The organism is Kumtagia sp. (assembly GCF_059502445.1).
The window spans coordinates 1-55703 of record NZ_JCACER010000029.1 but is presented as its reverse complement, the minus strand read 5'-3'; the positions used below and the strand labels follow the sequence as shown (position 1 = coordinate 55703).

The following is a 55703-nucleotide window of genomic DNA, read 5'->3' as shown; positions in this document are numbered from 1 at the left end:
CGGCCTTGTCGGCGCTGTCGAGGGTCAGCCCGATGAGCGAGCCGAAGCGCAGCATCTGCGCGGCGGCGAGATTGTGCGAGGGATCGTCGGGCAGGCCGGGATAGCGCACTGCGCGGACCGCCGAATGCGCCTTCAATCGCGGCGCGATGGTCTCCGCCGACCGGCACATACGCTCGAAACGCAATTCCAGCGTCTCCAGGCCACGGTGCAGCAGCCAGGCTTCGAACGGGCCGGGAATGCTGCCGGAGAGTTTTCGCCACTCCCGTATGGACTTGAGGATTTCGGCGTCGCGGCTGGCGACGTGGCCGAACAGCACGTCGGAATGGCCGTTGGGCGCCTTGGTGTCGGCGGCGACCAGGATGTCGACGCCGAGCTCGAGCGGCCGCTGCCCGAACGGCGTCATGGTGGTGTTGTCGGCGACCACCAGGGCTCCGGCTGCATGGGCGGCGGAGGCGACTGCGGCGATGTCGCAGAGATCGAGGCCGGGATTGGACGGCGTCTCGACATAGACCAGCCGGTAGCCGTCGAAGCCGCCGTCGAGGAAGGAGGCGGTCGGGCGCAGGTCGAAGCGGACGCCGAAGCGCGACAGGAAGCGGTCGCCGAGAACCCGCGGCGTGTAATAGCCGTCACTGGGCAGCAGGATGCGGTCGCCGGCCTTCAGCAGGCCGAAGAGGACGGACGAGATCGCCGCCATGCCGGAGGGGAAGGCGACGCAGGGCGCATCCTCCAGATGCGCCAGCATCTCCTCCAGCGCTTCCCATGTCGGGTTCTCGGAACGGCCGTACTGGTGAAAATCGCCGGGCTCGCCGGGCAGGTGGAAGGTCGAGGCGAGGGTGAGGGGCAGTGGGATCGGATCGCCCTTGTTCAGCCCGCGCCTGCGCAGGTGCTGCAGCCCCGCCGCCCGTGCATTCGTCCCGTCGCTCATCTCGTCCACTCCGCTGCGCCGGGTTGCAGTAGCGGGAGGCAGCGGTCGCGGCAAGTCCGGAGGCCCAGGCAAGCTGCCCCGGCGGCACGCGGGCCGCCCCGCCACGCAATAACCCTTCGTTAGGCTTAATGGACGATAAAGGCGCAAGCGCCGGAAATGCCTTCGCTTCGCTGATTCCGGCTCCGGTTTCGAGATTGCTCCCGTTGACGCCCATATTGCCCCATGATATCCCATTTCGATATTCACGAAGTTGCGCGGGGAAGGGTGGCGGCGTCGATGCGTTCGGCGGCCGGCGGTGGGCTTTTGCCGCGTCCGGGCGGCTTTGCGCGCGGGATTCGGGTGCTGAGATGCGGCGGTCCGGTCGGTGGCCGCCAGGAGTGCGAGTGGGGCGCGGCGGACGTTTCGGATGATGGATCGCTTTCTGTCGAACGCCGTGAACAGGATCGATGCGAAGGGGCGCGTCTCCGTGCCGGCGCATTTCCGCGCGGTCGTGCAGAAGCGGGGCTATTGCGATCTCTATGCGCTGCGGGCGCTCGATGCGCCGGCCATGGACGTCGGCGGGCTCGACCTGCTCGACCGCTACGAGCAGCGCATCGCGCAGGAGGACCCCTTCCAGGGCGCTGCCGACGATATGTCCTTCTTCGTCCATGGCGACGGGACGTTTTTGAAGATCGACCAGGACGGCCGCATCACGATGAGCGACTTCATCCGCGCCCATACGGGCATCACGACGGAAGCGGTCTTTGTCGGTCGCGGCGCCTTCTTTCAGATATGGGAGCCGGGCCGCTTCGAGGCGCATGGCAAGGTCGTGCGGGACAGGTTGCTGAGACTCAGGCAAGTTCCGCAATCCGTTGGTGCGGGGGCGCCGGAATGATGGCGGGCCACGGCGAAGGCGACTTCGCGGTTGGCGGACCGGCCCGCCATGTTCCGGTTCTTCTCGCCGAGGTGCTGGAGGCGCTGCAGCCGGCAGCGGGCCAGGTGATCGTCGACGGCACGTTCGGCGCGGGTGGGTATACGAGGGCGATCCTCGATCGCGGCGCATCGGTGGTGGCGATCGACCGCGACCCCGACGCGATCGCCGCGGGCAAGGCGCTGGAGGCGGCGGCCGGCGGCCGGCTGAGGCTGGTCGAGGCGCCGTTCTCGTCCCTGGACGAGCATGCAGAGGCGGTCGACGGCGTCGTGCTCGACATCGGCATCTCCTCCATGCAGGTCGACCAGGCCGGACGCGGTTTCTCCTTCCGTGCCGACGGGCCGCTCGACATGCGCATGGCGCAGGCGGGCCCGTCGGCCGCCGATGTCGTCAACCGTTTCAAGGCCGGCGACCTCACCCGCATCTTCGGCCTGCTCGGCGAGGAGCGGCATGCCGGCCGCATCGCCCGCATGATCGAGCGGCGGCGGGCTGAAAGGCCGTTCCTGCGCACCACGGATCTCGCCCAGTCGATCGCCGATCTCGTCGGCTTCCCGCCGCGTGAAAAGATCCATCCGGCGACCCGCGTCTTCCAGGCGCTGCGCATCTATGTGAACGACGAACTGGGCGAGCTGGCACTGGCGCTCATCGCCGCCGAGCGGGTGCTGAAGCCGGGCGGCCGGCTGGTCGTCGTCACCTTCCATTCGCTGGAGGACCGCATCGTCAAGCGCTTCATCGCCGACCGGTCCTCGGCGCCCGCCGGCTCGCGGCATCTGCCGCAGAAACACGCCGTGGTGGCGACCTTCGACAAGCGCGGCGGCGCGGTGGCGCCCGGCGAAGCCGAAATCGCCGCCAATCCGCGGGCGCGATCGGCGAAGCTGCGGGCGGCGGTCCGCACCACCGCGTCGGCGCGCCCCGCCGATCTCGGCCTGTTCGGCCTGCCGAAGCTCCCAGATCTGCGGCCAGAGAGGTAACGATGTTCCGGACAAGCGACATGGTGCTGATCGCGGTCATGGTTTCGGCCGCCGCCTTCACCTACAAGACCAAGCAGGTCGCCGAGGACCAGCTCACGCTGGTGCGCAAGCTGGAGCAGCAGATCCGCCTGGAAGAGGATTCGATCGTGCTGCTCAAGGCCGACTGGAGCCTGCTCACGCAGCCCTCGCGCCTGCAGAAGCTTACCGAGACCTATGAGGCCGACCTCAAGCTGCAGCCGACCGACGCGCGCCAGTTCGCGCGGGTCGACGAGATTCCGATCCGGCCGCTGGAAATCAGGGACATCATCGGTCAGGCCTTCGACCTGCCCGACGACGGCATGGACGAAACGACGACGGGTGCGGTGCGGTAATGATGAAGTTCTGGCGCAGGAAAGCGGCCGCCGCCGCGAGCTCGACCGCCGCGATCGTCGTCGACGGTGCCCGCATGGCGACCGGCGGGCGGGCGCGGACGCGGGTCATCATGACCATGGCCGTCTTCTTCGGCATCTACGCGGCCATCGCCGGACGGCTGGTCTATTTTGGCCTGATTGAGCCAGACAACGGCTCCGGTCCGGTGGCGCGGGTCACCGCCTCGCGGCCCGACATCGTCGATCGCAACGGCCAGGTGCTGGCGACCGACATCAAGACGGCCTCGCTGTTCGCCGAGCCGCGCCGCATCGTCGACGCGGACGAGGTGATCGAAAAGCTGTCGACCGTGCTGCCCGACCTGCAGGTGGAGCAGACCTACCACAAGCTGAAGAGCGGATCGGGCTTCGTCTGGCTGAAGCGGCAGCTCACGCCGCGCCAGCAGGCCGACATCATGGCGCTCGGCCTGCCCGGCATCGGCTTCCGCACCGAGAAGCGGCGCTTCTATCCCGGCGGCCCGACCGCCTCGCACATCCTCGGCCTCACCAATATCGACAACAAGGGCATCGCCGGCCTGGAGAAGTACATCGACGACCAGGGTTTTGCCGACCTGCAGGCCACCGGTCTCGCCGTGGCCGGGGACCTGCAGCCGGTGCGGCTGTCGATCGACCTGCGTGTGCAGCACATCGTGCGCGACGAGATCGTGCGGGCGATGGAGCGTTACCACGCCATCGCCGCCGGCGCGGTCGTCCTCAACGTCAAGACCGGCGAGGTCCTGGCGATGGCGTCGGTGCCCGATTTCGATCCCAACAACCCCTTCAACGCTCTCGACAAGGACCGCCTGAACCGCATGTCGGCCGGCGTTTACGAGATGGGCTCGACCATCAAGAGCTTCACCACGGCGATGGCGCTGGATTCCGGCAAGGTGACGCTGGAGAGCCGCTTCGACGCCACCCGGCCGATCACCATCGGCCGCCAGACTATCCGCGACTTCCACGGCAAGGGCAGGGTGCTCAGCGTGCCGGAGGTCTTCATCTATTCCTCCAACATCGGCTCGGCGCGCGAGGCGGACGTGGTCGGCATCGAGGGACATCGCGAGTTCCTGCACCGTCTCGGCCTGCTCGACCGCATGCAGACGGAGTTGCCGGAGGTGGCGCGGCCGACCGAGCCGAGGGTATGGAAGAAGGTGCATTCGATCACCGCCGCCTTCGGTCACGGCTTCACGACGACGCCATTGCAGACCGCCGTCGGCGCCGCCGCGCTGATGAGCGGCAAGCTGCTGCCGCCGACCTTCCTGCCGCGTTCCGAAGACGAAGCTGATGCCGTCGGCCAAAAGGTCGTTTCCGACTACACGGTGGAATCGATGCGCTATCTCTACAAGCTGAACGCCACCAAGGGTTCGGGCGGTTCGGGTGCGCGGGCGCAGGTTCCTGGCTATCGCGTCGGCGGCAAGACCGGGACGGCCGAGAAGGTGGTCAACGGGCGTTACGCCAAGAACGTGCGCTTCAACGCCTTCGTGGCGGCGTTTCCAATGGACGACCCGCAATACATCGTACTCTCCGTCGTAGACGAGCCGAAACCAGAAAAGCCGGGCATGGCCGCCACGTCGGGTCTGAACGCCGCGCCGATCGTTGCCAACATCATCCGCCGTTCGGCTTCCCTGCTTGGCGTGAAGCCCGAATTCGGACAAGAAGGCGAGGCAACGCTGGTCTCGACGCAGTGATTCCCTGGCGCGCCGGCAAAGCGCGCCGTTTGTTTACGCAGGCCGCAAAGAACAACGAAGAAAAGATGAAGCTCGCCGACCTCGCCGCTGTTCTTCCCGTCGCGCCGGGCTTGCCCGCAGACCTGGAAGTGGCCGGCATAACCTCGGATTCGCGCGCGGTCCGGCCGGGAATGATCTTCGTGGCCGTGCCCGGGGTGAAGGCGGACGGCTCGGCTTTTGCCGCGGATGCCGAAGCACGGGGAGCCGTGGCGGTGATCACAGGCAGGCAGACCGCGCCGGCTCGGCTGGCCGTGCCCGTCATACCCGTGGACGACCCACGCTTGGCGCTGGCGCGGATCGCGGCGCGTTTTTACGGCCGCCAGCCGCAGACGATGGTCGCGGTGACCGGCACCAGCGGCAAAACCTCGGTCGTTTCCTTCACCCGCCAGATCTGGGAGCAGGCCGGATTTCGCGCCGCAAGCATCGGCACGACCGGTGTCATCGCGCCCGGCCGCAACGACTACGGCTCGCTGACGACGCCCGATCCGGTCGCGCTGCACATGTTGCTCGCCGAGCTCGCGGTTGCCGGCGTCGACCACGCGGCGATGGAGGCTTCCAGCCACGGCCTCGTCCAGCGGCGGCTGGACGGCGTGCGGCTCGCGGCCGGCGCCTTCACCAATCTCGGCCGCGACCACATGGACTACCATCCGACCGTGGAGGACTATCTCGCGGCCAAGCTCAGGTTGTTCGACACGCTGCTGCCCAGGGGATCGCCGGCCGTCATCTTTGCCGACGACGCCTATTCCGCCCCGACGATCGAGGCGGCGCGGGCCGCGGGCCTTGCCGTGCATACCGTCGGCCGCCACGGCGATTTCTTGACGCTGAAGCGGGTGGAGCACGAGCGCTACCGCCAGCGTGCCGAGATCGAGCATGCCGGCGTGATCCACGAGATCGACCTGCCGCTCGCCGGCGATTTCCAGATCTACAACGCGCTGGTCGCCGCCGGGCTCGCCATCGCCACCGGAACCGATGCTTCCAAAGCCCTGAAGGCGCTGGAGAAACTGAAGGGCGCACCGGGTCGCCTCGATCTCGTCGGGACGGCGGCCAATGGCGCGCCGGTCTATGTCGACTATGCCCACAAGCCCGAAGCGCTGGAGAACGTGCTCTCTTCTGTCCGGCCGTTCACCACCGGGCGGGTTATCGTCGTGTTCGGCTGCGGCGGCGACCGCGACCGCGGCAAGCGCCCGATCATGGGCGAAATCGCCACCCGGCTGGCCGACGTGACGATCGTCACCGACGACAATCCGCGCTCCGAGGTGCCGGTCGATATCCGTGCCGCCATCCTCGCCGCCGCGCCGGGCGCCATCGAGATCGGCGATCGGCACGAGGCGATCCGTGCGGCCGTCGACATGCTCAAGGCCGGGGATACGCTGATCGTCGCCGGCAAGGGCCACGAGGAGGGCCAGACCATCGGGGCGGAAACGCTGCCGTTCTCCGACCACGAGGAGGTGCGCAAGGCTCTCCGGGAGCGCGCCGCATGAGCCTGCTGTGGACGAGCGAGGAGCTGATCGCGGCGATGGACGGTCGTCCGGTCGGCGCGATGCCCGGCGGGATCGGCGGCATCTCGATCGACAGCCGCACGCTGCGGCCGGGCGATGCGTTCTTCGCCATCAAGGGCGAGGCGATGGACGGCCACGACTTCGCCACCGCCGCGATCAAGGCGGGGGCGGCCCTGCTCGTCGTGGCGCAAGGCAAGCTGCCGGCGCTCGGGAGGCTGACGGTGCCGATGATCGTGGTGCCGGACGTGCTCGTCGCCCTCGAAAAGGCGGGAATGGCGGCGCGGGCGCGAAGCAAGGCGAAAATCATCGCCGTCACCGGCTCGGTCGGCAAGACCACCACCAAGGAAGCGCTGCGGCACGTACTGTCGGCGGCAGGCAAGGTGCATGCGTCGGACAAGTCCTTCAACAATCACTGGGGCGTGCCGCTGACGCTGGCGCGCATGCCGGCCGACTGCGACTACGCCGTCTTCGAGATCGGCATGAACCATCCCGGCGAGATCCGGCCGCTGGTGAAGATGGTGCGTCCGCATGTCGCCATCGTCACCTTGATCGCCGCCGCCCATCTCGGTTTCTTCAACAGCCTCGACGAGATCGCCCGCGCCAAGGCCGAGATCTTCGAGGGGATCGAGCCGAACGGTTACGCCCTGCTCAACCGCGACGACGGGCGCTGGAAGCTGCTGGAGCGGCTGGCGCGCGACGCCGGCGTCAAGAACGTCGTCGGCTTCGGCGAGAACGCGCGCGCCCAGGTGCGGCTGACCAAATGCGAACTCGCCGCCGACCACTCGCTGATCTCCGTCAAGATTGGCGGCAAGGAGATCGAGGCGCGGGTAGGGGCGCCAGGGCGGCACTTCGTCCAGAACGCGCTCGCGGTGCTCGGCGCGGCGCGGCTGGTCGGCGCCGACCTCAAGGCCGTTGTCGCCGCGCTGGCGGAGCTCGTTCCGGAGACCGGCCGTGGCCGGCAGCATCGGCTCGGCACGGAGAGCGGCGCCTTCACGCTGATCGACGAGAGCTACAACGCCAATCCGGCCTCCATGAAGGCAGCGATCGAACTGCTCGATGCGACGCCGGTTACGGCCGAAGGCCGGCGCATCGCCGTCCTCGGCGACATGCTGGAGCTCGGCAGCCACTCGGCGAAACTGCATGCCGGGCTCGCCCGGGTGATCTCGGAGACGCACACCGACATCGTGCTGATGGCCGGGCCGCAGATGAAGAACCTTGCCGACACGCTGCCCGGCGACATTCGCAAGGAATACCGCCCGAGCGTCGACGATCTGAAGCCGATCCTGCTGGACGCGGTCCGGCCCGGCGACGTGGTCATGGTCAAATCTTCCAAGGGGATCGGCTTCTCGAAGCTGGTCGAAGCGCTCCTCAACCGGTTCCCGGCGCAAGCCGGCGGCCAGAAACCAACCTGACCGCGGGCTCCGGGGGACGCATGCTCACGCTTCTCGTCAGTTTTTCCGACCATGTCTCGGTCTTCAACATCTTCCGCTACATCACCTTCCGGACTGGCGGTGCGCTGATCACGGCGGCACTGCTGGTCTTCATCTTCGGGCCGCGCATCATCGACTCGCTGCGGATACGCCAGGGCAAGGGCCAGCCGATCCGCGCCGACGGGCCGCAGACGCATTTCAAGAAGGCCGGCACGCCCACCATGGGCGGCCTGATGATCATCTCCGGCATCGTCGGCTCGACCCTGCTGTGGGCCAACGTTACCAGCGTCTATGTCTGGGTGGTGCTGCTGGTGACGCTCGGCTTCGGCGCGATCGGCTTCTACGACGACTACCTCAAAGTGACGAAGCAGTCGCATCTCGGTCTCTCCGGCCGGGCGCGGCTCGGCATCGAGTTCGTCATCGCCGCGATTGCCGCCTGGGTGATCATGCAGAACGGCCAGGCGCCGTTCTCCTCCTCGCTCACCTTTCCGTTCATCAAGGATTTTCTGCTCAACCTCGGCTGGTTCTTCATTCCATTCGCCTGCCTGGTCGTGGTGGGCGCAGGCAATGCGGTGAACCTCACCGACGGCCTGGACGGGCTCGCCATCGTGCCGATCATGATCGCGGCCGCCTCGTTCGGCGTCATCGCCTACCTGTCGGGCAACGCCGTGTTCGCCGACTACCTGCAGATCCACTTCGTGCCCGGCACCGGCGAGCTCGCCGTCATCCTCGGCGCGGTCATTGGGGCCGGGCTCGGCTTTCTCTGGTTCAATGCCCCGCCCGCGGCGATCTTCATGGGCGACACCGGCTCGCTGGCGCTGGGCGGCCTGATCGGCACGATCGCGGTGGCCACCAAGCACGAGATCGTGCTCGCGATCATCGGCGGGCTGTTCGTCATGGAAGCGCTGTCGGTCATCATCCAGGTCGGCTTCTTCAAGATGACTGGCAAGCGGGTGTTCCTGATGGCGCCGATCCACCACCATTTCGAAAAGCTCGGCTGGACGGAAAGCCAGGTCGTGATCCGCTTCTGGATCATCGCCGTGATCCTGGCGCTGGTCGGCCTTTCCAGCCTCAAGCTGCGGTAGCCCAGGATGATCGCAGCCCGCTCCTTTGCCGGAAAGAAGGTCGCGCTGTTCGGGCTCGGCGGCTCGGGCATCGCCACCGGCCGCGCCCTGGTCGAGGGGGGGGCGGAGGTGCTCGCCTGGGACGACAATCCGGAGAGCGTCGCGAAAGCCGAGGCGGAGAGCATCGCGGTCGGCGACCTGCGCGCCGCCGACTGGAGCGGGTTTTCCAGCTTCGTGCTGTCGCCGGGCGTGCCGCTGACGCATCCCAAGCCGCACTGGACGGTCGAGCTGGCGCGCGGCGCCGGCGTCGAGATCATCGGCGATGTCGAACTGTTCGCCCGCGAGCGCATTGCCCAGGCGCCTGCTGCGCCTTTCGTCGCCATCACCGGGACCAACGGCAAGTCGACCACCACCGCGCTCACAGCGCACATCCTGAGGTCGGCCGGCCGCGACACCCAGATGGGCGGCAATATCGGCCGCGCCGTGATGACGCTCGATCCGCTCGCCGCCGACCGCTTCTACGTGGTCGAGTGCTCGTCCTACCAGATCGACCTTGCCCCCTCGATCAACCCGACAGCCGGCGTCCTGCTCAACCTGACGCCCGACCATCTCGACCGCCATGGCACCATGCAGCACTACGCGGCGATCAAGGAGCGGCTGGTCTCGGGCAGCGACACCGCTATCATCGGCGTCGATGACATCTACTGCACCCAGATAGCCGACCGGCTGGAAAAGGCCGGCAGGCAGGTGGTGCGCATCTCCAAGCGACTGCCGCTGCCCGACGGCTACTTCGCCGACGGCACCAGCCTGATGGAAGCGATCGACGGCCGCTACAGCCGCATCGCCTTCCTCGAGGGCATCGGCTCGCTGCGCGGCCAGCACAATGCGCAGAATGCGCTCGCCGCGGTCGCGGCCTGTCTGAAGGTCGGGCTCGATCTTGGCGAGATCCAGTCCGGGCTGGAGAGCTTTCCGGGCCTTGCCCACCGCATGGAGCAGGTCGGCCGCAAGGGCAACGTGCTTTTTGTCAACGATTCCAAGGCGACCAATGCCGATGCTTCGGCGCCGGCACTCTCCAGCTTCCCGCGCATCTACTGGATCGCCGGCGGCCTGCCGAAGGAGGGCGGCATCGAGCCGCTGCGATCCTATTTCGGGCGCATCGCCAAGGCCTATCTGATCGGCGAGGCCGCTCCCGCCTTTTCCGCGACGCTCGGCGAAGCGGTGCCTTACGAGATCTCCGGAACGCTGGCCGCGGCCGTCGAGCACGCGGCGCGCGACGCGGCGGAGGACGCGGCCGGCGAAGCCGTCGTCCTGCTTTCGCCGGCCTGCGCCAGCTTCGACCAGTTCCGCAACTTCGAGGTGCGCGGCGACGCCTTCCGGGCCGCCGTGCACGCCATTCCCGACATTGTGCCCATCGGAGGGACATGCTGATGCAGAGCAGCCGTCTGGACCGCAGCCCGGTCGCCGTGTGGTGGCGGACGATCGACCGCTGGTTCCTCGCCGCATTCCTGTCGCTGATGGGCCTGGGCATCCTGCTGTCCTTCGCGGCCAGCCCGGCGGTGGCCGAGCGCATCGGCCTCGACAGCTTCCATTTCGCCACCCGGCAGATCGTCTACATGATCCCGGCGCTGGCGGCGATGCTCGCCGTGTCCTTCCTCACGCCGCGGGAGGTCCGGCGGCTCGCCGTCGTCATGCTCGGCGGCGCGCTGCTGCTCATGGTCGCGGTGCTCTACATCGGCGTCGAGGTGAAGGGCGCGCACCGTTGGGTATCGCTCTTCGGCGTGTCCGTTCAGCCGTCCGAGTTCATGAAGCCGGCCTTCGTCATCATCTGTGCCTGGCTGTTCGCGGAGAAGGCGCGCAACCCGCATATTCCCGGCAACCTGCTGGCGCTGCTGCTGCTCTGCCTCGTGGTGGCGCTGCTGGTGCTGCAGCCCGACCTCGGCCAGACGATTCTGACGATCAGCACCTGGGGCGTGATGTTCTTCATGGCCGGCATGCCATGGTTCTGGATCATCGGCATCGGCTCCCTGGCGGTCGTGGGCGTGTTCGGCGCCTATGTGACCTTCGACCATTTCGCCGGCCGCATCGACCGCTTCCTGACCGGCGAGGGCGACAGGTATCAGGTGGATATGGCGCTCGACGCGTTGCTCAACGGCAGATGGTTCGGCGTCGGTCCGGGCGAGGGCGTCTACAAGAAGATGATCCCGGACAGCCATGCCGATTTCGTGTTCGCGGTGGCCGGCGAGGAATACGGATTGATCATGTGTTTCCTGATCATGGCGCTGTTCGCCTTCGTGGTGCTTCGGGGCTTGAAAACGGCGCTGAGGGAGCAGGACGATTTCACCCGCTATGCCGTGTCCGGTCTGGTTGCCGTGTTCGGCTTCCAGTCGATCATCAACATGGGCGTGAACCTGCAGATGATGCCGGCCAAGGGCATGACGCTGCCCTTCATCTCCTATGGCGGCTCGTCGCTGATCGCGGTCGCCGTGTCGATGGGCATGGTGCTGGCGCTGACGCGCAAGAAGCCTGAAGGGCGCAAGCGACCCGGGATCGCCATGATGGCGCGGCACGCTCTGCCCGCCGAATAGCATGGCGAAGGGGACGATCCTGCTGGCCGCCGGGGGAACGGGCGGCCATCTCTTTCCTGCCGAGGCGCTGGCCCACGAACTGGCGGCGCGCGGCTGGTCGGTGCATCTGGCGACCGACGGCCGCGCCGAGCGTTATGCCGGCGGCTTTCCGGCCGAAGCTGTCCATCCGATCGCCTCGGCGACCATCGGAGCCCGCAACCCGGTGGCGCTGCTTCGCGCCTTCTGGACGATCTGGCGAGGCGTGCGCCAGGCCTCCGCGGTGATCGGCAGGATCAAGCCTGCCGTCGTCGTCGGCTTCGGCGGCTATCCGACCGTGCCGCCGCTCTATGCCGCGACCCGCCGCAAGGTGCCGACGCTGATCCACGAGCAGAACGCGGTGATGGGGCGCGCCAACAAGGCGCTGGCGGGCCGCGTCGACGCGATCGCCGGCGGTTTCCTCGAAAAAGGCGACAGCGGCGTCGCGGCGAAGATCGTTGCCACCGGCAATCCCGTCCGCCCGGCCGTACTGGAGGCGGCAAGGCAGCCGTATGACGCTCCGCAAGCCGGAGGACAGTTCCGGCTGCTGGTGTTCGGCGGCAGCCAGGGCGCGCAGTTCTTCTCGGAGGCGGTCCCCGCGGCGATCGCGAAACTCTCCGAGGGTCAACGCAGGCGGCTGAGCGTCGTGCAGCAGGCCCGCAAGGAGGACGCCGAGCAGGTCAGGCAGGCTTATGCGGATCTCGGCGTTCCGGCCGAAATCTCGCCCTTCTTCACCGACATGGCGGCGCGCATCGCCGCCGCCCATCTGGTTATGTCGCGTTCCGGCGCCTCGACGGTCTCGGAGATCGCCGTTATCGGCCGGCCGGCGCTGCTGGTGCCCTTTCCGCATGCGCTAGACCACGACCAGGCGGCCAATGCAGCGGCGTTGGCCGCGGTGGGCGGGGCGGAAGTGCACCCCCAGGCAACGTTGTCGGCAGGGCGCATCGCCGAGCTGATCGGCGGGCTGATGGACGATCCGGCGCGGCTCTCCGCTATGGCGTCTGCCGCGAAGTCAGCCGGCAAACCGGATGCGGCGCGGTTGCTCGCCGACCTCACAGAGGCTATTGCCGAAGGGAGGACGACAAGCGAATTCGGACAGGGAGCGCGCTCATGAAGATGCCGCAGAGCATCGGACCGGTGCATTTCATCGGCATTGGCGGCATCGGCATGAGCGGCATCGCCGAAGTGCTGCGCAATCTCGGCTACCGCGTGCAGGGCTCCGACCAGGCCGACGGCGCCAATGTGCAGCGGCTGCGCGACAACGGCATCGAGTGCTTCGTCGGCCACCGCGCCGAGAATCTTGGCGATGCCGAGGTGGTCGTCGTGTCGACGGCGATCAAGAAGTCCAATCCCGAGTTGATGGCGGCGCGCGAAAAACTGCTGCCGATCGTGCGGCGCGCCGAGATGCTGGCCGAGCTGATGCGCTTCCGCCAGGCCGTCGCCATCGGCGGCACGCATGGCAAGACGACCACCACCTCTATGGTGGCGGCGCTGCTCGACGCCGGCGGCCTCGATCCGACGGTCATCAACGGCGGCATCATCAACGCCTACGGCACCAATGCCCGCATGGGCGCCGGCGACTGGATGGTGGTGGAGGCCGACGAGAGCGACGGCACCTTCCTGAAGCTGCCCGCCGACATTGCCGTCGTCACCAACATCGATCCCGAGCACCTCGACCACTATGGCAGCTTCGACAAGGTGCGCGAGGCATTCCGGCAGTTCGTCGAGAACGTGCCGTTCTACGGCTTCGGCGTCATGTGCACCGACCATCCGGAAGTGCAGACGCTGGTCGGCCGCATCGAGGACCGCAGGGTCATCACCTACGGCGAGAACGCGCAGGCGGACGTGCGCTTCAGCCGGCACCGCATGACCAACGGCTCGTCGCTGTTCGACGTGATCATCCGCAACCGCAAGACGGGCGCGGATACGGCGATCCCGGATTTGCTCCTGCCGATGCCCGGCCGCCATAACGTGTCGAATGCCACTGCCGCGATTGCCGTCGCACACGAACTCGGCCTCTCCGCCGATGCCATCCGCAAGGGCCTGTCGACCTTCGGCGGCGTCAAGCGCCGCTTCACGCCGACCGGTACGTGGAACGGGGTGCGCATCTTCGACGACTACGGCCATCACCCCGTCGAGATCAAGGCGGTGCTGCGGGCGGCGCGCGAGGCGACCGAAGGCAGGGTGATCGCCATCACCCAGCCGCACCGCTTCACCCGGCTGCGCGATCTGTTCGACGATTTTTCCGCCTGCTTCAACGATGCCGACACCATCCTCGTGGCGCCCGTCTATGCCGCCGGCGAGGATCCGATCGAAGGCGTCACCTCGGAAATCTTGGCGCAGCGCATCCGCGCCGGCGGCCATCGCGACGCCCGCTACATCGAGGGGCCGGCGGCGGTGGCGCCCGTGGTGCGCGAACTCGCCAGGCCGGGCGACTTCGTCGTCTTTCTCGGCGCCGGAAACATCACGCAATGGGCTTATGCCTTGCCCGGGGAACTGGGCGGCGAGGCGGCATGACGCGCGGCCGGGATCTTCTTGCCGGCCTCGGCGACAGGCTTGCCGGCCTGCGCGGCCGCATCACCGTCGATGCGGAGATGGACAAGATCACCTGGTTCCGCGCCGGCGGCACCGCCGACGCGCTGTTCCAGCCGGCCGACGAGAAGGATCTTGCCACCTTCCTGAAGGCCGTGCCCGAGGAAATCCCGATCACCGTCGTCGGCATCGGCTCCAATCTGCTGGTGCGCGAAGGCGGTATCCCCGGCTTCGTGGTGCGGCTGTCGGCCAAGGGTTTCGGCGAGGCGGAACTGGCTGCGCCGACGCGCATCCGCGCCGGGGCGGCCACTCCGGACAAGCGCGTCGCGGCGCTGGCGCTGGAGGCAGGCGTCGGCGGCTTTCATTTCTATCACGGCATTCCCGGCGCCATCGGCGGAGCGCTGCGCATGAATGCCGGCGCCAACGGCGTCGAGACGCGCGAGCGCGTCGTCGAGGTACGGGCGCTCGACCGCAAGGGCAAGGTCCACAAGCTGTCCAATGCCGATATGGGCTATGCCTATCGATATTCCTCGGCGCCTGCCGAGCTGATCTTCACATCGGCGCTGTTCGAGGGTTTTGCCGAGGAGCGCGACGCCATCAAGGCGGCGATGGACGCGGTGCAGCATCACCGCGAGACGGTGCAGCCGATACGCGAGAAGACCGGGGGATCGACCTTCAAGAATCCCGAAGGAACCTCGGCGTGGAAGGAGATCGACAAGGCCGGCTGCCGCGGCTTGATGATCGGTGGGGCGCAGATGTCGCCGATGCATTGCAACTTCATGATCAACACCGGCAACGCCACCGGCTACGACCTCGAATTTTTGGGCGAAACGGTACGGGCGCGGGTTCTCGAAACGTCCGGAATACGGCTGCATTGGGAGATCAAGCGCATTGGCCGCTTCAAACCGGGGCACGAGGTGCAGGAGTTTTTGGGGCAGTTGCTGTAGGTTGCTGCAGTGATGGCAGACAGCGGCGATCACGTAACTTGTGACGAATGCAGGTCGGAATTTCCAACCGGCGTGTCTAAAATGACGAACCTTTGTCCCGAATGTGCCCATTGGCTCTATGGCTATCCAAATTGCGAGCACGACATGGCCGGCGGCCGCTGTTCGCGCTGCGGATGGAACGGGACAAACTCGCAATACATCCGGAAACTGAAGGATGATCGCCGGATATAGACTTGCCGGATTGCACATCTGATGGCGAAGTTGAGCGCAGGCGTTCTTGTCTACCGGCAGGCCGCCGGTGCGACGGAAGTGCTGCTGGTGCATCCCGGCGGCCCTTTCTGGCGCCGGAAGGATCTGGGTGCCTGGTCGATCCCAAAGGGCGAGTATGTCGAGGGCGAGGACCCGGAAGCCGTGGCGCGCCGGGAATTCGCCGAAGAGACGGGATGGACGCTCGACGGCGATCTTGCCCCGCTCGGAACGGTCCGCCAGGGCGGCGGCAAAGTGGTGACCGCCTTCGCAGCGGAGGGTGACTTCGATGTAAATACCCTTCGGAGCAATGCGTTCGAACTGGAATGGCCACCACGCAGCGGCCGGATTCAGTCCTTTCCCGAAGTCGATCGCGCGGCCTGGTTCCGACCTCAAGAGGCGACCGAAAAGATGATCGTAGGGCAGAGGCCGCTTCTGCGGCACCTGCCGCGGCCGTGAGCGAATGCAGCGTGGATGGCGTCCGCCGCAGCATCGCGATCAGGTACCAGCCGCAACCTGCGGTGAGTCCAAAATGCCATAGTCGGCCGGCGAATTTCTGTCAGGAAGTCACGAATTTCGATTTCCCGGAAATCAATGCTTGCCACGGAATCCATGGTCTGATTCTTTGGCTTGAAAGCGTTTCCTGATTTGAGTCGTGTGGTGCGTAGCTGGCGAGGAGGCTCGCCGGAACGGCCGGGACTCTGTCCGGACGCGTTGGTGGTGCGTAGCGCTCGAGGGGATTGCGGAGTATGTCGAAAAAGCACGTTGCTGTTCTCCATGGCGGTTTCTCGTCGGAGCGGCCCGTGTCTCTTTCGTCGGGCAATGCCTGCGCCGATGCGCTGGAGGCGGCGGGCTACAGGGTTACCCGGGTCGATGTCGGCCGTGACATCGGCGCGGTGCTGGCCGAGCTCAAGCCGGACGTCGCCTTCAATGCGCTGCACGGGCCGTTCGGCGAAGATGGGACCATCCAGGGTGTGCTGGAGTTCCTCTCCATTCCCTACACGCATTCCGGTGTACTCGCCTCGGCGCTGGCCATGGACAAGGAGCAGGCAAAGAAGATCGCCAGGGCGGCGGGGATTCCCGTCGCGGAATCGCGGATCATGGATCGCCATGCCATCCAGAACCAGCATCCGATGAAGCCGCCCTATGTCGTCAAGCCGGTCAATGAAGGGTCGAGCTTCGGCGTCGTGATCGTCAAGGAGGGGCAATCCTTCCCGCCGCAGGTTATCTCTTCGTCGGATTGGAAATATGGCGACCGCGTCATGGTCGAGCGCTACGTCCACGGGCGCGAGCTCACCTGCGCCGTCATGGGCGACGTGGCGCTCGGCGTCTGCGAGATCGTGCCGACCGGCCATTCCTTCTACGATTACGACTCGAAATACGCGCCGGGCGGATCAAAACACGTCGTTCCCGCTAAAATTTCACTAAATATTTACCAAAAGATACAGACACTGGCCCTCAAGGCTCATCAAGCAATCGGCTGCCGGGGCGTCTCCCGGTCGGATTTCCGCTACGACGATCGCCATTCCGAAAATGGCGAGGTCGTGTGGCTGGAGGTCAATACCCAGCCCGGCATGACGCCGACGTCGCTCGTACCGGAGATTGCCGCTGAAGCGGGCCATTCCTTCGGCGAATTGTTGAGTTGGATGGTGGAGGACGCGTCGTGTTCGCGTTGAGAGCGGGGCAAGGCAGGAGGGCGGCGGGCGTGCCGGGCGCCTCCTCGCAGGCTGACCGCTTCGTGCTGCCGCGCTGGCTGCGGCGGCCGGTCAGGCTGTTCGCGCGGCTCGGTACCGGCGACTTCGTCCCGCCGCGCTTTGCTGCAACCATGGCGACGGCGGCGCTGTTCGCCGCCACCGGTGTTTACGGAACCTATGTCGGTGGCCGGATGCCGGAAGTGGCGCAGGCGGTTACCGCCCGCACCGGCTTTGCCGTCGACCAGGTGCGGGTCGTCGGGCATCGCGAAACGTCGGAGATCGACATCCTCGAAAAGCTCGACCTGACCGGCTGGACCTCGCTGATCGGCTTCGATGTCGACGAGGCGCGGGACCGCGTCGCGGCGCTTCCCTGGGTCGAGGTCGCCTCGGTGCGCAAGGTCTATCCGGAGACGCTCGAAATCCGCATCACCGAGCGCGAGCCCTTCGCCATCTGGCAGCACGACAACCAGCTCTCCATCATCGGCAGGAAGGGCAATGTGATCGTGCCCTTCACCGGCGGGCGCCATGCCGATCTGCCGCTCGTCGTGGGTGCCGGGGCGGCCGAGCGCGCGGCGGCCTTTGTCGACGAGATGGCGAACTATCCCGATCTGGCTTCGCGCGTGAAGGGCTACATCCTGGTCGCCGGCCGTCGCTGGGATCTGCGGCTGGACAACGGCATGACCGTCAGGCTGCCGGAGGCGGGCGTGGATGCGGCGGTCGGCTCGCTTCTGCGCCTGGAGCGGGAGCAGAGCCTGTTCAAGCGCCAGTTGGCGGCCATCGATCTCAGGTTTTCCGACCGGGTGGTGCTGCAGCTCACGCCGGAGGCGGCCGAAAGCCGGCAGGCCGATATCGCCAATGCCGGCAAGAAGAAATCCAAGCCGGAGAAGCGCATATGAGTTGGCTTGGCGGACAGAAGGACGGCAGCCAGCGCAAATCCGGCATCGTCACCGTGCTCGATGTCGGGTCGAGCAAGATCTGCTGCGTGGTCGCCCAGCTGAAGCCCTGCGAGCCCAGCCAGCTGCTACGCGGCCGCACCCATAAGATCAGGGTGATCGGGATCGGCCATCAGAAGTCGCACGGCGTTAAGTCGGGCGTGGTCGTCGATCTCGACCGCGCCGAGCAGGCGATCCGGCTCGCCGTCGACGCGGCCGAGCGCATGTCGGGACTGACCGTCGATTCCCTTCTCGTCAATCTGACCTCGGGGCGTCTCAAGAGCCATGCCTATTCCGCCACCGTCAATCTCGGCGGCCATGAGGTCGACGAGGGCGACATAAGGCGGGTGCTCGCCGCCGGCGCCAAGCAGGCGCTGAAGGCCGAGCGCGAGGTGGTGCACGCGCTGCCCGTCGCATTCTCGCTCGATGCCGAGCGCGGCGTGCGCGATCCGCGCGGCATGGTCGGCGAGACGCTCGGCGTCGACATGCATGTGCTCACCGGCGACGCCGCGCCGCAGCGCAACCTCGAGCTCTGCGTCAACCGCTCGCACCTGTCGGTCGAGCGACTGGTGGCGACGCCTTATGCCAGCGGCCTTGCCGCGCTGGTCGACGACGAGCTCGAGATGGGCGCGGCCTGTATCGACATGGGCGGCGGCACGACGACGATCTCGGTCTTCGCCGACGGCAAGTTCGTGCATGCGGATGCGATTGCCATCGGCGGCACGCATGTGACGCTCGACATGGCCAAGGGCCTGTCCACGAGCTTCGACGATGCCGAACGCCTGAAGGTCATGCATGGCTCGGCGTTGCCGGGCAGTGCCGACGATCGGGACATCGTGACGGTGCAGCCGATCGGCGGAGACGAGACCGACATCCATCTGCAGGTGCCGCGCTCGGTGATGACGCGCATCATCCGGGCCCGCGTCGAAGAGACGCTGGAGCTGCTGCGCGACCGGTTGAACAAGTCGGGCTACGGCAATGTCGTGGGTAAGCGCGTGGTGCTGACCGGCGGCGCCAGCCAGCTTGCCGGGCTGCCGGACGCGGCACGACGCATTTTAGGCCGCAATGTCCGGGTGGGACGCCCGCTCGGCGTGGCAAGCTTGCCCGAAGCTGCCAAGGGGCCGGCTTTTTCGGCTGCGGTCGGCTTGATGATTTATCCGCAGGTCGCCAGTTTCGAGGACGACAGAATCAGCGGCAACACGAGATTGCGCATGAGCGGGACGGGCGGCCGGCTGCAGCGCATGGGTCAGTGGTTGAGAGACAGTTTCTAGTATTCGGCGGGGCAAGCCCCAGAAACAGCCGCGGCGGCGATGCGGCAGGAAGGCAGAGGACGAAAGAAATGCCCATTAATCTCCAGAGACCGGACATCACCGAGCTCAAGCCCCGGATCACCGTGTTCGGCGTCGGGGGTGGCGGCGGCAATGCCGTCAACAACATGATCACGGCGGGCCTTCGCGGCGTCGATTTCGTTGTTGCGAACACCGACGCGCAGGCGCTCACCATGTCGAAGTCCGAGCGGCTGATCCAACTCGGCGCGCATGTCACCGAAGGCCTCGGCGCCGGCTCGCAGCCGGAAGTCGGCCGCGCCGCCGCCGAGGAGTGCATCGACGAGATCGTCGACCACCTCTCCAACACGCATATGTGCTTCGTCACCGCCGGCATGGGTGGTGGCACCGGCACCGGCGCTGCCCCGGTGGTCGCCAGGGCGGCCCGCGAAAAGGGTATCCTCACCGTCGGCGTCGTCACCAAGCCGTTCCATTTCGAAGGCCAGCGCCGCATGAAGACCGCTGACTTCGGCATCGAGGAGTTGCAGAAGAGCGTCGACACTCTGATCGTCATTCCGAACCAGAACCTGTTCCGGCTCGCCAATGACAAGACCACCTTCGCCGATGCCTTCGCCATGGCCGACCAGGTGCTCTATTCGGGCGTCGCCTGCATCACTGACCTGATGGTCAAGGAAGGCCTGATCAACCTCGACTTCGCCGACGTGCGCTCCGTCATGCGCGAGATGGGCAAGGCGATGATGGGCACCGGCGAGGCCTCCGGCGAGGGCAGGGCGATGGCGGCGGCGGAAGCCGCGATCTCCAACCCGCTGCTCGACGAGACCTCGATGCGCGGCGCCAAGGGCCTGCTGATCTCGATCACCGGCGGCCGCGACCTGACGCTGTTCGAGGTCGACGAGGCTGCGACCCGCATCCGCGAGGAAGTGGACCAGGATGCCAACATCATCCTCGGCGCCACCTTCGACGAAGAACTCGAGGGCGTGATCCGCGTGTCCGTGGTGGCGACCGGCATCGACAAGTCGGCCGAGCAGATGGCACAGGCGCCGATCGCCATCCGCCAGGCGCCGCCGAAGCCGCAGCCGCGTCCGGTCGCGGACGGCAGGGTCGCCCCGGCGGAAGCGCCGCGCGCCGACATGCGTGCCGCCGACCCGGTCGCCGAGGCGATCCGCATGGCCGAACAGAACGCCGCGACCGCGGCGGCGCGTCCGCAGCCTGCTGCGGCCGAGGACTTCCGGCCGCAGAGCAAGCTGTTCCAGGCGCAGCAGCCGGAGCCCGTCGCGGTCCGCCAGCCGGCGCCGCAGCCGGCCGCGCCGGTCCAGATGGCCGAGGAGATGCAGCCTGTCGTCCTGCAGCCTGTCGCCGCTCAGCCGGTCGAAGCCGTGCAGCGTCAGGCCCCGGCGTCGCAGCCGGCTGCCGCCGCCCCGCGCATGCCCAGGGTCGAAGACTTTCCCCCGATGGTGAAGGCGGAGGCGGAAGCCAAGGCCCGTCCCGCCGAGCAGGAGGATCGCGGTCCGATCGGCCTGCTCAAGCGGCTGACGGTCGGCCTGACGCGCCGCGAGGAGGAGCCGGCACGGCTCGAGCCGGCGCAGCCGCGCGAGCCCAGACTGCGCCAGCCGGCACCCGAGGCGCGTCGCCTCGGCAGCCAGGACCCGCAGGTCTACGCGCCGCGTCGCGGCCAGCTCGATGACCAGGGCCGGCTCACGCCGCAGGCGCGCGCGACTCATGAGGACGACCAGCTCGAGATTCCCGCATTCCTTCGCCGGCAGGCGAACTGAGGCGTAAACGCTCGTTAACAAAACGGCGCGGAAGGGTTTTTCACCACCCATCCGCGCCGTTTGTTTATGAAGGATAATCAAGGCGTTACCGTTGCCGCGCGACGCCGCTCGGCGGTAACACAGAGTAAGAAACCGTGATTTGGAGAGAGCCTTCCGGAAGACTATCTTCGCCACCGAAAGATGGCAGGAATTGGACTGCGGAAAGCCGCTTCTGCCGAGACGAAATATCCGCGGGTTGGGAAGGGTCCGCGGTCTTGAGCATGAATGGCTTATGGGGACGAATTTGCACGACTATCAGACCACGGTGAAATCGTGCGTGACGCTGTCCGGCATTGGCGTCCACAACGGCAAGCCGGTGACGATCCGCTTCCTTCCGGCCGACCCGGATACGGGAGTCGTCTTCGTCTATAGCGGCGAGCAGGGTGCGGGCCGCCAGGTTCCGGCGCTGGTTTCGGAAGTCGGCGCGACCGCCTTCTGCACGGTGCTGGGCGCGCCGTCGGGCTTTCACGTGGCCACCGTCGAACATGTGATGGCGGCGCTGTTCGGCCTGGGTATCGACAATGTCGTGGTCGAGATCGACGGCAACGAAGTGCCGGTCATGGACGGCAGCGCGGCGCCTTTCGTCGACGCCCTCGATCAGGCCGGTATCGAGACGCTGGATGCCAAGCGCCGTTATATCCGCGTGGTGAAGCCGGTGCGCATCGACAGCGGTGCGTCCTGGGCGGAGTTCCGGCCATATCGCGGCACCCGCTTCGAGATCGAGATCGATTTCGACAGCGCGGCGATCGGGCGCCAGGCCTTTGCCACCGACATCGAGCCCACCGCTTTTCGGCGCGATATCGCGCGGGCACGGACCTTCGGCTTCATGCGCGACGTCGAGAGACTGTGGGCCGCGGGCTACGCGCTGGGCTCCTCGCTCGAGAACTCGATCGTCATCGGTGACGACAACCGGGTCATCAACATGGAAGGCCTGCGCTACGTCGACGAGTTCGTGCGCCACAAGACGCTCGATGCGATGGGCGACCTCGCACTGGCCGGCGCACGCTTCATCGGCAGCTTCCGCTCCTTCCGCGGCGGCCACCGGCTCAATGCAGCGGCGCTCAGGCACCTGCTGTCCGATCCGACGGCCTTCGAAATCGTCGAGACCGGCCGCCGTGCCCGTGGCCGTACCGCGGAGCTGATCGCGGTGAACGCGCCGGTCTACGCGCCCTGGGTCCTGTGATCCGAAACCCCGGGCGTTTCTCCGGCATCGGGCCGAAACTGCGGCAGGTGCCACAAAAAAGCGCCATTGCGTCCGGATAGCGTTGCCGTCGCGAGCCGTTGTGGTTATGGCTGCTCGCCTTCGGTTTTGCCGACGCCAGAGGGGCGATTCGAAAACATGTCGTTTACGCGTGCTGCCACGGAAATCCACCGCAACGGGCGCATCCTGCTCGCCTTGGCCGCGCTTGGCGCGCCGCTCGTGCTGTCGGCATGCATGTCCACCGAAGCGGATGTCGACCTCGCCACCTATGTCGAGCAGACCGAGCCCGCGGACGTTCTCTACAATCAGGCTCTCGCCAATCTCGATGCCGGCCGGCTGACCGAAGCCAGTCGCAAGTTCGAGGCGATCGACCGCCAGCATCCCTATTCCGAATATGCCCGCAAATCGATGGTTATGGGCGCCTTCGCCAACTACCGCCAGGGCAAGTATGACGAGGCGATCAACGCCGCCAAACGCTACGTGACGCTCTATCCCTCGTCTCCGGATGCGGCTTACGCGCAGTATATCGTCGGGCTTTCCTATTTCCGTCAGATCCGCGACGTGACGCAGGACCAGAAGGAATCGCGCAACACCATCCAGGCGATGGAGGAACTGGTGCAGCGCTGGCCTGAGTCCGAATATGTCGACGATGCCCGGCAGAAGATTCGCGTCGCCCGCGACCAGCTCGCCGGCAAGGAGATGCAGACGGGCCGCTACTATCTGGAACGGCGCGAATACATCGCCGCGGTCAAGCGCTTCCGCTACGTGATCGAGAACTATGCCAATACGCGTCACGTCGAAGAGGCGCTGTCGCGTCTGACGGAAGCCTATTACGCGATGGGCCTGACCACCGAGGCGCAGACGGCGGCGGCCGTGCTCGGCCGCAACTATCCGGACAGCCAGTGGTACAAGGATTCCTACAAGCTGCTGCAGTCGGGCGGTCTGGAGCCACGCGAAAATTCCGGATCGTGGATATCCAGGGCCGGAGCACTCATCACCGGCGCCTGACGGCCTTCGCATGCTTTCGCGCCTTTCGATCCGCGACATCGTCCTGATCGACCGGCTGGACATCGATTTCGCGCCCGGCCTGTCGGTGCTCACCGGCGAGACCGGCGCCGGCAAGTCGATCCTCCTCGACGCACTGTCGCTGGCGCTCGGCGCGCGCGGCGATGCGTCCCTGGTGCGGCATGGCGCGGCGCAGGGCCAGGTCACCGCGGTGTTCGACGTGCCGCGCAATCATCCGGCCCGCGCCATCCTGGCCGACAACGCCATCGACGACGACGGCGACGTCATCCTGCGCCGGGTGCAGACTGCGGACGGGCGCACCCGCGTCTTCGTCAACGACCAGCCGTCGAGCGTAGGCCTTATGCGCGACATCGGCCGGGCGCTTGTCGAGATCCATGGACAGCACGACGAGCGCGCCTTGGTCGACGCCGGCGCGCATCGCGAGCTGCTCGACTCTTTCGGCGGCCATGTAGGCGAGGCCGAAGCAACCGCCGCCGCCTGGCGCCGCTGGCGCGACGCCGAGCAGGAGCTTGCCCGCCACAAGGCGAAGGTCGAGGCGGCGGCGCGGGAAGCGGATTTCTTGCGCGCTTCCGTGACCGAATTGTCGAAGCTCGATCCCCAGCCGGGGGAGGAAACCGACCTTGCCGAGATGCGTGCTTCGATGATGCGCGTGGAGAAAGTCGCTTCCGAGATCAAGGACGCGCAGGACGTGCTGTCCGGCTCGAATTCGCCGCTGCCGCAGCTTGCCAGCCTGTTGAGACGGCTGCAGCGCAAGGCGCCGGAGGTGCCGGATCTGCTCGACGACGTGGTCAAGGCGCTGGACGAGGCGCTGATCTCGCTCGATGCGGCGCAGTCCGGCATCGACGCGGCATTGCGGGCGACCGAATACGATCCGCAGAAGCTGGAGCGTGCCGAGGAGCGGCTGTTCGCGCTGCGCGCCGCCGCCCGCAAGCACAATGTCCAGGTCGACGATCTCGCGCAGCTTCGCGACGCCATGGTCGCCGATCTTGCCGACCTTGATGCGGGCGAGGAGAGGCTGAGGGCGCTGGAGGCGCAGTCCGCGGCGGCGCGTGCCGCCTACGACGATCAGGCGGCGCATCTGTCGGAGCTGCGCAGGTCGGCGGCGTCGGCGCTCGAAGCCGCGGTCATGGCCGAACTGCCGGCGCTCAGGCTGGAGCGCGCGGCCTTCATCGTCGAGATATCGACCGAGCGGGAGAGCCGTGCCGAGGAAGGCAACGACCAGGTCGAGTTCTGGGTGCGCACCAATCCCGGCACGCGGCCCGGTCCGATGATGAAGGTCGCCTCCGGCGGCGAGCTGTCGCGCTTCCTGCTGGCGCTCAAGGTGGCGCTGGCCGATCGCGGCTCGGCCCCAACGCTGGTGTTCGACGAGATCGATTCGGGCGTGGGCGGCGCGGTCTCCGACGCCATCGGACAGCGGCTGGGGCGGCTGTCGCAGCGTGTGCAGGTGCTGACCGTCACGCACGCGCCGCAGGTTGCGGCGCGCGCCGAGACGCATTTCCTGATCTCGAAGTCGGGCGGACTCGACCGCGTGTCGACCACCGTGCGGGAGATCGACCGGCCGTCGCGCCAGGAGGAGATCGCCCGCATGCTGGCCGGCGAGACCATCACCGAGGAGGCGAGGGCGGCGGCCGAGCGCCTGCTCAGGGAGAATGTCGCGGCCGCTTCCTGACGCCGGTCGTCACGCCACAGGGCGGGAAATATCCATCCCGTAGCGGGCGAACAGCCTGATCACACCGTTGAATTCATATCTGTTGATGTAGTCGAGTAGTGTTTTGCGCTTGTCGGCGCTGAATTGCGTCTGCGGTTCCTTTGGATCGCCGATGACCTTCAGCCAGTATGAGAAGTGGTCGGCAAAGTCCTCGGGAGCGATGACCTTCTTCGAGATCAGCGCCTCGATTCGTTCGAGGCGGCCGAGAAACCGGTCGAAGACGTCGCGGATGTAGTGTTCCCTGCCGGAGAACACATATTGCGGATCGTAGTTGCCCTCGGACGCCGTCTTGGCAAAGATGTCCCTCTCGGGATCATAGCCTGGAACCTCCTTCCGCCGGACCGAATGGTGGCGGAGAGCCAAGTGGAAATCCTGCGGCTCTATCTTGATCTTCTCCACGCCACCGGAGAGTTTCTCATAGCCGATGTAGCAGGTGCTGTAGTCCAGCAGCCGTTCGGCGATGGAAACCGATCTGTCGGTGTGGAACTTCTCCATCTCGTCAGCGGCCTTGATCGCGCTCGCCTGCCCGCTGTTGCGCCAGTACCGCCTGAGTCCGGCGGCGGCAGTCACCGCAGCCAGAGTGAACGTTGCCCAATCCGCATCCAGCATGACGGCCCCCGAAGCCCGCGCGATCATTACTTGGATATCACGTTATAGTTGTATTTTGAAGGTATTTTATCAAATTTACAGAAGATTTTTCTTTCAAAGCAACGCGATACCTTCTTGATGCAATCAAAGATTGTAGACGGTAGCTTGTGACTGCGGACCAATTCGAGGTGCTCGGTGGGGCACTGTCGGCACAGCCCGAGTCAGAACCTGTCAACAGCAGCGGTCCTCCTCGGACAGGAGCCTCCCTTGCGCGGCGAAACTGAACTAACGTGCCGGCGGCATTTGTTGCGGAAGGAAAGCCATGTCGGTGAACGAGAAATCCGTCGAAGACCTCACCCAGGCCGAGGCCGCCGAGGAACTCGCGCGGCTCGCCGCCGAGATCGCCGAGCATGACCGGCGCTATCACGGCGAGGATGCGCCGACGATTTCGGACGCCGAATACGATGCGTTGAGGCTGCGCAATGCGGCGATCGAACAGCTTTTCCCGGACCTGGTGCGGCCGGACAGCCCCACCGGGTCGGTTGGTGCGCCGCCTGCGGAAGGCTTTGCCAAGGTACGCCACGCCGTGCCGATGCTCAGCCTCGCAAAAGCCTATACCGATCAGGATGTTGTCGATTTTCTTGAGCGGGCGAAACGCTTCTTCGAACGTGACAAGGATTTCGACATCGCTTTCACGGCCGAGCCGAAGATCGACGGGCTGTCGGCCTCGCTGCGCTACGAGAAGGGCGTGTTCGTCCAAGGCGCCACGCGCGGCGACGGCACGGTCGGCGAGGACATAACCGCGAACCTGAAGACCATTGCCGACATTCCGCACAGGTTGCGAGGGACAGGCTGGCCGGAAGTCATCGAGATCCGTGGCGAGGTATACATGACCTATGCGGAGTTCCAGGCGCTCAAGCAGCGTTCGGCCGCGGTCGGCGGCCAGGACTACGTCAATCCGCGCAATACCGCGGCGGGTTCGCTGCGTCAGAAGGATCCGTCGGTCACGGCCAGCCGCAACCTCAAATTCTTCGCCTATGCCTGGGGCTACACCACCGGGGACCCGGCGCCGACACAGTACGAATCGGTGCGGAAATTCGCCGACTGGGGTTTCCGGATCAGCCCGCTGATGATCCGCGCCAAATCGGTCGACGAACTGATCGCGCACTACAAGCTCATCGAAGCGCAGCGCTCCTCGCTCGGCTACGACATTGACGGCGTCGTCTACAAGGTCGACCAGCTGGAGCTGCAGCGCCGCTGGGGTTTCGTGACGGGCGAGCCGCGTTGGGCTGTCGCGCACAAGTTCCCGGCGGAACAGGCAACCACCGTCCTGCGTCAGATCGACATCCAGGTGGGCCGCACGGGTACGCTGGCGCCGGTTGGACGGCTCGACCCGGTGACCGTCGGTGGCGTCACCGTCGTCAACGTGACACTCCACAACGAGGACTACATCGCCGGGATCGACAGCAACGGGTTGCCCATCCGTGGCGAAGAACCCATCGACGTCCGCATCGGCGATACCGTCGTCATCCAGCGGGCAGGGGACGTCATTCCGCAGATCGTGCGTGTCGTGCTGGAAAAGCGGCCAGACGATGCAAAGCCTTATCGGTTTCCCGACAAATGCCCGGTCTGCGGTTCCCCGGCCACACGCGAGATCAACGAAAAGACCGGCAAGGAGGATTCACGGAGGCGCTGCACGGGCGAACTGATCTGCCCGGCGCAGGCGGTGGAAGCGCTGCGCCACTTCGTGTCGCGCGGCGCAATGGACATCGAGGGCCTCGGCACGGAAAACATCGATCTTTTCTTCAACAACGGCCTGATCAAGACCGCCGCCGACATTTTCACGCTGAAGGACAGGCGTTCGGATGTTCAGCGGGCGCTTGCGGAACGCCGGGAGGAGCAGGCGCGGCAGCGCGAGGCGGCCTCGGGCAAGACGCGCAAGAACGCGCGCGGCGCGGAAGAGCGCAATTTCGAGGGGCTGGAGAAGCTCTTTGGGGCAATCGACGCGCGGCGCGAGCCGGAGCTCGACCGCTTCATCTTCGCGCTTGGCATTCGCCACATCGGCGAGACCACGGCCGCGCTGCTGGCGAAGACTTTTTCAACCGTCGAGGAATTCATCCGCGTCGGCAAGGAGACGGCGGCCGCGGAAGACCCGCACACCGTGTTTCCATCGATCAACGGCATCGGCGGCACCGTCATCGGCGCGCTCGTCGATTTCTTCGGCAACGAGCGCAACGACGCGGTGCTCGACGCGCTGCTCGCCCAGGTTCGCCCCAAACCCTACGTGGTCAGCATCTCGGCCGGCAGCCCGGTGGCGGGCAAGACCGTCGTCTTCACCGGCTCGCTTGAAAAGATGTCGCGCGGTGAAGCGAAGGCGATGGCCGAACGGCTGGGCGCCAAGGTGGCCGGTTCGGTGTCGGCCAAGACAGACCTGGTGGTCGCCGGCCCCGGCGCGGGCTCCAAGCTGAAGCAGGCGACGGAGCTCGGCATCGAGGTGATCGATGAGGACGCCTGGTTCGAGCGCGTCGCCGGATCATCGTGATGGGCGCGGAATTCAAGGGATTCGGCAAGGACGCAATCCCCTTCCTCAAGGCGCTTGAGTTCCATCAGAGCCGCGAGTGGTTCCAGGAGAACCGCGAGCTTTTCGAGCGCGCGCTGCGGGAGCCGTTCGGCGACCTCGTTGAGACGCTGACCGAACGTTTCGGCGCCCTCGGACTTGGCCTCAGGGGCGACCGCAAGAAGTCGATGTTCCGGATCACGCGGGACGTCCGCTTTGCCAAGGACAAGCGGCCCTACAACCAGCATCTTTCGGCAATCCTGTCGCCCGATGGCTCGAAGTCGTCGGAAGGTGTCCTGTTCGTCTATGTCGGCGTCGACCGGTGCTTCGCCGGTGTGGCCTGGTGGCAGCCGCGGCCGGAACTTTTGCAGGCGATGCGCAGCGCCATCGTGGCGCGTCCGGACGAATTCCGCGCGATGTCGGGCGCCTTGCGCAGCAACGGTCTCGTGCTCGACGATGACGAACGCCTGAAGCGGCTGCCGCGCGGTTTCGAACAGGTAGCCGAGGCGGATCTCGGTGAAGCCGTCCGCAACCGCCATTTCGTGACCCGCCATGACATCGACCCGGCGGGCATCCACGGCCCGGACTTCGTCGAGGAGCTTGTCGACTTCACGCTTCGGGCGAAACCGCTGCTCGACTGGGGCAGGGCGATCGAGAAGCATCCTCCTCGGTAGATGTTCGCCGGACCCGGAGTTCACGAAAACCGTGGCGAAGCCGAGATCGAGGGAGGACCTGACGTCCAATCGCTTCCGCTTCTGCTTATGTCTCCGCCTGTCATCTACGCCATGAACGCCAGCGCCGTGCCGAAGCAGCGATCCGGCGGAAGCACCAGCCGGTCGCCCACCTCCATCAGGCCGAGGCCGCCGAAAAAGGCCAGGTCGCGGCAGGCGACGGTGAGCCCGGCCAGGTGCGGGCCGTCCTCGGGATGCGGCGGCGCCACGCCGAAGGCGCTGCGGAACGTTTCGGGCGAAGCCAGCACGATCGTCCCGGCAGCAGTCCTGATCTCGATGCGGTCGGCCAGACGCTCGGCGGCCGCTCCCGCCAGCGTCTCGAAATAGCCCGCGAGTTCCTCCGCGCCGGCGCCGCTCACCCACACGTCGGCGACGCCTCGCGCCGTGTTGGCGTGCCGCTGGTACTCGGCCTGCGCAAAATAGCCGGGCGAAAAATGCTGGCAGGCGAAGATGCCGAGCCAGGGCGCGGACGGGCTGGAGGCGAAGGCGAGCGAGAAGCCGACCGTCACGTCCTCTCCACCGGCTGTCTTCGCGGGCCGCGAGAAGTCGAAGCGCTCGTAGGTGCGCAGACCCGCCGCACGCCAGCGTGCAATGTCGGCATCCGCGTCCTCTGTGCCCAGCACGAGCATGGCGAAGCCGTCATGCCGCGCCAGGTAGTCGCGGTTGAAGGCAGCGAAGGAGAAGCGCGCCGGCCCATGTTCGGGAACCTGTTCCGGTGCCGCCAGCGACAGCAGCTCGAGATAGTTTCCCTCGAGCTGGATGGCCGTGTTGGCGGTGCCGAAGGGGTGCCGGGCAGGCGGACAGAGCGTGAAACCGAGCGCCCCGTAGGTAGCGCGCATTGCGCCAAGGTCGTGCCCGGCAAGCACGAGATGATCGATCTTGTTCATGCGGATTCTCACGATGCGTGCGGCGCGACGGTAGCTCACGGTCCGTGCCGCGGGCAATCGCTGTGCTGGCCGGTATCCGGGCAATGCCCCCGACGCGCCTTTCGAGCGACTGCTCCAGTCAGCAGCGCTGAAGACTGGTTCAGCCGAATTCGCGTGACTTTGCCAAGCCGGCTCCCTACCTAGCGCTCAATCTCCGGAGCCGCCATGTCGACCGATGCGACCATCGAAGAGGACGCCGAGCGTCCGGCCAGCCGCGACCTTCTCGACGGCGCGCGGCTGGGCGTGCCGGTCATCGTGTCGTCCGCGCCATTCGCCATGCTGTTCGGCGCGCTGGCGGTGGCGAACGGGCTGAGCGTCTTCGAGGCTACGCTGATGAGCCTCACCGTGTTCGGCGGTGCCAGCCAGATGGTCGGCATCGAGCTGTTCGGCCAGAAGGTGGCGCCGTGGCTGATCGTGCTGTCGATCTTCGCCGTCAATTTCCGCCATGTGCTCTATTCCGCCGCCATCGGCAGCCGGCTGGCGCATTGGCCGGTGTGGCAGCAGGCGGCCGGCTATTTCCTGCTGACCGATCCGCAATTCGCGCTGGCCGAGGCACGCGCCGAGAGCGGGCGCAAGGTCGGTTTCGTCTGGTACATGGGCGCGGCCCTGCCGGTCGGCGTGTCCTGGGTCTCCTGCACCTGGGTGGGTGCCGCCTTCGGCAGGCTGGTGCCGAACCCGCAGGCGCTCGGCCTCGATTTCCTGCTGCCGATCTATTTCCTCGGCATCGTCATGGGTTTCCGCAAGCGCCCGCTCTGGCTGCCGATCGTGCTTGTCAGCGGCGTCGCCTCGATCCTCGCCTACAAGTTCGTCGGCTCGCCCTGGCATGTGTCGCTGGGCGCGGTCGCCGGCATCGCGATCGGCGCCATCTTCGGTCCGGCACCGGGCAAGGTCGAAGCCGAGGAGCCGACGCCATGAGCACGACCGTCTGGATCATCCTGGCGGCCGCGGTCGCGACCTATCTGACGCGCGTCGGCGGCCATCTCGTGCTGTCGCGCTTCGAGACCGTGCATCCGCGCGTCGAGGCGGGCCTCAATGCCGTGCCGGCGGCGGTGCTGACGACGCTGGTCGCGCCGGCCATGCTCACCGCGGGCCCGGCCGAATGGATAGCGCTCGCCGTCGGCGGGCTGGTCGCTCTGCGCGGCGGTCTGCTGACGATGTTCCTCGCCGGGGCCGCGGTGCTGATCGTCCTGCGTCAGTTCATGGCCTGACGCCGCCCAAAGGGTTCAGCCGCCTTCCGCCAGGTCGAGGTCGAGTAGACCTTCGCCATCATCCCTTGTGGTCGTGCGGCAATGGCGCCGCCGCCGCCTCCAGCCAGGCGAGCGTCTCGCCGTCGAGCATCGGGCCGATCTCGGCGAGCACGCGGGCGTGGTAAGCGTCGAGCCAGTGCAGCTCGTCGCGGGTCAGCAGGTCGGTGAGCAGCATCCGCTTGTCGAAGGGCGCCAGCGTCAGCGTCTCGAAGCCGTGCATCGCGATGTCGCCGTCCTCGAGGGATTCCTCCGGAGTCACCAGGATCAGGTTCTCAAGCCGGATGCCGTAATGGCCCTCCTTGTAGTAGCCCGGCTCGTTGGAGAGGATCATGCCGGCGAGCAGCTTCTGCACGCCGGTCTTGGCGATGCGCTGCGGCCCCTCGTGGACGGAGAGATAGGAGCCGACGCCGTGTCCGGTGCCGTGGGCATAGTCGAGGCCGCGCTCCCACAGGGCGGCGCGGGCAATTGCGTCGATGTCGGCGCCGCGCGTGCCTGCCGGGAAACGCAGCATCGAGATGCGGATCATGCCCTTCAGCACCAGCGTGTAGCGCTCGCGCATCTCCTCGGTCGGGGTGCCGATCGGCACGGTGCGGGTGATGTCGGTGGTGCCGTCCTGGTACTGACCGCCGGAATCGATCAGGAACAGCTCGCCGTCACGAAGAACGCGATTGGTGGCGCGCGACACGCGATAGTGCATGATCGCGCCGTTCGGGCCGGCGCCGGCGATGGTGGCGAAGGAGATGTCGCGCAGCGGCATCTGCGTCTCCTCGCCGACACTGCGGCGGAAGCCTTCCAGCCGCTCCACCGTGGCGATCTCGTCGATCGAGCCCGGCTGCTGCCGGTCCAGCCAGGCGAGCATTTTCGTGATCGCCGCGCCGTCGCGCCGGTGGGCGGCGCGCGTGCCGGCAACCTCGGCGGCGTTCTTGGTGGCGCGCGGAATGCGGGCGGGATCGAGCGCCTCGACCACCGTGCCGCCATTGTCGGCGACGAGCTGGCGCAGCCGCTCGGCGGCCAGCGCCGGATCGAGCGCCACGCGCGCGCCGGAACGGGCGAGCGCAACGAGATCTCCCTCCAACGCGGAAGGCGGCCGCAGATCGGCGAGTTGGGTCAGGTAGGCCTCCGGCTCGATCGGCAGCTTGCGCTTGTCGAGGAAAACCTTGTGCGATCCGTCCGTCGCCAGGATGGCGAAGCCGAGCGCCAGCGGCGTATGCGGCACGTCGGAGCCGCGGATGTTGAAGGTCCAGGCCAGTGAGGACGGGTCGGTCAGCACGGCATGGGTGGCGCCCTGCTTGTCGATGTCGGCCGCGAGCCGCGCCAGCTTCTCCTTGGCCAGTTCACCGGCGAAGGCGGCCGGATGGATCTCGACCGGCCGCAGCGGAGCGGGCGGCTGTCCGGCCCACAGCGCGTCGATCGGGTTCTTGTCGACCGCCACCAAGTCCGCGCCCTTCGCCTCGAGCGCGGTGCGCAGCGCGTTGGTGTCGCCGATCGTGTGCAGCCAGGGATCGAAGCCGAGGCGCAGGCCCTTGGCAGCATTCTCCTTCAGCCAGTCCGGCGGCGGGTTGGTGATCAGGCTTTCGATGGCGAACACCGCCGGATCGACCTGTTGTTGCGCCTGCAGCGTGTAGCGGCCGTCGACGAAGAGCAGGGCGCGGTCACCGAGGATGAGCGCGACACCGGCCGAGCCGCTGAAACCGGTCAGCCAGCGCAGCCGCTCGGAGCGCTCGGCGACGTATTCGCCCTGGTGCTCGTCGGAGCGGGGCACGATGAAGCCGCCCAGCTGCCGCGTCGCCAGCCATTCGCGCAATTGCCGCACCCGGTCCGCCCCGAGCGTGGGATCGCTCACCTCGTCGAAGGTCTGGAACATGGCGAGCCTCCTTGCCGGATTCGAATGCGCGACCCTATCGCCGGCCCGGGAGCAAGGCAACGCGGCCGACGCTCGCGCGGCGCTGCCGCGACGGAACGCAATCCTGGATGGGAGCCATGCACAATCCGCACTTCAGGGTTTGTGCGGTGCACCATATCTTGTGGGCGTGGAGGACATGTTTCGTTCCGAAGGAGAACGTCGATGACCACCCGTGCTGCTCCCGGTTTCTTCAAGTCCGCTCTCAACGCGTTTGTCCGCGCCCGCCAGGCGCAGGCCGACCGCTATGTGGCGGGCGTGCTGCTGTCGATGGACGACGAGACGCTGCGTGCCGGCGGCTACGACCGTGCCGACCTCAGGAAGCGGGCGACGGTCTCCCATCTGTAAGGCCTGCGGTCCGCGGCATCGGACGCATCACCGCGCTTCAGCGTTTCAGGTGCAAGGTCACCCAGCCCTCGCGGGGCAGGGTGCGGACGTGGCGGAAGCGCTGCGCCGAATAGGCTGCGACAACGGCATCGCGCTGGCGTTCGAGAATGCCGGACAGGATCAACGATCCACCCGGCGTCAGATGGGCAGCCATCCGGGGCGCAAGCTGCATGAGCGGCCGCGCCAGGATGTTGGCGACGATCAGGTCGAAGGGCCCGGCGTGCCCGAACACCGGATGATGGAAGCCGGGTGCTGTCGCGGTGTGGACGAAGGCGGAAACGCCATTCAGGCGCGCATTCTCCGCCGCCACCTTGGTCGCCACCGGATCGATGTCGGTCGCCAGAACCGGGATGTGTGCCATCTTCGCCAATGCGATCGCGAGCACGGCGCTGCCGGTGCCGAGATCGAGCGCGTTGGCCGGGCGCTCGCGTCGCACCACCGCCCCGATCATGTCGAGGCAGCCCGCCGTCGTGCCGTGATGGCCGGTGCCGAAGGCCAGTCCCGCTTCGATCTCGATGGCGAGATCGCCGATGCGGCGGCGGTGGCGGTCGTGCGAGCCATGCACGAAGAAGCGGCCGGCGCGCACCGGCTTCAGGCCTTCCAGCGAGCGTGCCACCCAGTCGACGTCCGGCAGTTTTTCCTGCGAGATCGTTTCCGGCTCGCCGTGCTCGCGCAGGATTTCGGCCAAGCGCCATTGCGCGTCGGCGGTGTCGCCGTCGACATAGAGCGAGATTTCCTGGGTGTTCTCGGCTTCGTCCAGCTCGATGACGGCGAGCGGCAGCCCATCCTCCTCGAAGGCGGCCTCGAGTGCCGGGAACAGCCGCCCGGCAGCGTCTCTGCCGGCGGTGAAGAAAAGCCGCGTCTGGGTCATCGATGCGCGCGGCCGCTCAGCCTTCGGCGACAAGGCGCTTGAGCTTGGCGATCGCCGCATCCGAGTCCTCGCCATAGGAGATCGTACCGAAGAAGCCGCCATTGCGGTCGAGAAGCAGGATCGAGGCGGTGTGATCCATCGTGTAGTCGCCGTCTTCCAGCGGCACCTTGCGCGAAAAGATCTTGAAGGCTTTGGTCATCTCCGCGACCTTCTGCGGATCGCCGGTGATGCCGGTGATGCGGTCCGATACGTTGCCGACATAACGGTCCATCGCTTCCGCCGTGTCGCGCTCGGGGTCGACGCTGACGAAATAGGCGCGGATGTCCTTGCCCTCGTCGCCGAGCTTCTTCAGCCAGCTGTCGAGCTCGACCAGCGTGGTCGGGCAGACCTCCGGGCAGTGGGTGAAGCCGAAGAACACAGCCGATGGCTGGCCGCGGAACGCCTTCTCGGTGATCTCCGCGCCCTTCTGGTCGACCAGGGTGAAGGGCGCGCCGAAGGCTTCGGCGCTGCTGCGGGCACGGTACCAGTCGAAGGTGAGCCAGCCGACGCCGGCCGCCATAAGAACCAGAATGCCGACGAGTATGGTTCGCATCATGTTGGCTTGGCCTGTCGGGTAAGCTTTTCGTTGCCTGGCTGTGCCTGCCGTCCGCCTAGAAGCACCAGGAGAGGCCGGACTGGATCATCGTCACCAGTATGTCGGAGCCCTGCGCCGCCCAGGCGGCGAAAGCCGCGCCGGTGGCGACTGCCGCGACGGCGACTGCGGCGGCATACTTGACCGCGGACGGCAGGTGAATCTTGGCGAGCGACGTCATGGTTGGAAGATAGCGCCGGCGGCGGGCAGGTGAAAGAGGCCATCTTGACGCTGCCGCGGTGACAGGGCTTGCATTCGACCGGCGACCGTACCAACTCTCAAGTCCTTTGTTGTTCGACCTTGAGGAGATCGTCCATGCGTTGCATCGCGCTCTGTCTCGCGACAGCCTTTTTCGGCATATCGGCCGGCTCGGCCTTTGCCCAGCAGGTCGGCGAGGTCGGGGTCGACTGGTTCGGCAACGACATCATCGTGGAGGCGATCAAGGACCCGAAGGTCGACGGCGTCACCTGCCACGTGTCCTATTTCGACCGTGGCGTCGTCGACCGGCTGCAGAAGGGCAACTGGTTCGAGGACCCGTCCGATTCGGCGATCTCCTGCGAGCAGACCGGGCCGATCACCATCCGCGACATCGAATTCGGCCAGGGTGGCGAGGAGGTGTTCAAGCAGGGCATCAGCCTGATCTGGAAGAAGCAGGTGGTGAACCGCATCTACGACAAGGCCAACCAGACGCTGATCTATCTCTCGCATTCCAGGCAGGTGCAGGACGGCTCGGCCAAGATGGCGATCTCCACCGTTCCCCTCTACGGCCAGGAGGTCGTGTGGACGAACGGCAAGCCGCAATGAGGCCGCGCACCCCGCCGGTGCTCGTCCGGGGCGCCTGAATGGCTGTCGATCCCGATCTGCGCTTCAAGGATCCCGAACCCCGCATCCACCCGACGGCGGAACTCAAATCCTGCCGGCTGGGTCGCTACGCGGTGGTCGGCGAGCGCGTGATCCTGCGCGAGGTCGCCGTCGGCGACTTCTCCTATTTCGAGCGCCATGCCGAGGCGATCTACACGACGATCGGAAAATTCTGCTCGATCGCCGCCAACACCCGCATCAACGCGCTGGAACATCCGATCGAGCGGGTCACCAGCCACAAGGTCAGCTACCGGCCGAACGAATTCTTCCGTTATCTCGGCGTCGACGCGGCCTTCCGCGAGCGCCGGCGGGCAAAGCAGGTGTCAATCGGCAACGATGTCTGGATCGGCCACGGCGCGGTCGTCCTGCCGGGGGTGTCGATCGGCAATGGCGCGGTGGTCGGTGCCAACGCGGTGGTCACGAAGGACGTGGCGCCGTTCGAGATCGTCGCCGGAGTGCCGGCAAAACGGCTGCGCCCGCGGTTCGACGACACCGTCTGCCGCCGCATTGCCGCGCTTGCCTGGTGGGACTGGCCGCTGGAGCGGCTGGTGAAAGCCATTCCCGACATGCAAACCCTGCCGATCGAGGCTTTTCTGGCTCGCTGGGAAGGCCAAAAAGACTGATCGGCGTCGCTCCTCGCGCCGGCTGTCCCTGTCTATCGTCCTGTAAGATTTTGCGACCGATTGTGCCCGGAACCTTCGCGAGTCCCGCGGGTTGAGGCGGCGAGGGACTAGCAAAGGAGATATCAAGATGAAACGCAGCCTTCTGTTCGCCGCCTCCGTCGCCGGTATCGCCGCCCTCGCGGCTCCGAGCTTCGCCGAGAGCCCGGCACAGTCCGGCAATCCGGATTCGACCGGCCAGACGCAGATCAATCCGGGAGTCCAGCAGCTCAACGCCGAGGGTGCTGACGGCACCGATGCGATGACCACCTCCAGCATCACCAGCGTCGAGACGCTCGTTCCGGTGATGGCGCAGGGCACGACGACGGCCGGCCAGATCCAGACCATCCGCGAAGTGTCGACCGTTCGCGTGGTGAAGGTGAATGACTGGGCCAGCGCCGACAAGCAGGCCTTCGACGCCGCCATGAGCCAGAACATGCAGCCGGTGAGCGATCTGCGCGCGGCGCTGGTCGCCAACCAGGCCGTGAGCGCACGGCTGACCGAGCAGCAGATCCGCACGGACAATGTGGTGGCAACGCAGATCCAGCCCGACGGATCGATGGTCGTCTATGTCTATGACGGCGCCTGATTAGCCCTTCGATGACCACTTGAGTGCCGGCCGCTTGGCCGGCACTTTCTTTTGGGCAGACTCCCCGCTTCGTGCTATCGCATCCCGTGGACGGGTGAATCTCCTGCCGCTGCCGTAATGTCTTGCCGCCCTGGAGCAGGCAGATAGCGCCGCAAGCCGTCGCGTCCAAGCCGGCTAAGGAGAACGATGTCCGCATTCGCCCTGTCGCTCGTGCTGTTCGCGGCCGTGCTGCATGCCAGCTGGAACGCACTGGTCAAGGCGGCGTCCGACCGGGCGCTGGTGCTGGCAGCGGTTTCGGGCGCGCATGCCGCGACGGGGCTGGCGCTGATCGCGATCTCGTCGCCGCCGGCTATGGCGAGCTGGCCGTCGATCGCGGCTTCGACGCTGATCCACTACATCTATTACGCGCTGCTGTTCCAGGCCTACCGGCTGGGCGACCTCAGTCAGGTCTATCCGATCTCGCGCGGACTGGCGCCCGCCCTGGTGGCGCTTGGAACGTTCCTGATCATCGGCGAGACGCTGTCGCCGCAGGGCTGGGCGGGATTGGCGGCGATCTCCTTCGGCATCGGCCTCCTGGCGCTGCAGCGCGGCGCGGTGCATGCCGATCCGCGCGCCGTGGGCGTGGCGGCACTGCTCGGCCTGACGATCGCCGCATACTCGGTGGCCGACGGCATCGGCATCCGGGTTTCGGAAAGTCCGCTCGGCTACATGGGCTGGCTATTCCTGCTGGAGGCGCCGGTGGTGCTGGCGATCCTGTGGAACCGGCACGTCAAAAAAGGCACGATCTCGTGGCGGGTGTTCGGCCTCGGCCTGATCGGCGGCGCCTTCTCCGTCACCGCCTACGGCACGGTGCTCTACGCCAAGACGATCGCGCCGATCGGCGCGGTGTCGGCGGTACGCGAATCGAGCGTGGTGATCGCGGCGCTTATCGGCGTTGTCTTCTTCGGCGAGCGGCCGTGGCGATGGCGCCTGGCGGCGGCCCTGGTGGTGGCCGCCGGCGTGATCCTGCTCGCCGCATCCGGCTGACCGCCCTCGCGGAAGGACCCGGCGAGGGCCAGCTTCGCCGGGTCCCGAGCGCCGGGTCGTTCCGGTCAGAACGTGCCCGAGCGCTTGTCCATGGTCGACGCGGTCGTGCCCGTGCCGCCGCGTACCCGCAGATTGTTCTGGACGTTGGTCACGCCCGATACGGCTTCGGCGATGTCCTCGGCCTGGCGTTTGGCCATGCGGCTGTCGACCTCGCCGGACAATGTGACCTCGCGATCGCTCACCTCGACCTCGATGTCGCTGGCGTCCAGCCAGCCGGCGTCGGTCAGGCGGTCGTTGACATCCTCCTTGATGCGTTCGTCGGAGCGGGCGTAGTTTTTCGGGCCGCGGCCGCGATACTGGTCCATCTCGCGGCGGCGTTCGGCATCATGGTCGCCGAACCAGGACGACACCTCGTCGGAGGCCTTGTCCCAAAAGTCGCGCCCGCCCTCGGACGCACCGCGCCGCCCGCCGCCGTAGGAGCGTTCGCGCGACCAGCGGCCGGACCTTCCGCGAGAGCCGTAGTCCTCGCCGCCATAACCGTAGCCATAGCCGCTGTCGCCGGGCGAGTAGCCGCTGCTTTGCGGGAAGGCGCCGCGCGACTGCCATTCGTCGCGTCCGCGATAGCCGCTCTCGTAGCCGCCGGGTTCGCCGCCATAGCCGTAGCCGCCGCGGTCGCGGCGCTGGGCATAGCCGTATTCGTCGCCGGCGGACCATTCGTCCCGACCGACATTGCCGCCCTGCTGGCGGAAATCCTCCTGGTAGCCGCCCTGCTGGCGATAGTCGCGGCTGAACTGGTCCTGCTGCCGGCCGCGGTCGCCATAGTCGCCGCCCTGCTGGCGGCTGCGACCGTATTCGGTATCGAAATCCTCGCGGCCGCGATGCTCGCCGCGCATGCCTCTGCGATTGTCCATGTCCGTCTCCTCTCTGGAAAACTGCTCTGTACAGGAAACCAGCTTGCGGGCATCCTGTTCCAGGAACGGACATGGATTTGTCGGCCGCGGGCCCGATGCGGATCACATGCTGTTCAGGTGCAGGAGGTTGCCGTCGGGGTCCTTGAACCAGACGGTCTTGATGCCGTCGCCGACATGGATGTCGCCGACCAGCCGCGCGCCCGGCATGTCGGCGTAATGCTCGAAGACGACGCCCTTGGCCTTGAGGTCGGCGACGATCGTCTCGATGTCGTCGCCGACGCCCCAGACGACGGCATTGGCCTTGTTGGTGCCGGCCATCTCCGAGCGGTAGACGACGAGATGCGTCCCGCCGGTGCGGAAAGTCAGCACATGGCCCTCGAACTCCTCTTCGAGGTCGAGGCCGAGCGTGTCGCGGTAGAATTTCTTGGCGCGCTCGATGTCGCTGACGGCGACGATCGCCGCGGAGGACTTTTCCTTCAGCATGCTGCTTCTCCCTTTCGGTTGCCCCGCTTTCTGAAAGACGTCCGGGGATGTCCGGTTCCGACAGGGCAGATGCCTCGCGCATGCCGCCGCCGCTAATCCTCCGCCGTCGCCAGCGCTTCGAGCGCCGAGAGGTCGCGCAGCTCCAGCCGGTTGCCGTGCTTCTCGACCAGCCCCTTCTTGGCGAGCGTGCTCATCTCGCGCGACACCGCTTCCCTGTGCGTGCTGATCTTGGCCGCCAGCTCGAAATGGGTGGGCGCCGGGCAGATCGAAACACGCCCGTTGGCTGGCTCGATCTCGTCGGCCCGGCGCAGCAGCTCGAGGATCAGCCGCTTGCGCACCACCAGCGTGCTGAACTCGAAAACCCGGTCGGTCATGCGGCGCAGCAGCGCCGACAAGTGCTCCAGCAGAAGCCAGGCCAGATTGGGATGGTTATGCACGAGCTCGCGAAAGGCGGCGGCGGACAGCCGCGCCGCGCGTGTCGGCTCCAGCGCGACGACGCTGGCCGAACGTTCCTTGCCGTCGATGCAGGCGAGCTCGCCGAAAATGTCGCCCTGCACGAGATCGCGATAGGAGATCTCGCGGCCATCCTCGGAAAACAGCGTGACGCGCGCCCGGCCGTCGAGAAGGAAGAAGACGTCGCGGTCGGTGTCGCCATGGGCGATGATCAGCGCGCCGGGGCGGTAGCCGGATGCCGCCCAGCGCCCGGCCAGCGCGGCGAAATCGGCATCGGAAAGCCTCGACAGGAAGGCCGTGGAAGTCGTCACTGCAATCTTTCCCCTCTTTTCCCCGACTTTACCGCTCCTGCCCGCATATCGGAAGCGCGGCGGCCCGAGCCCGGAATCCGGCGCCAGTGCGCCCAGTGCGGATTTCGCCGGGACTGTGCGAAACCGCACAGACGGTTCGGCGCGATGCCCGTATCCTTCCGCCATTACCTGGACGGTGCCGGCCTGAAAGACGGCACACGGTGCAGGAGGACAAACGATGGAACCCTGGACATTTTTGGCACACCTGGCATCGGCGCTCCGCGAATTCATCCTGCCGAGCTACAGGCCGGAGCTCTATTACATGCGCGGGCCCGGCCCGGCCACCCGGCGCATGCTGAATCGGCGCGGCCGCATGTGAAGGCTTCCATGCCAGCCGGACCGCGGATGGAACATCAGGCGAAAGGCGACGGCGGGTCCGTCCTCCCCGGCCCCGACGGCCGCGCCCGTTCCACCAACGACGGTCCGGCTGGCCATGGTGCGGAAAAGGCGGCGTGGCGGACAAAGGTCGGGCGTATCCGCCGCGCCGCCTGAGCTTCGAGGCGCTTCGGTGCTGTCGCCAGCCATCCGGTATCCGTGACCCGCTCGCGCTTCTTCGACTCACACATCTCGTCCTCGCCACGCCCGGCGTCGCCGTCTGGCCATTGAGGAAGTCGGGAAGACGGGCGGCCGCAGGATCGCTCATCTAAATTTTAATGCGACCTTTCGGCCGCCCGTCCGGTGCTTCTTCGCTGCTTCATTTCCGGGTCATGGGATCGTACTCCGACTTGAGTGACGCCGGCGATATCCTTCATGACGGCTCCTGAGGCCATACCGGAGCCCCGTCCCGCTCATTCTTCGGGATCGGTAGAAACTCTGAAGCAGCGCCGGACCTCGCGGCCACGTTAGCCGCTACCTTCCGGACACCGATCCCTCCCCGCAGACCACCGTCATGATCGGCGTTCCCGCAGAAGGGACTGCCGGCAAGGATAAGAAAGGTGGAGAGGCCGGGGATAAGAATCGGCCGGAACGCCGCTACCTTGGCTTGCCGAGATCGCGGCGAGGTGGCGTAAGTACCCGCGCCGGCTTGTTTTTTCTGGTCGCGCCAACCTTGCAGCGCCGCCACTTTTCCGCCGACAGCAAATAATCTGTCCCCTGCGCGGAGCACGCGCCCGGGCGGTCGCTGACGGAAATCGGCGCGGGACGTGCTCCCGCGCCGATTTTCCGTGAGCTAACGATTCTGGCGGGTGTTGTCGGTCTGGCCGCCGCGCTGCTGCTTGTCGCGCTGCTTGTCGCCGCCCATCTGGCCGCTCTTCTCCTGCCCGCCGGTGCCGCCGCGCTCAGCCTCCTGCTGGCGGCCGCGCTCCTTCATGTCCTGCTTCATGTCGCGGTCGCTCTGGCCGCTCTTCTTGTCCTTGTCAGGCATCTTGACCTCCCTGGTCGCAGTCGAGGCATTGCGCCTCGCAGCAACGAACGAGGAATGGGGGCAGGTTGTTCCGGGGGGCTGCAGGGGAAGCGAACTCGCCCAAGAGGTCTGGCCGGTTCGCCGATAGATGACGAACGGTCCTCTCGTTGACCGCAGCCATTGTCACCACGCTGCTGAAATCCGCCATGGCCGCTGATCCACCGCTTGTTGTGTTCGAACGCCGGCGCCGTCATGACGTGTCGGGAGGTTCCAGCGCCCAGACGGTAAGCCCATGCACGATGTTCAAGATCTCGTGCACGTCATGGTCAGGCTTTCGCTGCCAGCATGGCGGTCAGCTGGGCTTCAGCGGCCGCAGGCGGTGAAACCGGCGCGCGCCGGCAGCTTCCGTCTTTTGCGTGAGCGCGGTGTCGGGCACTCGGTGATACCGGGAAACAGGATGCGCGGGGCGACGTGCGGGGCACATGGCGGCGGCAGTGGCGGACGGCCTCCCTAGCGGATCGAGGAGCGGCAGGCATATAGTCCGCCGGCCGGGTGGCTGACCCTTGGCGGCGGCCCGCCTAGCCGGCACTTCCCTTTTTCCCTTGTGGGAGAAGGTGGTCGACCGGTGGCTAGTGAAGTTCCGCTATTGACATATCGATTTTCTCAAGATGGGGATTAAGTATATTTTGTATGATATCGGCTTCAAGGAGTAGATATATAGGTACTTTGACTTCTACAATAAGCTGTCTACAGCCATTCTTCCAAGGTTGAAATTTTCCATCTTTTGCTTTCCTTTTCTGTCGTTCAAACAGGTCTCGGTATCTGCGCGGCGGGACTCCGAAGAAATGGCGGAATATTGTATGTGGAAATTCGTAGTAGTCTCCGCGCGTATGGCCGTCTATCGATATGGAGTCAGCGTGAAGCTCACTAGCTAGGCTCTTTGGATAAGGTTCAAGGAAGACGACTTGCTTGAGACCAGCAGCGACAATATGCTTAGCGCACATATGACACGGAAAAGTTGTACAGTATAACGTCGCATCTGCTGTTAGTAGGCCGCGTCGCGCAGCATCGACGATAGCTGACATCTCTGCGTGGATTATTCTACCATATTCCAGCGCGTCCATAAATTGGGACTTAGAGAAATCGAACTCCATTTTGAAGTTGTCGGGCAGCTGCTTCGAGATAATCTCGTTTAGTTCACGAAATATCTCTTTTTTCCTTTTCTGGTTAGAATCTTCTTTTCGGACGTAATCGCGGTCATCATTAGGATCATCACACCAATAGGTTCCGCCCCCTCCTTTTGGAACTTCGTTGCTCCCGAGAGATATCACTTCCCCTTGCTTTGTAAATATTGCTGCGCCTACTTGCCGAGAAAGATCTAAGCTTCTTAAGGATGCTGACTTTGCGATGTACAATCCGTATTCGTCTCTCGTGGGAGAAATGTTATTTGCCCCAAATATCAATTTGATAAAGCGATCGATCTGATCCTCGATCGCTTTTTCGTTCACGTCTGCATTTATTATATAATCGGCGTCATGGAAGACATCGCTTATTCGTTGGCCGTGCTCGTCGCTTGCTTCGTTTTCATCAATTTCTACAAGGTTTTCAGCATGCTTTCTAAAGCTATTGTTATCCGGAGAGTTGTGCGAATCCGCAATACTGCTGGCAAGGTTGTCTACTCGGTTGCTGCGTTTGGAGTATATCGATATCTGAAAAAATAGCCTCCCGTACACGGATCGCAAGAGATCGATCTCTTCGCGTCGCTTGAATTGCCTCATTATATACGCAAATTTTTGAGGAACATCCGATCCGGTTGTGAAAACAGCTTTTCTTTTCTCGATAACCTGATCGATCGCAATCCCGGCCAGAAATGAGTCGTCATCGAATTTCGTTCTTAAGGCGTCCCCAAACGCGATATGTGTTTCATATCTAGCTTCAAGAGGAGTCTTTTTGAGTTCCACCGGGATTAATGCTTTCGGTGCTATCTTGTCAAAGCTATCGGTCACTCGCGTTATGGCGACCTTGTACGCGTACGACTCTAACTTCTTTTCTAATATACCTATGCAGTTCTCAATATTCGTGCCAATTGCGGCAACAATGCCAAAGAATATTTCGGGGTCTTTAATTCTTTGGATAACTTTACTCATGGGTGGAACTTAGGTCTTTACCATGTGTTAAGGGGGTGTTAGTATGATTCCTTAAACGGAGACAGAATCGTGCCCCGCTCCGATGATCGCCCATCTGATGATCTCAAGGTGAGAAGAGATGCGGTTTTTTTTGCATCCTATGATAGCCTAGTCGAGTCATGGTTGGGTGCGCTCGCTGCGAATCAGCGCTGTGTTGTGGCCGATAAACCTCTAGTCGATATTCAGACAAATTGGCTTAGCGTCAAGTTGCACAGAAGCTCTCCGTGAGCTTTCAAGAGGTAGTTCCTCACACCCCCGTCACAAACCCGTCCAGCACCTTCTTCTGCCCGGCGCGGTCAAAATCGATCGTCAGCTTGTTGCCTTCGATGGCCGCGACGTTGCCGTTGCCGAACTTCTGGTGGAAGACGCGGTCGCCGATGTTGAAGGGGGAGGGGGTGTCGGCGACGCTTTTGGCCACCAGCTCGCCGTCGATGGTTTTTCCCTTCACCGAGCCGCGACCGGCGCCGTAGCCGGAATCGGTCTCGCCATAGCCGATGCGCTCGACCTGGTGGCCGGAGCGCGAGCCCCAGTTGCGGTCCGTCGCCTCGGTGCGGTTCGCTTGAGCCCGCTGCCAGCCGGGGGTGGCGTAGGTGTTGGAGAAGGAGCGGCCCTGGTCGCCGCCGCGCTGGCCGCCCGAGCCGCCGCTGTTGCCGCCGAGATTGTCGAAGCGCGAGGCGCCGTAGGGGTTTTGGCGGCCGGCCGAAAAGCCGCCGCCGGAGCGGCCGTAGGGCGAGCCGTAGCCGCCATAGGAGGTGTCGGCCTGCTGCACCTCGACATGCGCCTCCGGCAGCTCGTCGAGGAAGCGCGAGGGGATGGTCGACTGCCACAGGCCGTGGATGCGCCGGTTGGAGACGAACCACAGGTGCAGGTTGCGCTTGGCTCGGGTGAGGCCGACATAGGCGAGGCGGCGCTCTTCCTCCAGCGCCGAGCGGCCGCCCTCGTCGAGGGCCCGCTGGTGCGGGAACAGGCCTTCCTCCCAGCCGGGCAGGAAGACCGTCTCGAACTCCAGACCCTTGGCCGAATGCAGCGTCATGATGGAGACGGCGTCGAGCTCGGCGTTCTGCTCGGTGTCCATGACCAGCGCCACATGCTCCAGGAAGGCGCGCAGCGACTCGTATTCCTCCATGGAGCGGATCAGCTCCTTGAGGTTTTCGAGCCGGCCCGGCGCCTCGGCCGAGCGGTCGTTCTTCCACATCTCGGTGTAGCCGGATTCTTCGAGGATCGTCTCGGCCAGCTCGGTGTGCGGCGTAGTCTCCAGAAGCTCCTGCCAGCGGCGGAAGTTGGCGGCGAGCTGGCGCAGCGCCGCGCGCGGCTTCGGTTTCAGCTCGTCGCTCTCGGCAAGGGTTTCGGCGGCCGCCAGCATGGGCACGCCGAGCGCGCGCGCCGTGTCGTGCACCTGGCGGATGGCGGCCTCGCCCAGCCCGCGCTTCGGCACGTTGGCGATGCGCTCGAAGGCGAGGTCGTCGGCCGGCTGGGCGACGACGCGCATATAGGCCATGGCGTCGCGGATCTCCTGACGCTCGTAGAAGCGCGGGCCGCCGATGACGCGGTAGTTCAAGCCCAGCGTGACGAAACGGTCCTCGAACTCGCGCATCTGGAAGGAGGCGCGCACCAGGATGGCCATGTCGTTGAGCAAATGGCCCTTGCGCTGGTACTGCTCGATCTCCTCGCCGACGGCGCGCGCCTCCTCCTCCGAATCCCAGGCGGCGTGCACGGCGACCCTGGCGTCCTCGGGGTTTTCGCGCTCGGTGAACAGGGTCTTTCCGAGCCGGCCCTCATTGTGGGCGATGAGGTGGGAGGCGGCGCCGAGGATATGGGCGGTGGAGCGGTAGTTGCGCTCCAGCCGGATGACGGCGGCGCCGGGAAAATCCTTCTCGAAACGCAGGATGTTGTCGACCTCGGCGCCGCGCCAGCCATAGATCGACTGGTCGTCGTCGCCGACGCAGCAGATGTTGACGGGGGTTCTTCCCTCCCCCCTTGCGGGGGAGGTGGCGGCGAAGCCGCCGGAGGGGGTACGTCCGGCAGTGCTCGACGTTCTGGCGGTGCCTTCTGAGGGTACCCCCTCTGGCCTGCCGGCCATCTCCCCCTCAAGGGGGGAGAGATCGCGGCCGCCAGGCCGCACCCCATCCTTCGAGGAGGGCCGCTGCGCCAGCAACCGCAGCCACATGTACTGCGCGGTGTTGGTGTCCTGGTACTCGTCGACGAGGATGTACCTGAAACGCCGGTGATACTCCGCCAGCACGTCGTGATGGGCGCGGAAGATGCGGATGGGGTGGCACAGAAGGTCGCCGAAGTCGCAGGCGTTCAGCGTCTGCAGGCGGTCCTGATAGGCCTTGTAGAGCGCGCGGCCCTTGCCGTTGGCGAAGGCGCGGGCGTCGCCCTCGGCGATCTCGGCGGGGCCCAGCCCCTTGTTCTTCCAGCCGTCGATCATCTGCGCGAACTGGCGCGCCGGCCAGCGCTTGTCGTCCAGCCCCTCGGCCTGGATGAGCTGCTTGATGAGGCGGATCTGGTCGTCGGTGTCGAGAATGGTGAAGCTGGAGCGCAGGCCGGCCAGCTCGGCATGGCGGCGCAGCATCTTTACGCCGATCGAATGGAAGGTGCCGAGCCAGGGCATGCCCTCGACCTGCTCGCCGACGAGCAGGCCCACCCTCTGCTTCATTTCCCGCGCGGCCTTGTTGGTGAAGGTGACGGCGAGGATCTGGCTGGGGAAGGCGCGGCCGGTGGCAAGGATGTGGGCGATGCGGGTGGTGAGCACGCGCGTCTTGCCGGTGCCGGCGCCGGCAAGCACCAGCACGGGGCCTTCGGTGGTCTCCACCGCCAGCCGCTGCTCGGGGTTCAGGCCGTTGAGGTAGTCGGGCGTCCGGTTGTTGTGGCCGGCCCTGGCCGCCATGGCGCGCGCGGCGATGCCGCCTTCCGGGCGCGGGGGCGCCGGGGCGTGCGCAGACGCGCCGCGCGGGGCAGGCGCGTCGTCGTCGAAGAAAGGCAGGTCGTCCGGTGACATCGCCACCGAATGTAGTGATTCGGGTGGGAAAGGCCAGCGGCGTTTCCGTTTTGTACCGAAAAGCAAGAGGAGAAGGCGCGAGGCCGAGGAATTATTTCCTTGGCGTTGGCGGTGCCGCTCTCGCGAATCAACCAGTGTTTGACAGTCTGCTGCCGGAGGTTGAAGACTGCGCTGGCGCGGCGGCTGCGACAGGCAAGAGGGAGGCGACCCTTGGTCATCGGCATCACGGCTCTGGTTCTGGCGCTCATCGGTCTGGCCATCGGCGCCGGCGGCATCTGGCTCGCGGTGCTCGGCGGCAGCTGGTACTACGTCGTCGCCGCGCTCGGCTTTCTTGCCACCGCGCTGCTTTTGGTGCGCAGGCGCCAGACGGCGCTATGGGTCTACGCGCTGCTTCTGGTCGGCACGCTCGCCTGGGCTATCTGGGAGGTCGGCTTCGACTGGTGGCAGCTCGGCCCGCGCGGCGGCGTCATCGTGCTGATCGGCCTGTGGCTGCTGACCCCCTGGGTGCGGCGCCGGCTTGCGGGCTCCGGCGGGGCCACGGCGCTCGGCATAGCCGTGCTGGCGGCGCTGGTGGTCGCCGGCTATGCGATGACCACCGACCGCTACGACATCCCCGGCGCGCTGCCCACTGAACAGGTCGCGGCCGCGCCCAATCTTGGCGGCGGCGCGATGCCGCCGGGCGAATGGCATTTCTACGGCCGCACCCCCTTCGGCCAGCGCTATTCGCCGCTCGCCCAGATCACGCCGGAAAATGTCGGCTCGCTGCAGCCCGCCTGGACGTATCGCACCGGCGACGTGCGCGGCCCCGACGACGTGACCGAGACGACCTATCAGGTGACGCCGCTGAAAATCGGCGAGCTGCTCTACATCTGCACGCCGCACAATTGGGCCATCGCCATCGAGGCGGAGACCGGCAAGGAGCGCTGGCGCTTCGATCCCAGGGTCGGGCTGGAGAAGGACCGCCAGCACCAGACCTGCCGCGGCGTCGCCTATCACGCGGTGGCGGGTGCACCGGCCGGCCAGCCATGCGCCGAGCGCGTCTACCTGCCGACCTCGGACGCGCGGCTGATCGCGCTGGATGCCGGGACGGGCGAGATCTGCACGAGCTTCGCCGAGGGCGGCACGCTCAACCTGCTCGCCAACATGCCCTATGCCGACAAGGCGGGCTATTATTATTCGACCTCGGCGCCGCTGATCGCCGGCGGCAAGATCATCGTCGGCGGCGCCGTCAACGACAATTATTCGACGGAAGAACCGTCCGGCGTCATCCGCGCCTACGACGCCGTCACCGGGGCGATCGTGTGGGCCTGGGATTCCGGCAACCCGGACCGCACGACGCCGCTCGGGCCGGGCGAGACCTATACCCACAACTCGCCCAACATGTGGTCGACGGCAAGCGCCGACGAGGCGCTGGGGCTGGTCTACATCCCGCTCGGCAACCAGACGCCCGACCAGCTCGGCATGAACCGCAGCGAGCATGTGGAAAAATACTCGTCGTCGATCACGGCGCTCGACCTCGATACCGGCCAGGTGCGCTGGGTGCGGCAGACCGTGCATCACGACCTGTGGGACATGGACGTGCCGGCGCAGCCGAGCCTGATCGACATCACCACGGCGAACGGCGTGATGCCGGCGCTGGTCGGGCCGACCAAGCAGGGCGACATCTACGTGCTCGACCGGCGCAGCGGCGAGCCGATCATCCCCGTCAACGAGGTGCCGGCGCCGGGCGGCGCCATCGAAGGCGACTTTACCGCGCCGACACAGCCGGTCTCGGACCTCACCTTCATGCCGCCGCCGCTCACCGGCGCGGACATGTGGGGCGTCACCATGTTCGACCAGCTCGCCTGCCGCATCGAGCTGCGCCGGCTGCGCTACGAGGGCCGCTATACGCCGCCCTCGGTGCAGGGCACGCTGGTCTTCCCCGGCAATTTCGGCACCTTCAACTGGGGCGGCGTGGCGGTCGACCCGGTGCGGCAGGTGATGTTCGGCATGCCGACCTATCTTGCCTTCAAGTCCGAGCTCGTCCCCCGCGCGGAAGTGCCGCCGCCGGACGAGGGGCGCGGCAGCGAGCAGGGGCTGAACCGCAACGAGGGCGCGCCTTATGCCGTGGTCATGGGACCGTTCCTGTCGCCGCTCGGCATCCCCTGCCAGGCGCCGCCCTGGGGTTTCGTCGCCGGCGCCGATCTGAGGACGGGAAAAATCGCCTACCGGCACCGCAACGGCACGGTGCGCGACATGACCCCGCTGCCGCTGCCGTTCAAGGTCGGCGTGCCCGGCATCGGCGGGCCGATGATCACGGCCGGCGGCGTGGTGTTTCTGGGCGCGGCCGTCGACGACTATCTGCGCGCCTACGACCTGACCACCGGGCGGCAGCTCTGGGAGGCGCGCCTGCCTGCCGGCGGCCAGTCGACGCCGATGACCTTCGAAGCCTCCGACGGGCGCCAGTTCGTCGTCATGGTGGCCGGCGGCCACGGCTCGATCGGCACCAGGGCGGGGGATTATGTGATTGCCTATACGCTGCCGCGGTGAGGGGCGATCCGAGCGTTGTGGCCTTGCGATGTCGTTCGCGCCCTCAACGCTTCCCCCTTGCGGGCAGGGTATCGTATATCGAGTTACCCCCACCCCTGGCCCTTCCCCGCAAGGGGGGAGGGTTATCGCGTATCGGATTTCAGCGAATGCTGCTCGGCCCGCACCCCCACCCCTAACCCCTCCCCACAAGGGGGAGGGGGACCTTGCGGCCGTCGTGCAACGCGAAACCGTCGACGATTGTGCCTGGCGGAGAGCCAGGCGGTCCCCCTCCCCCTTGTGGGGAGGGGTTAGGGGTGGGGGTAATCTGGCGCGGACGTGATCAAGGCAGGAGGCCGCCGCTAACAAAACGCTGCGAAATCCCTATATCAGGCGCATCCAATCCGAGAAGCGAGGACACCACCATGGCAACCGAACGCGCAGTGCTTGCCGGCGGCTGTTTCTGGGGCATGCAGGATCTGATCCGCCGCCTGCCCGGCGTGATCTCCACCCGCGTCGGCTATTCCGGCGGCGACGTGCCGAACGCCACCTACCGCAACCACGGCAGCCATGCCGAGGCGATCGAGATCGTGTTCGATCCCGAAAAAATCGGCTACCGCGACCTGCTCGAATTCTTCTTCCAGATCCACGACCCGAGCACCCGCGACCGGCAGGGCAACGACGTCGGCACCAGCTACCGCTCGGCGATCTTTTATATCGGCGACGAGCAGAAGCGCGTGGCGGAAGACACCATCGCCGACGTCGACGCCTCCGGCCTGTGGCCGGGCAGGGTGGTGACCGAGGTCACGCCGGCCGGCGCCTTCTGGGAGGCCGAGCCGGAGCACCAGGATTACCTGGAGCGCTACCCCAACGGCTACACCTGCCACTTTCCGCGGCCGAACTGGAAGCTGCCGAGGCGGGAGGAGCGGAAGAGCGCGTGAGGGGTTCTCAGACCCGAGCCGACCGGCGCAAGGTCAACGCCGCAAGCAGCAGCATCGGGATCGCCGGATTGACGATCTGGATCGCGATCAGGACGGGTTCGCCGATCCAGCCGGCCAGATAGGCTTTCAGCGAGAGCATGAGCACGGCGTGGATCAGGATGCCGGCGAGCACGGTCGCGGCGACGGCGGGCACTCCCAGGTCCGGCCGCCGCAGGGCGATCCAGAAGGCCCGGAGCGACAGCGGCAGGAACAGCAGGATCGAGGTGACGAGGCCGGGATTGTAGCTGCCGTTCGCCAGCGCCGGCCCGATATGCGCGACCGCGTTGACCGACACCACGCCGAAGAAGCTGAGCGCGATCGCCGGCCAGCGGCGTCCGAGCAGGGCCGAGATCGGGCCCGCCAGCCATACCAGCGGGATGTTGACTGCCGTGATGAAGGCCTCTGGGACCGGGCAGGCGGCCGCGTCGGCAGAGCCGAATGTTTCGCACATCATCGCGCGGAAGGCATAGGGCTGGCCTTCCGCGTCGATGCCATGCTCCTCGAATTGGTGCAGCAGATAGGCCGCGGTGGCCGCCCAGGCGAGCCACACCATGTCGCGGCTGCGCGGCATCGTGCGGTCGCCGCGCAGCTCGCCGAACAGCAGACCGGCGAGCACCGCAGCCGCGAAGCCGAGTCCGATCCATGGCCAGAGATGCGAGAACGAAGGCATCGGGCGAGCTTAGAAGCCGCGCAGCGCCTCCGCCAGTCCGGCGCGCCGCATCGTTGACGCCGCCAGCGCCCGCCGCTAGCTTTCCCGCACGGCCGCGACGCAGCCGGCAGCCCGCGCCCGAAAGGGTTTTTGGCGAATGCGTCGACCTGGAAAGTCCAACCGGTAAACCCTTCCGGCGGAGACTTCGGTAATGCGGGCGCTGAGGTGGGAAAAAAGCTTCGCCGGGACGGAGAACCGGAACCCATGCGTACATTCTTGAACGCCAAGGCGATGGCGAAGGCCATGCGCGACGAGCTTGCCGCGCGCGGCGTGACGATCCAGCACGCCGAGGCGCTGGAGATCGTGGCCAAACAATTTGGGCTGGAGAGCTGGAACGTGCTGTCGGCGAAGATCGGCGAAGCGGAGGACGCGCCGTGGCGCTTCGAGCCGCCGGCGCCGATCGTCAGGATTTTCGACGAGGCGAAGGCGCGCGACTTCTATCTCGGCTTCCTCGGCCTGACGCTCGACTGGGAGCATCGTTTCGAGCCGGGCATGCCGCTCTACTGCCAGGTGTCGCGCGGGGCGCTGAAACTGCATCTCAGCGAGCACTCGGGCGACGCCAGCCCGGGGGCCAACATGCTGGTCTACATGACCGGCGTCGAGGCCTGGCAGAAGGAGCTGGCCGGCAAGAATTACAAATACAACCGCCCAGGGTTGCAAAGGCAAGACTGGGGGCTGGAATGCGAGGTCATCGACCCGTTCGGGAACAGGATCCGGTTTCTGGAGGTGTGACGGCGATCCCTCCCCCTTGAGGGGAGGGTGGCCGGACGCAGTCCGGCCGGGTGGGGTCGGTGCGGCAGTGCTCGGCGTTCTGGCGTCCGGGCGGTACCTTCTGAGGTTACCCCCTCCGCCCGCTTCGCGGGCACCACCCCCGCAAGGGGGGAGGGGACGCGGTGTCCGGCCGGGTGGGTCGCCGCGGCAGTGCTCGATGGTTCGGGAGGTGCCTCCTGAGGTTACCCCCTCCGCCCGCTTCGCGGGCACCTCCCCCGCAAGGGGGGAGGATGGCTACGGCGTGTCGTATTCGTTGCGCAGATTGGTGACGACGCGGCGGTTCTGCACCTTGCAGGACCTGTCGGTGCAGGCACGCACCTCGCGGTCCTTGCCGTAACCTTTTGCCCACATGCGCTTGGCGTCGACGCCCTTGGAGACGAGATAAGCCATGGCAGCGTCGGCGCGCTTCTGCGAGAGCGCCACCTGCTGGGCGTCGGAGCCGGAATCGTCGGCGAAACCCTGCAGCTTGACCAGCCAGCGCGGGTTTTTGACCAGCCAGGCGGCCTGCTGGTCGAGCGTCGTCCTGGCGACCGAATCCAGCTCGGCCGAGCCGGCGGCGAAGAAGGTGCGGCGGCCGACATTGAGGATGAAATCCTCCTCGCTGCCGGGCTGCATGTTGGCGAAGCCGGCGGCGGGGTCGTTGGTGTTGCCGATGTCGTTGGGGTTCACGGCGGCGGCGACCTGCGGGGTCTCGATTCCCGTGTTGGTGGAGGTGCAGGCGGCGAGCGCCAGCAGCAGGCAGGCGGCGAGCGGGCGCCGGAGGGCGTCGGGGCGAAAAATCATGATCGGCTGCCTACTCGGTTTCCGGCTCTTCGGGGCGGGCGAGCGACTTCCGCGCCTGCTCGGCCAGATGCGGCAGGACCTGCACGGCGGTGCCGACCGGGCAGCGCTGGTAGAGGTCGATGGCGTCCTCGTTGAACATGCGGATGCAGCCCGACGAGGCGTCGGTGCCGATGCTCCACGGAGCGATGGTGCCGTGGAAGCGGTAGCCGGTGTCGGCGCCGTCGCGGTGCAGGTACATGGCGCGCGGTCCGAGCGGATTCTTGGGCGAGCCACCCTCGACGAAGGCGGGCAATTCGGGATGGCGCTTGCGCATTTCCGGCGGCGGCGTCCAGCGCGGCCACAGCGCCTTGCGGTCGATGGTGGAGCGGCCGAACCACTGGAACCCCTCCTTGCCGACGCCGACGCCGTAGCGGATCGCCGTTCGGTTCTCCATGATCAGGTAGAGGAAGTGGTTGCGGGTATCGACGACGACCGTTCCCTGCGGCTCGCTCGACTTGAACTTGACGACCTGGCGGTGCCATTTCCTGTCAATCTTGGCGAAATTGGTCTTGGCGTAGGTGACGCCGTTGTCGACCGCGGTGCCGGCGAAATAGGACGCGGCCGCCGCCTCCGCGTCTCCCCCCACAAAGCCGGCCGCGGCCACGGCCAGCCCGCCGAGAACGACCTGGCGTCTCGAAAGAATCATCGACAACTTCCCCCTCGAAGCTTTTCGTGGCGCGGAGCATAATGCAGAGTTGTTTGCGTTCAAATGGAAATCGCCGATCTTGCCGGCAGGGTCAACGGCATGACTTTCGCCCGACGCGCGGGCTTGCCGGTTGATTTGCCGGCTGCGATCCTGCCAAGATGTCATGGCTTCCGGCGGACCGATCTGCCGGCCGGCGCCGTGGTCATTTGGTGATCGACGCATGAACATCCTGTCCCGGCGCGACCTGATCTGCGGGTTTGCTGCGGCGATACTGTCACCGCCGGCGGTGCGGCCTGCCCTCGCCCAGCAGGCGGGCGGTGCTCGCACCGACGCCACCTTCCTGTTCTCCAACGACGTGCATGCCTGCCGCATGGGCAACGGCCTCAGCCCGAACTGCGCGGAGGAGGGCAAGACCGACGCCAATTTGCTCAGCCACGTCGCGGCGCTGAACGGGCTGGAGCGCGGCCACTGGCCGAAGGAGGTGGCGGGCGCTGCCAGCGGGCTTGCCGGCGCCGGCCGGCCGATCGCCCGGCCGCTCGGGCTGGTGATCGGCGGCGACGTGACCGACGACGGCGGCGGCCAGACCGCGCTGCCGCACGAAGGCACGCAACTGCTGCAATTCAGCCACCGCTACCAGCAGGGTGTGGGGCCAGACCGGGTGCATTTTCCCGTCTATGTCGGGCTCGGCAACCACGATCTCGACCAGGACGGGCAGCCGCCCCGCGTCGACTGGTACCGCCGCGAGCTGCGCGACTATGTCGAGCTCAACCACCGGCCGGGCGTGTTCTTCAAGCCGCCGGTACCGGCCGACAATTATGACGTCGCCTCCGACTGCTATTCCTGGAACTGGGGCGGGCTGCACCTCGTGCAGCTCCACCGCTTCGGCGGTGACACGGCCAAGGGCGCGGCGAGCGGCCTGCCGTGGCTGAGGGACGATCTGAAGACCCATGCCGGCGACGGCCGGCCGGTGGTGCTGTTCCAGCACTACGGCTGGGATTCTTTCTCGATCGAGCGCTGGGATCCGACGAAAAGGACCTTCGACGACGACGGCGAGGGCGCGCCGCACTGGTGGAGCGAGGCGGAGCGGCAGGCGATGCTGGACGCGCTCGCGGGCTATAACGTCGTCGGCATTTTTCACGGCCACCAGCACGAGACGCCGATGATCTACCGCCGCGACGGCTTCGACCTGTTCAAGCCCAAGGCCGCCTACATGGGCGGCTTCGCGCTGGTGCGGGTCACGAACGACTTCATGGACGTCGTGCTGGGCGAGGCCGTGGATCGCCGCGGGGCGGTGCGCTTCACCAACGCGTTCAGCAAGGTGTTGGAGAAATGATGCCACCTTTCGGCGTGTCATACCCCCACCCCTAACCCCTCCCTCAAGGGGGAGGGGACTTTGCGGCCGCCACACGTGCAAATTCGTGGACGATTTGCGGCTGAGAAAGATGCCAGCCGGTCCCCCTCCCCCTTGAGGGGACGGTTAGGGGTGGGGGTATGAGGGGACGACTGCCAGTTTGAGCCTGGCGTGACAGTTGACCAGACGCAGCGAGCGGGCCTTGACTGGACCTGCGCTGCCGCCGGCCTATGTTCCGTCCATCCATCCGAGGGAGACCGCCATGACAGAACCCGTCATCACCCAGGCGATGATCGACGCCTATGACGAATACACGCATCTGACGCTGGACCGCCGCGGCTTCATGGAGAAGCTGACGAAGCTGGCGGGATCCGGCGCCGCCGCGGCGGTGATCGCGCCGATGCTGGCGGCAAATTCGGCGCAGGCCGCTGTCGTCGCCGAGGACGATGCGCGGCTGACGGCCGAGGACGTCGCCTGGCCGGGCGACGGGGGCGAGATGAAGGGCTATCTGGTGCGCCCCGCCGAGCAGAGCGGCAAGCTCGGCGCGGTCATCGTCATCCACGAAAACCGCGGGCTGAACGCCCATATCAGGGACGCGGCGCGGCGCATGGCGCTGGAAGGCTTCGTCGCGCTGGCGCCCGATTTTTTGTCGCCGCTCGGCGGCACGCCGGCCGACGAGGAGGCAGCGCGCGGGATGTTCTCGCAGCTCGATCCGGCGAAGACCGCGGCCAACGGCGTGGCGACGATCGCCTATCTGAAGGGCCGCGACGACGTCAACGGCAAGGTCGGCGCCATCGGCTTCTGCTGGGGCGGCGGCACGGTGAACAATCTCGCCGCCGCCGCGCCGGACCTCGCGGCCGGCGTCGCCTATTACGGCGCGCAGGTGAAGGACGAGGCGGCGATCGCCCGGATCGAGGCGCCGCTGCTGCTGCACTATGCCGGCCAGGACGAGCGCATCAATGCCGGCATCGACGCCTACAAGGCGGCGCTGACGGCGGCCGGCAAGGAATTCACGGTCCATGTCTACGAGGGCGCGCAGCACGCCTTCAACAACGACACGTCGCAGGCGCGCTACAACAAGGAGGCCGCGGATCTCGCCTGGGGCAGGACGGTGGCGTTCTTGAAGGAGAAGCTGGGGTAGGGGGCGGTTTTTATGCCGCCGGGTGATTGCGGGGCGCGAGCGCCCAGGACCCAATCCCGCGGCCATGATTTTCGACCGCTAAGGCCCCCTCTCCGTCTCGCCTTACGGGCTCGACACCTCTCCCCCACTGCGTGCTACGGCATGCACACATCTCTGAGAACCCAACCTT

General features: G+C 66.3%; 51 protein-coding genes (1 of these 51 running past the window's edge). 35 read left to right on the top strand and 16 right to left on the bottom strand.

Annotated elements, in window-relative coordinates:
* A protein-coding gene (locus AC5JDC_RS12505; protein WP_495841634.1) for a cystathionine gamma-lyase crosses the window boundary here: on the bottom strand, positions 1–925 show its 5' portion. 194 nt of this gene lie to the left of the window's left edge; 925 of the gene's 1119 nt are visible here — the first part of the coding sequence; it begins with the start codon at positions 923–925; the stop codon falls past the left edge of the window.
* A 409-nt stretch (positions 926–1334) separates the two neighbouring features.
* Between AC5JDC_RS12505 and mraZ the strand changes: the two genes are divergently transcribed.
* The 20 genes from mraZ (at position 1335) to recN (ending at position 24871) form a co-directional block, all read left to right on the top strand.
* Positions 1335–1799, top strand: coding sequence for a division/cell wall cluster transcriptional repressor MraZ (mraZ, locus tag AC5JDC_RS12500; RefSeq protein WP_106770997.1), 465 nt, complete (start codon positions 1335–1337; stop codon positions 1797–1799).
* Positions 1796–2806 carry a 16S rRNA (cytosine(1402)-N(4))-methyltransferase RsmH gene (rsmH, locus tag AC5JDC_RS12495; RefSeq protein ID WP_495841633.1) on the top strand — a complete coding sequence of 337 codons (1011 nt, stop codon included), beginning with the start codon at positions 1796–1798 and terminating at the stop codon, positions 2804–2806. The genes mraZ and rsmH overlap by 4 nt, the downstream gene beginning before the upstream one ends.
* A 2-nt stretch (positions 2807–2808) precedes the next feature.
* Entirely contained in the window at positions 2809–3177 is a 369-nt protein-coding gene (gene ftsL / locus AC5JDC_RS12490; protein WP_495841632.1) for a cell division protein FtsL, read from the top strand.
* A complete protein-coding gene (locus tag AC5JDC_RS12485; protein ID WP_495841631.1) occupies positions 3177–4895 on the top strand; it encodes a peptidoglycan D,D-transpeptidase FtsI family protein in 1719 nt (572 codons plus the stop codon). The genes ftsL and AC5JDC_RS12485 overlap by 1 nt, the downstream gene beginning before the upstream one ends.
* 65 nt (positions 4896–4960) lie before the next feature.
* Positions 4961–6415 carry a UDP-N-acetylmuramoyl-L-alanyl-D-glutamate--2,6-diaminopimelate ligase gene (locus tag AC5JDC_RS12480; protein WP_495841630.1) on the top strand — a complete coding sequence of 485 codons (1455 nt, stop codon included), beginning with the start codon at positions 4961–4963 and terminating at the stop codon, positions 6413–6415.
* Entirely contained in the window at positions 6412–7845 is a 1434-nt protein-coding gene (locus tag AC5JDC_RS12475; protein ID WP_495841629.1) for a UDP-N-acetylmuramoylalanyl-D-glutamyl-2,6-diaminopimelate--D-alanyl-D-alanine ligase, read from the top strand. The genes AC5JDC_RS12480 and AC5JDC_RS12475 overlap by 4 nt, the downstream gene beginning before the upstream one ends.
* A 20-nt stretch (positions 7846–7865) precedes the next feature.
* Positions 7866–8948: a phospho-N-acetylmuramoyl-pentapeptide-transferase gene (gene mraY, locus AC5JDC_RS12470; protein ID WP_106770926.1), complete on the top strand. Its 1083-nt coding sequence runs from the start codon at positions 7866–7868 to the stop codon at positions 8946–8948.
* 6 nt (positions 8949–8954) lie between these two features.
* Positions 8955–10355, top strand: a complete 1401-nt coding sequence (gene murD, locus AC5JDC_RS12465; RefSeq protein ID WP_495841628.1) for a UDP-N-acetylmuramoyl-L-alanine--D-glutamate ligase — start codon at positions 8955–8957, stop codon at positions 10353–10355.
* Positions 10355–11512 carry a putative lipid II flippase FtsW gene (ftsW, locus tag AC5JDC_RS12460; protein WP_106770999.1) on the top strand — a complete coding sequence of 386 codons (1158 nt, stop codon included), beginning with the start codon at positions 10355–10357 and terminating at the stop codon, positions 11510–11512. Before murD ends, ftsW begins: the two co-directional genes overlap by 1 nt.
* A gap of 1 nt (position 11513) precedes the next feature.
* Positions 11514–12641 carry an undecaprenyldiphospho-muramoylpentapeptide beta-N-acetylglucosaminyltransferase gene (murG, locus tag AC5JDC_RS12455; RefSeq protein WP_495841627.1) on the top strand — a complete coding sequence of 376 codons (1128 nt, stop codon included), beginning with the start codon at positions 11514–11516 and terminating at the stop codon, positions 12639–12641.
* A complete protein-coding gene (gene murC / locus AC5JDC_RS12450) occupies positions 12638–14044 on the top strand; it encodes a UDP-N-acetylmuramate--L-alanine ligase (RefSeq protein WP_495841626.1) in 1407 nt (468 codons plus the stop codon). Before murG ends, murC begins: the two co-directional genes overlap by 4 nt.
* Positions 14041–15006 carry a UDP-N-acetylmuramate dehydrogenase gene (murB, locus tag AC5JDC_RS12445; RefSeq protein WP_495841625.1) on the top strand — a complete coding sequence of 322 codons (966 nt, stop codon included), beginning with the start codon at positions 14041–14043 and terminating at the stop codon, positions 15004–15006. The genes murC and murB overlap by 4 nt, the downstream gene beginning before the upstream one ends.
* 252 nt (positions 15007–15258) lie before the next feature.
* Positions 15259–15711: an NUDIX hydrolase gene (locus AC5JDC_RS12440; protein ID WP_495841624.1), complete on the top strand. Its 453-nt coding sequence runs from the start codon at positions 15259–15261 to the stop codon at positions 15709–15711.
* A gap of 290 nt (positions 15712–16001) precedes the next feature.
* On the top strand, positions 16002–16928 hold the full coding sequence (locus AC5JDC_RS12435) for a D-alanine--D-alanine ligase (protein WP_495841623.1): 927 nt from the start codon (positions 16002–16004) through the stop codon (positions 16926–16928).
* Positions 16916–17842, top strand: a complete 927-nt coding sequence (locus AC5JDC_RS12430) for a cell division protein FtsQ/DivIB (protein ID WP_495841622.1) — start codon at positions 16916–16918, stop codon at positions 17840–17842. Before AC5JDC_RS12435 ends, AC5JDC_RS12430 begins: the two co-directional genes overlap by 13 nt.
* Positions 17839–19149 (top strand): cell division protein FtsA, encoded by a 1311-nt coding sequence (gene ftsA, locus AC5JDC_RS12425; protein ID WP_106770934.1) that lies wholly within the window; start codon positions 17839–17841, stop codon positions 19147–19149. Before AC5JDC_RS12430 ends, ftsA begins: the two co-directional genes overlap by 4 nt.
* A 68-nt stretch (positions 19150–19217) precedes the next feature.
* Positions 19218–20936, top strand: coding sequence for a cell division protein FtsZ (gene ftsZ, locus AC5JDC_RS12420; RefSeq protein ID WP_495841621.1), 1719 nt, complete (start codon positions 19218–19220; stop codon positions 20934–20936).
* Positions 20937–21207: 271 nt separating this feature from the next.
* Positions 21208–22158, top strand: coding sequence for a UDP-3-O-acyl-N-acetylglucosamine deacetylase (gene lpxC, locus AC5JDC_RS12415; RefSeq protein ID WP_106770936.1), 951 nt, complete (start codon positions 21208–21210; stop codon positions 22156–22158).
* Positions 22159–22314: 156 nt separating this feature from the next.
* Positions 22315–23184 carry an outer membrane protein assembly factor BamD gene (locus AC5JDC_RS12410; RefSeq protein WP_106770937.1) on the top strand — a complete coding sequence of 290 codons (870 nt, stop codon included), beginning with the start codon at positions 22315–22317 and terminating at the stop codon, positions 23182–23184.
* Positions 23185–23194: 10 nt separating this feature from the next.
* Positions 23195–24871, top strand: coding sequence for a DNA repair protein RecN (recN, locus tag AC5JDC_RS12405; protein ID WP_495841620.1), 1677 nt, complete (start codon positions 23195–23197; stop codon positions 24869–24871).
* Between the two features lie 9 nt (positions 24872–24880).
* On the opposite strand, the gene AC5JDC_RS12400 is transcribed toward recN, so the two are convergent.
* Positions 24881–25519, bottom strand: a complete 639-nt coding sequence (locus AC5JDC_RS12400; RefSeq protein WP_495841619.1) for a hypothetical protein — start codon at positions 25517–25519, stop codon at positions 24881–24883.
* 307 nt (positions 25520–25826) lie between these two features.
* Here AC5JDC_RS12400 and ligA point away from each other — a divergent pair, with 307 nt between their 5' ends.
* Together ligA and AC5JDC_RS12390 are read left to right on the top strand one after the other, a co-directional pair.
* Positions 25827–28040, top strand: coding sequence for an NAD-dependent DNA ligase LigA (ligA, locus tag AC5JDC_RS12395; RefSeq protein WP_495841618.1), 2214 nt, complete (start codon positions 25827–25829; stop codon positions 28038–28040).
* Positions 28040–28729, top strand: coding sequence for a DUF2461 domain-containing protein (locus tag AC5JDC_RS12390; RefSeq protein WP_495841617.1), 690 nt, complete (start codon positions 28040–28042; stop codon positions 28727–28729). The genes ligA and AC5JDC_RS12390 overlap by 1 nt, the downstream gene beginning before the upstream one ends.
* 104 nt (positions 28730–28833) lie before the next feature.
* On the opposite strand, the gene AC5JDC_RS12385 is transcribed toward AC5JDC_RS12390, so the two are convergent.
* The gene (locus AC5JDC_RS12385) at positions 28834–29673 is read right to left on the bottom strand and encodes a VOC family protein (RefSeq protein ID WP_495841616.1); all 840 of its coding nucleotides are present in this window, start codon (positions 29671–29673) and stop codon (positions 28834–28836) included.
* Between the two features lie 204 nt (positions 29674–29877).
* Between AC5JDC_RS12385 and AC5JDC_RS12380 the strand changes: the two genes are divergently transcribed.
* Both AC5JDC_RS12380 and AC5JDC_RS12375 read left to right on the top strand, forming a co-directional pair.
* Positions 29878–30627 (top strand): AzlC family ABC transporter permease, encoded by a 750-nt coding sequence (locus tag AC5JDC_RS12380; RefSeq protein ID WP_495841615.1) that lies wholly within the window; start codon positions 29878–29880, stop codon positions 30625–30627.
* Complete coding sequence (locus AC5JDC_RS12375) at positions 30624–30920, top strand: AzlD family protein (protein ID WP_106770943.1); 297 nt, start codon at positions 30624–30626, stop codon at positions 30918–30920. The genes AC5JDC_RS12380 and AC5JDC_RS12375 overlap by 4 nt, the downstream gene beginning before the upstream one ends.
* A 58-nt stretch (positions 30921–30978) precedes the next feature.
* Here the strand turns inward: AC5JDC_RS12375 and AC5JDC_RS12370 are convergent, their stop codons facing one another.
* Positions 30979–32823: an aminopeptidase P family protein gene (locus AC5JDC_RS12370; protein WP_495841614.1), complete on the bottom strand. Its 1845-nt coding sequence runs from the start codon at positions 32821–32823 to the stop codon at positions 30979–30981.
* A 201-nt stretch (positions 32824–33024) separates the two neighbouring features.
* On the opposite strand from AC5JDC_RS12370, the gene AC5JDC_RS12365 reads away from it, so the two are divergent.
* Positions 33025–33207, top strand: coding sequence for a hypothetical protein (locus tag AC5JDC_RS12365; protein ID WP_495841613.1), 183 nt, complete (start codon positions 33025–33027; stop codon positions 33205–33207).
* A 37-nt stretch (positions 33208–33244) separates the two neighbouring features.
* Here AC5JDC_RS12365 and AC5JDC_RS12360 read toward each other — a convergent pair whose 3' ends face one another.
* Genes AC5JDC_RS12360 through AC5JDC_RS12350 form a run of 3 tightly spaced genes read right to left on the bottom strand, consistent with a single transcriptional unit; the run spans position 33245 to position 34929 of the window.
* Positions 33245–34117: a 50S ribosomal protein L11 methyltransferase gene (locus tag AC5JDC_RS12360; RefSeq protein WP_495841612.1), complete on the bottom strand. Its 873-nt coding sequence runs from the start codon at positions 34115–34117 to the stop codon at positions 33245–33247.
* Positions 34118–34133: 16 nt separating this feature from the next.
* A complete protein-coding gene (locus AC5JDC_RS12355; RefSeq protein ID WP_495841611.1) occupies positions 34134–34712 on the bottom strand; it encodes an SCO family protein in 579 nt (192 codons plus the stop codon).
* A 55-nt stretch (positions 34713–34767) separates the two neighbouring features.
* On the bottom strand, positions 34768–34929 hold the full coding sequence (locus AC5JDC_RS12350; RefSeq protein ID WP_495841610.1) for a hypothetical protein: 162 nt from the start codon (positions 34927–34929) through the stop codon (positions 34768–34770).
* 134 nt (positions 34930–35063) lie between these two features.
* Here AC5JDC_RS12350 and AC5JDC_RS12345 point away from each other — a divergent pair, with 134 nt between their 5' ends.
* The 4 genes from AC5JDC_RS12345 (at position 35064) to AC5JDC_RS12330 (ending at position 37883) form a co-directional block, all read left to right on the top strand.
* Entirely contained in the window at positions 35064–35552 is a 489-nt protein-coding gene (locus tag AC5JDC_RS12345; protein WP_106770948.1) for a CreA family protein, read from the top strand.
* A gap of 38 nt (positions 35553–35590) precedes the next feature.
* Positions 35591–36232 carry a DapH/DapD/GlmU-related protein gene (locus AC5JDC_RS12340; RefSeq protein ID WP_495841609.1) on the top strand — a complete coding sequence of 214 codons (642 nt, stop codon included), beginning with the start codon at positions 35591–35593 and terminating at the stop codon, positions 36230–36232.
* A 127-nt stretch (positions 36233–36359) separates the two neighbouring features.
* The gene (locus AC5JDC_RS12335) at positions 36360–36857 is read left to right on the top strand and encodes a hypothetical protein (RefSeq protein WP_106770950.1); all 498 of its coding nucleotides are present in this window, start codon (positions 36360–36362) and stop codon (positions 36855–36857) included.
* Positions 36858–37043: 186 nt separating this feature from the next.
* Positions 37044–37883: an EamA family transporter gene (locus tag AC5JDC_RS12330; RefSeq protein WP_495841608.1), complete on the top strand. Its 840-nt coding sequence runs from the start codon at positions 37044–37046 to the stop codon at positions 37881–37883.
* A gap of 65 nt (positions 37884–37948) precedes the next feature.
* Here AC5JDC_RS12330 and AC5JDC_RS12325 read toward each other — a convergent pair whose 3' ends face one another.
* The 3 genes from AC5JDC_RS12325 to AC5JDC_RS12315 all read right to left on the bottom strand — a co-directional run bounded on the left by AC5JDC_RS12325 (position 37949) and on the right by AC5JDC_RS12315 (position 40041).
* The gene (locus tag AC5JDC_RS12325; protein WP_245428311.1) at positions 37949–38794 is read right to left on the bottom strand and encodes a BON domain-containing protein; all 846 of its coding nucleotides are present in this window, start codon (positions 38792–38794) and stop codon (positions 37949–37951) included.
* 102 nt (positions 38795–38896) lie between these two features.
* Complete coding sequence (locus AC5JDC_RS12320) at positions 38897–39277, bottom strand: VOC family protein (RefSeq protein WP_495841607.1); 381 nt, start codon at positions 39275–39277, stop codon at positions 38897–38899.
* 92 nt (positions 39278–39369) lie between these two features.
* On the bottom strand, positions 39370–40041 hold the full coding sequence (locus AC5JDC_RS12315; protein ID WP_495841606.1) for a Crp/Fnr family transcriptional regulator: 672 nt from the start codon (positions 40039–40041) through the stop codon (positions 39370–39372).
* Positions 40042–40258: 217 nt separating this feature from the next.
* On the opposite strand from AC5JDC_RS12315, the gene AC5JDC_RS12310 reads away from it, so the two are divergent.
* Positions 40259–40399, top strand: coding sequence for a hypothetical protein (locus AC5JDC_RS12310; RefSeq protein ID WP_495841605.1), 141 nt, complete (start codon positions 40259–40261; stop codon positions 40397–40399).
* An 849-nt stretch (positions 40400–41248) separates the two neighbouring features.
* Here AC5JDC_RS12310 and AC5JDC_RS12305 read toward each other — a convergent pair.
* From AC5JDC_RS12305 to AC5JDC_RS12295, 3 genes are all read right to left on the bottom strand, one after another.
* Entirely contained in the window at positions 41249–41443 is a 195-nt protein-coding gene (locus AC5JDC_RS12305) for a hypothetical protein (RefSeq protein ID WP_106770954.1), read from the bottom strand.
* Between the two features lie 608 nt (positions 41444–42051).
* Positions 42052–43569 (bottom strand): anti-phage dCTP deaminase, encoded by a 1518-nt coding sequence (locus AC5JDC_RS12300; RefSeq protein WP_495841604.1) that lies wholly within the window; start codon positions 43567–43569, stop codon positions 42052–42054.
* 286 nt (positions 43570–43855) lie between these two features.
* Complete coding sequence (locus AC5JDC_RS12295) at positions 43856–46609, bottom strand: ATP-dependent helicase (protein WP_495841654.1); 2754 nt, start codon at positions 46607–46609, stop codon at positions 43856–43858.
* A gap of 210 nt (positions 46610–46819) precedes the next feature.
* Between AC5JDC_RS12295 and AC5JDC_RS12290 the strand changes: the two genes are divergently transcribed.
* Positions 46820–49138, top strand: a complete 2319-nt coding sequence (locus tag AC5JDC_RS12290) for a glucose/quinate/shikimate family membrane-bound PQQ-dependent dehydrogenase (RefSeq protein WP_495841603.1) — start codon at positions 46820–46822, stop codon at positions 49136–49138.
* A 401-nt stretch (positions 49139–49539) separates the two neighbouring features.
* Entirely contained in the window at positions 49540–50055 is a 516-nt protein-coding gene (gene msrA / locus AC5JDC_RS12285; protein WP_495841602.1) for a peptide-methionine (S)-S-oxide reductase MsrA, read from the top strand.
* A 7-nt stretch (positions 50056–50062) separates the two neighbouring features.
* Here msrA and AC5JDC_RS12280 read toward each other — a convergent pair whose 3' ends face one another.
* A complete protein-coding gene (locus AC5JDC_RS12280; protein ID WP_495841601.1) occupies positions 50063–50764 on the bottom strand; it encodes an HXXEE domain-containing protein in 702 nt (233 codons plus the stop codon).
* A gap of 243 nt (positions 50765–51007) precedes the next feature.
* Between AC5JDC_RS12280 and AC5JDC_RS12275 the strand changes: the two genes are divergently transcribed.
* Positions 51008–51535, top strand: coding sequence for a glyoxalase superfamily protein (locus tag AC5JDC_RS12275; RefSeq protein WP_495841600.1), 528 nt, complete (start codon positions 51008–51010; stop codon positions 51533–51535).
* A 273-nt stretch (positions 51536–51808) separates the two neighbouring features.
* On the opposite strand, the gene AC5JDC_RS12270 is transcribed toward AC5JDC_RS12275, so the two are convergent.
* Positions 51809–52357 (bottom strand): OmpA family protein, encoded by a 549-nt coding sequence (locus tag AC5JDC_RS12270; RefSeq protein WP_495841599.1) that lies wholly within the window; start codon positions 52355–52357, stop codon positions 51809–51811.
* A gap of 10 nt (positions 52358–52367) precedes the next feature.
* Entirely contained in the window at positions 52368–53042 is a 675-nt protein-coding gene (locus AC5JDC_RS12265; protein WP_495841598.1) for a L,D-transpeptidase, read from the bottom strand.
* A gap of 220 nt (positions 53043–53262) precedes the next feature.
* On the opposite strand from AC5JDC_RS12265, the gene AC5JDC_RS12260 reads away from it, so the two are divergent.
* A complete protein-coding gene (locus AC5JDC_RS12260) occupies positions 53263–54375 on the top strand; it encodes a metallophosphoesterase (RefSeq protein WP_495841597.1) in 1113 nt (370 codons plus the stop codon).
* Positions 54376–54655: 280 nt separating this feature from the next.
* Positions 54656–55534, top strand: a complete 879-nt coding sequence (locus AC5JDC_RS12255) for a dienelactone hydrolase family protein (RefSeq protein WP_495841596.1) — start codon at positions 54656–54658, stop codon at positions 55532–55534.
* Positions 55535–55703: the final 169 nt, after the last annotated feature.

What these genes read in the sequence shown, in the direction of transcription:
- AC5JDC_RS12260 (WP_495841597.1), top strand. Translation starts at nt 53,263, where the DNA reads ATGAACATCCTGTCCCGGCGCGACCTGATCTGCGGGTTTGCTGCGGCG.
- murB (WP_495841625.1), top strand. Translation starts at nt 14,041, where the DNA reads ATGACGCGCGGCCGGGATCTTCTTGCCGGCCTCGGCGACAGGCTTGCC.
- AC5JDC_RS12410 (WP_106770937.1), top strand. Translation starts at nt 22,315, where the DNA reads ATGTCGTTTACGCGTGCTGCCACGGAAATCCACCGCAACGGGCGCATC.
- ftsZ (WP_495841621.1), top strand. Translation starts at nt 19,218, where the DNA reads ATGCCCATTAATCTCCAGAGACCGGACATCACCGAGCTCAAGCCCCGG.
- AC5JDC_RS12370 (WP_495841614.1), bottom strand. Translation starts at nt 32,823, where the DNA reads ATGTTCCAGACCTTCGACGAGGTGAGCGATCCCACGCTCGGGGCGGAC.
- recN (WP_495841620.1), top strand. Translation starts at nt 23,195, where the DNA reads ATGCTTTCGCGCCTTTCGATCCGCGACATCGTCCTGATCGACCGGCTG.
- rsmH (WP_495841633.1), top strand. Translation starts at nt 1,796, where the DNA reads ATGATGGCGGGCCACGGCGAAGGCGACTTCGCGGTTGGCGGACCGGCC.
- AC5JDC_RS12360 (WP_495841612.1), bottom strand. Translation starts at nt 34,117, where the DNA reads ATGACCCAGACGCGGCTTTTCTTCACCGCCGGCAGAGACGCTGCCGGG.
- AC5JDC_RS12365 (WP_495841613.1), top strand. Translation starts at nt 33,025, where the DNA reads ATGACCACCCGTGCTGCTCCCGGTTTCTTCAAGTCCGCTCTCAACGCG.
- AC5JDC_RS12310 (WP_495841605.1), top strand. Translation starts at nt 40,259, where the DNA reads ATGGAACCCTGGACATTTTTGGCACACCTGGCATCGGCGCTCCGCGAA.
- murD (WP_495841628.1), top strand. Translation starts at nt 8,955, where the DNA reads ATGATCGCAGCCCGCTCCTTTGCCGGAAAGAAGGTCGCGCTGTTCGGG.
- mraZ (WP_106770997.1), top strand. Translation starts at nt 1,335, where the DNA reads ATGGATCGCTTTCTGTCGAACGCCGTGAACAGGATCGATGCGAAGGGG.
- AC5JDC_RS12270 (WP_495841599.1), bottom strand. Translation starts at nt 52,357, where the DNA reads ATGATTTTTCGCCCCGACGCCCTCCGGCGCCCGCTCGCCGCCTGCCTG.
- AC5JDC_RS12340 (WP_495841609.1), top strand. Translation starts at nt 35,591, where the DNA reads ATGGCTGTCGATCCCGATCTGCGCTTCAAGGATCCCGAACCCCGCATC.
- AC5JDC_RS12330 (WP_495841608.1), top strand. Translation starts at nt 37,044, where the DNA reads ATGTCCGCATTCGCCCTGTCGCTCGTGCTGTTCGCGGCCGTGCTGCAT.
- AC5JDC_RS12350 (WP_495841610.1), bottom strand. Translation starts at nt 34,929, where the DNA reads ATGACGTCGCTCGCCAAGATTCACCTGCCGTCCGCGGTCAAGTATGCC.
- AC5JDC_RS12380 (WP_495841615.1), top strand. Translation starts at nt 29,878, where the DNA reads ATGTCGACCGATGCGACCATCGAAGAGGACGCCGAGCGTCCGGCCAGC.
- AC5JDC_RS12345 (WP_106770948.1), top strand. Translation starts at nt 35,064, where the DNA reads ATGCGTTGCATCGCGCTCTGTCTCGCGACAGCCTTTTTCGGCATATCG.
- lpxC (WP_106770936.1), top strand. Translation starts at nt 21,208, where the DNA reads ATGGGGACGAATTTGCACGACTATCAGACCACGGTGAAATCGTGCGTG.
- AC5JDC_RS12295 (WP_495841654.1), bottom strand. Translation starts at nt 46,609, where the DNA reads ATGTCACCGGACGACCTGCCTTTCTTCGACGACGACGCGCCTGCCCCG.
- mraY (WP_106770926.1), top strand. Translation starts at nt 7,866, where the DNA reads ATGCTCACGCTTCTCGTCAGTTTTTCCGACCATGTCTCGGTCTTCAAC.
- AC5JDC_RS12255 (WP_495841596.1), top strand. Translation starts at nt 54,656, where the DNA reads ATGACAGAACCCGTCATCACCCAGGCGATGATCGACGCCTATGACGAA.
- AC5JDC_RS12325 (WP_245428311.1), bottom strand. Translation starts at nt 38,794, where the DNA reads ATGGACAATCGCAGAGGCATGCGCGGCGAGCATCGCGGCCGCGAGGAT.
- AC5JDC_RS12320 (WP_495841607.1), bottom strand. Translation starts at nt 39,277, where the DNA reads ATGCTGAAGGAAAAGTCCTCCGCGGCGATCGTCGCCGTCAGCGACATC.
- AC5JDC_RS12300 (WP_495841604.1), bottom strand. Translation starts at nt 43,569, where the DNA reads ATGAGTAAAGTTATCCAAAGAATTAAAGACCCCGAAATATTCTTTGGC.
- msrA (WP_495841602.1), top strand. Translation starts at nt 49,540, where the DNA reads ATGGCAACCGAACGCGCAGTGCTTGCCGGCGGCTGTTTCTGGGGCATG.
- AC5JDC_RS12275 (WP_495841600.1), top strand. Translation starts at nt 51,008, where the DNA reads ATGCGTACATTCTTGAACGCCAAGGCGATGGCGAAGGCCATGCGCGAC.
- AC5JDC_RS12485 (WP_495841631.1), top strand. Translation starts at nt 3,177, where the DNA reads ATGATGAAGTTCTGGCGCAGGAAAGCGGCCGCCGCCGCGAGCTCGACC.
- AC5JDC_RS12390 (WP_495841617.1), top strand. Translation starts at nt 28,040, where the DNA reads ATGGGCGCGGAATTCAAGGGATTCGGCAAGGACGCAATCCCCTTCCTC.
- AC5JDC_RS12355 (WP_495841611.1), bottom strand. Translation starts at nt 34,712, where the DNA reads ATGATGCGAACCATACTCGTCGGCATTCTGGTTCTTATGGCGGCCGGC.
- ftsA (WP_106770934.1), top strand. Translation starts at nt 17,839, where the DNA reads ATGAGTTGGCTTGGCGGACAGAAGGACGGCAGCCAGCGCAAATCCGGC.
- AC5JDC_RS12400 (WP_495841619.1), bottom strand. Translation starts at nt 25,519, where the DNA reads ATGCTGGATGCGGATTGGGCAACGTTCACTCTGGCTGCGGTGACTGCC.
- AC5JDC_RS12280 (WP_495841601.1), bottom strand. Translation starts at nt 50,764, where the DNA reads ATGCCTTCGTTCTCGCATCTCTGGCCATGGATCGGACTCGGCTTCGCG.
- AC5JDC_RS12265 (WP_495841598.1), bottom strand. Translation starts at nt 53,042, where the DNA reads ATGATTCTTTCGAGACGCCAGGTCGTTCTCGGCGGGCTGGCCGTGGCC.
- AC5JDC_RS12375 (WP_106770943.1), top strand. Translation starts at nt 30,624, where the DNA reads ATGAGCACGACCGTCTGGATCATCCTGGCGGCCGCGGTCGCGACCTAT.
- AC5JDC_RS12385 (WP_495841616.1), bottom strand. Translation starts at nt 29,673, where the DNA reads ATGAACAAGATCGATCATCTCGTGCTTGCCGGGCACGACCTTGGCGCA.
- AC5JDC_RS12440 (WP_495841624.1), top strand. Translation starts at nt 15,259, where the DNA reads ATGGCGAAGTTGAGCGCAGGCGTTCTTGTCTACCGGCAGGCCGCCGGT.
- AC5JDC_RS12435 (WP_495841623.1), top strand. Translation starts at nt 16,002, where the DNA reads ATGTCGAAAAAGCACGTTGCTGTTCTCCATGGCGGTTTCTCGTCGGAG.
- AC5JDC_RS12475 (WP_495841629.1), top strand. Translation starts at nt 6,412, where the DNA reads ATGAGCCTGCTGTGGACGAGCGAGGAGCTGATCGCGGCGATGGACGGT.
- AC5JDC_RS12480 (WP_495841630.1), top strand. Translation starts at nt 4,961, where the DNA reads ATGAAGCTCGCCGACCTCGCCGCTGTTCTTCCCGTCGCGCCGGGCTTG.
- ftsW (WP_106770999.1), top strand. Translation starts at nt 10,355, where the DNA reads ATGCAGAGCAGCCGTCTGGACCGCAGCCCGGTCGCCGTGTGGTGGCGG.
- ftsL (WP_495841632.1), top strand. Translation starts at nt 2,809, where the DNA reads ATGTTCCGGACAAGCGACATGGTGCTGATCGCGGTCATGGTTTCGGCC.
- AC5JDC_RS12305 (WP_106770954.1), bottom strand. Translation starts at nt 41,443, where the DNA reads ATGCCTGACAAGGACAAGAAGAGCGGCCAGAGCGACCGCGACATGAAG.
- AC5JDC_RS12335 (WP_106770950.1), top strand. Translation starts at nt 36,360, where the DNA reads ATGAAACGCAGCCTTCTGTTCGCCGCCTCCGTCGCCGGTATCGCCGCC.
- murG (WP_495841627.1), top strand. Translation starts at nt 11,514, where the DNA reads ATGGCGAAGGGGACGATCCTGCTGGCCGCCGGGGGAACGGGCGGCCAT.
- murC (WP_495841626.1), top strand. Translation starts at nt 12,638, where the DNA reads ATGAAGATGCCGCAGAGCATCGGACCGGTGCATTTCATCGGCATTGGC.